Raw genomic sequence first — 54,949 nt, 5'->3', positions numbered from 1 at the left:
CGACCCTCATCTAGCCGACCCGCCGGGCACAAGCCTCCTGGACGCTCGCGCCCCCCCGCCGAGCGTCCTTCCCGTGTTCGACGGGCCCGCGACGCTGCGCGGTCGAGTCGAGGGTGCATCGCGGGCCCCTGCCCGATCGGGCTTCATTCGCCTCATCTTTGTGCAGCGCACACCCTCCGCGCGAAACCGGGCACCGACCGCTCGGCCCTGCCCGGCAGGGCGCGCGAGCCTCGTCCCGCCGAACTGGCACGGAACCTGCTGAGGTGATCCGACCCGTCAACGACGACGGGCAGCACCGTCAGCGAGGCCGCTGAACCGATGTCTCCTCGCGGGCGGCGACGCTTGCCGGGAGGTCGATCGGCGGCGGCTTTTTTCGTGGCGGACGTGCCCGGCGCAATCGAGGACGAGACCCTTCCACCGATGCTCACAGCCCAGACGGATCAGGTTCCAGCCGCGGAGATCCCGCGCGAGAGGCTCGTCGTGGTCGGCAACGGCATGGCCTCGCTGCGGTTTCTCGAGCGGCTGACCGAAGGGTCGCCCGGCCGCTACGACGTCACCGTGGTCGGCGCCGAGCCGGTGGCCGCCTACAACCGGGTGCTGCTGTCCTCGCTCCTTGGCGGCGAGGTCGACGAGGCGGCCTGCGCCTTCCGCGGGCTCGACTGGTACGAGAGCCACGGCATCCGCCTGATCACCGGCGCCCCCGCCACGCAGGTCGACCGAGAGAACGCGCTGGTCGTGGTCGGCGAGACCCACGTCCTGCCGTTCGACAAGCTGGTGCTCGCGGTCGGCTCCGTGCCGATCCGTCTGCCCAAGCCCGGGATGGACCTGCCCGGCATCATCACGTTCCGCGACCTGGCGGACGTGTCGGCGATCCGGAAGGCGGCGGTCCAGCACGCCAAGGCCATCGTCATCGGCGGCGGCCTGCTCGGGCTCGAGGCGGCGGTCGGGCTGGCGCGGCTCGGCGTCGACACCACCCTGCTCCACGTCATGGACCGGCTGATGGAGCGGCAGCTCGATCATTCCGCGGCCGCCCTGGTCCGCCGGGCGATGGAGGCGCGCGGCGTCAAGGTCCTGCTCAACGCCGACACCGACCGCGTCGAGGGCGACGGCCGCGTCGAGCGCCTGATCCTGGCCGACGGCACGGTGCTGCCGGCCGATCTCGTCGTCATGTCGGTGGGCGTGCGCCCGAACCTCGCCCTGGCGCAGGGCGCGGGGATCGAGACCGGGCGCGGCATCAAGGTCGACGACCGGATGACCACCTCGGACCCGCGGATCTTCGCGCTCGGCGAATGCGCCGAGCATCGCGGCATGGTCTACGGCCTCGTCGAGCCGGCCTACGAGCATGCCGAGACCCTGAGCCGCCACCTCTCCGGGCTCGAGGCCCAGTATTCCGGCACGGCGCTCTCGACGAGCCTCAAGGTCTCGGGGCTGCCGGTGTTCTCCGCGGGCGTGGTCGACACGCCCGACACCGCGGAGGCGATCGTGATGAGCGATCCGGGCGCCGGCCTCTACCGCAAGCTCCTGGTCGAGCGCGACCGCCTGATCGGCGCGGTCTTCGTCGGCGACATCGGCGAGCAGGGCCTGTGCAAGACCCTGATCCGCACCGGCGCGCCGGTCGGGGATCAGATCGACGACCTGATGTTCGGGCGCCCCGCGGCGCCCCCGGCCGAACCCCTCGCCAAGAATCTGGCAGCGTGAAGGAGGCAGACCATGGCTGAAGACTTCAACGCCGAACAGCAACGCTACCTCGAAGGCTTCGCCTCGGGCGTCGCCGCCGCCCGCCTCACCGGCGGCCTCGCCCTCGGCCAGGGCGGTCCGCCGCCCGAGCCGACCGGGCCGGACGCGATCCACATCAAGGCGCAGGACCGCACGGTGAAGGCCGGCGGCAAGCTCTGCGAGCAGGAGAAGTGGAAGCGCGCGGAGAACCCGTTCGAGGGCCACAACCGGCTGAAGGTGGAGGCCGCCACCGGCAAGGCCCCGAAGCCGGAGGACAACTTCCGCTGGCGCTACCACGGACTGTTCTGGGTCGCCCCGAACCAGACCTCGTTCATGGCGCGCCTGCGCATCCCCAACGGCATCCTGCACCATTGGCAGTTTTCCGGCGTCGCCGACCTCGCCGACGCGCATGGCGGCGGCTACGTCCACGTCACCACGCGGGCGAACCTCCAGGTGCGCCACATCGCGCCCGAGCACGCCCAGCCCTTCCTCGACGGGCTCGTCGACATCGGGCTGACGGCGCGCGGCGCGGGCGCCGACAACATCCGTAACGTCACCGGCTCGCCCACCGCCGGGATCGACGCCCAGGAGCTCCTCGACACGCGTCCGCTCGCCAAGTCCTGGAACAACTGGATCATCAACGACCAGTCGCTCTACGGCCTGCCGCGCAAGTTCAACGTCGCCTTCGACGGCGGCGGCATCGTCGCGGTGCTGGAGGAGACCAACGACATCGGCTTCCAGGCGATCGAGGTGCTGGAGGGCGCGAGCGTCGCGCCGGGCGTGTGGATGCGCCTGGTGCTCGGCGGCATCTCCGGCCATCGGGACCTCGCCCGCGACACCGGCATCGTGCTGAGGCCGGAGGATTGCAACGCGGTCTCGGATGCGATCATCCGGGTGTTCATCGAGAACGGCGACCGGACCAACCGCAACAAGGCGCGGATGAAGTACGTCCTCGACGCCTGGGGCTTCGACAAGTACCTCGCCGCCGTCGAGGAGAAGCTCGGGCGCAAGCTCGACCGGGTCGACCCCGCCCACGTCGCGCCGCGCCGCACCACCGACCGATTCGCCCATGTCGGCGTGCATGCGCAGGTCCAGCCCGGGCTGAACTGGGTCGGCGTGATCCTGCCGGTCGGCAAGATCATGAGCGACCAGGTCCGCGCGCTCGCGCGGATCGCGCAGGAATGCGGCGACGGGCAGATCCGCATGACGGTCTGGCAGAACTTCCTGTTCTCCGGCGTGCCCGACGCCAAGGTCGCCGAGGTGGAGGCGCGGGTGCAGGCGCTCGGGCTCACCACGAAGGCCGCCGGCATCCGTGCGGGGCTCGTCGCCTGCACCGGCTCGAACGGCTGCAAGTTCGCCGCCGCCGACACCAAGGGCGACGCGATGATCATCGCCGACCACGTCGAGGCCGCGCTGCCGGAGCTCGACGTGCCGGTCAACGTGCACGTCACCGGCTGCCACCACAGCTGCGCCCAGCACTACATCGGCGACATCGGCCTGATCGGCGCCAAGGTGGTGGTCTCGGAGGAGGGCGACACCGTTCCGGGCTACGACGTCGTGGTCGGCGGCGGCTTCGCCGAGAACCCGAAGATCGGCACCGAGATCTGGACCGCGATCAAGGCGGAGGACGCGCCGTCCCGCGTCGAGGCGCTGCTGCGCACCTACCTCGCCCGCCGCACCGGGCCGGACGAGAGCTTCCAGACCTTCACGGCGCGCACCGGGCCGGAAGCCCTGCGCGACCTTGCCGAAGACCAGCCAGCCCTCAAGGCAGCCGCATGAGCGAGCACGTCTCTCCCCCCCTCGTCCTCGTCCCCGAGAACGCCCCGTTCTCCGCCGACCAGCGCTCGTGGCTGTCGGGCTACTTCGCCGCCCTCCTCGGCCCGGCGGTCGAGGGCGCCACCGCCCTGGCCCCCGGCGACATGGCCGGCGGCCCCAAGCTCGCCGACAACGACGACGCGCCCTGGCACGACCCGTCGCTGCCGATCACCGAGCGCATGGAGATGGCCAAGGCCCGGCCCGAGCCGCAGAAGCTCATGGCGGCGATGGCGCAACAGGATTGCGGCCAGTGCGGCTACAATTGCGCCGACTACGCCAACGCCATCTTCCTCAAGAGCGAGGCGCGTCTGAACCTCTGCCAGCCCGGCGGCAAGGAGACGCTCCGGATGCTGAAGAAGCTCGACGAGGAGTTCGGCACGGGCGACGCCGCCGCGCCGGCCGCGGCCGCAGGCGAGGCGGCGGCGGACAAGGCCGCCGACCTCGGCCCCCTCGGCTTCTGCCGCGAGAACCCGGTGGAGGCGATCTTCCTCGGCCGCCGCCGGCTCAACGAGCCGGGCGGCGAGAAGGAGACGTGGCACGTCGAGTTCGACCTCAGGGACACGCCGATCAGCTACGAGGCCGGCGATTCGCTCGGCCTGTTCCCGGCCAACGCGCCGGCGCTCGCCGACGCGGTGATCGCCGAGCTCGGCGCCCGCCCCGAGCGGGTGATCGGCGGCAAGACCCTGCGCGACCGGCTGATCGCCGACTACTCGCTCGGCGCCGCCCCCGATGGGCTCTATCAGCTGCTCTCGCTGCTGACCTCCGGCGAGGCCCGGCGGAAGGCCAAGGCGCTCTCGGCCGGCGAGGACCCGGACGGCGACGCCGCCTATCTCGACGTGCTCGGCGCCCTGCACAAGTTTCCCGGCGCGCGCCCGGACGCCGAGGTCTTCCTCGAAGCCCTCGACGAGCTGCAGCCGCGGCTCTACTCGATCTCGTCCTCGCCGAAGATGGATGCGGGCAAGGTCTCGCTGACGGTGGACGCGGTGCGCTACAACCACCGCTCGCGCCTCCGGCTCGGCGTCGCCTCGACGCATCTCGGCGAGCGCATGCCCGAGCAGACCCGGGCGAAGATCTACCTGCAGAAGGCGCACGGCTTCGGGCTGCCGAAGGACCTCGCCACCGACGTGATCATGTGCGGCCCCGGCACCGGCATCGCGCCGTTCCGGGCCTTTCTGCGCGAGCGCGCCGCGACGCAGGCGCCTGGGCGCAACTGGCTGTTCTACGGCCACCAGCGCCAGGCAAGCGACTTCTTCTACAAGGACGAGCTCACCCGGATGCGCGACGACAAGGTGCTGACGCGCCTGTCGCTGGCCTGGTCGCGCGACGGCACCGAGAAGACCTACGTCCAGGACCGCATGCGCGAGAACGGCGCCGACCTGTGGAAGTGGCTGGAGGGGGGCGCCCACTTCTACGTCTGCGGCGACGCCAAGCGCATGGCCAAGGACGTGGAGCGCGCGATCATCGACGTCGCCGCCCAGCACGGCGGCAAATCCCCCGACGAGGCGGTGGCCTATCTCGGCGCGCTGAAGAAGGCCGGGCGCTACCAGGCCGACGTGTACTGAGCCGACAGGGCCGCCCTCCCGCTCGCGCGGGAAGGGCGGCGCTGGCAGAGCCCGGCCCGACTCTTGCTGCCTCCGCCGGCGCCGGCCGACGTCGTGAATACGAGGACCCTGCCATGACCGTGCACGTGCCGGAGCCCCAGGTCTCGAACCAGCAGGGCGCGAACCAGGCTGCGGCGGTTCGGACCACCTGCCCCTATTGCGGCGTCGGGTGCGGGGTGATCGCGACGCCGGACGGCAAGGGCGGCGCCGGGATCGCCGGGGACACCGCGCACCCGGCCAATTTCGGCCGCCTGTGCTCGAAGGGCTCGGCGCTCGGCGAGACGCTGGGCCTGGAGAACCGCCTGCTGCACCCGCACGTCGACGGCGCGCGGGTGTCGTGGGAATCGGCGCTCGGCACCGTCGCCGGCGCCTTCCGCCGCACGGCCGAGACCCACGGGCCGGACGCGATCGCGTTCTACCTGTCCGGGCAGCTGCTCACCGAGGATTACTACGTCGCCAACAAGCTCGCGAAGGGCTTCCTCGGCACGCCGCACGTCGACACCAACTCGCGCCTGTGCATGTCGAGCGCGGTCGCCGCCCACCGCCGGGCCTTCGGCTCCGACACCGTGCCGGGCTGCTACGAGGACCTCGACGAGGCCGACGTCATCGTGCTCGTCGGCTCGAACACCGCCTGGTGCCACCCGATCCTGTTCCGCCGGATGGTGGACGCGCGCACGACGCGCGGCACCAAGCTCGTGGTGGTCGACCCGCGCCGGACCGAGACCGCGGAGGAGGCCGACCTGTTCCTCGGCCTCAGGCCCGGGACCGACAGCGCGCTGTTCTCGGGCCTGCTGGTGCATCTCGACCGCATCGGCGCGTGCGACGCCCGCTTCGTGACCGACCACACCTCCGGCTACGAGGGCGCGCTCGAGCGGGCGCAGTCGATCGCGCCGACGCTGGCCGCCACCGCGGCGGCGACCGGCCTGTCGGAGGCGGACGTCTCCGCCTTCTTCGACCTGTTCGCCGCCACGCAGCGCGTCGTCACCGCCTTCTCGCAGGGCGCGAACCAGTCGGCGCAGGGGACCGACAAGGGCAACGCGATCATCAACTGCCACCTCGCCACCGGGCGCATCGGGCAGCCGGGCGCGGGGCCGTTCTCGCTGACCGGCCAGCCCAACGCCATGGGCGGGCGCGAGGTCGGGGGGCTGGCCAACATGCTGGCCGCCCACATGCACTTCGCGCCGGAGGAGGTCGACAAGGTCCGCCGCTTCTGGAACGCGCCGAACCTTATCACCGGCGAGGGGATGAAGGCGGTGGCGCTGTTCGACGCGGTCGCCCGCGGCAAGATCAAGGCGCTCTGGGTGATGGGGACCAACCCGCTGGTCTCGATGCCGCAGGCCGACACGATCAAGGAGGCCCTGAAGGGCCTCGACCTGCTCGTCGTCTCCGAGGTGATGGCCGATTCCGACACCGCCCGCGCCACGGCCCGGAAGACCGTGCTGCTGCCGGCCCTGGCCTGGGGCGAGAAGGACGGCACGGTCACCAATTCCGAGCGCCGGATCACGCGCCAGCGCCGCTTCCTCAAGGCGCCGGGCGAGGCGCGGCCGGACTGGGCGGTGCTCGCCGACGTCGGGCGCCGCCTCGGCCACGGCGCCGCCTTCGGCTTCACTTCGGCGGCGGCGGTGTTCCGCCAGCACGCCGCGCTGTCGGCGTTCGAGAACAACGGCACCCGCGACTTCGACATCGGCGCGCTCGCCGACATCGGGGACGCCGCCTACGAGACGAACCTGCCGGTGCAGTGGCCGCTGACGAAGCGCGGCGGCACGAAGGCACGGCTTTTCGCCGACGGCCGCTTCTTCACCTTCGACAAGCGCGCCCGCTTCGTCGCGGTGCAGGCGCCGGCCCTGGCGCAGGCGACGAGCGCGGCGATGCCCTTCGTGCTCAACACCGGCCGGGTGCGCGACCACTGGCACACGATGACGCGGACGGGGAAGAGCCAGCGGCTCTCGGCTCATCGCCCGGTGCCCTTCGTCCAGGTGCATCCGCGCGACGCCGCCGCCGCGGGCCTGGCCGAGGGCGGCCTCGCCCGGGTCTCGACCGCGCACGGCGCCGCCGAGCTGGAGGTGATCGTCACCGAGGCGGTGGCGCCCGGCAACCTGTTCATGCCGATGCACTGGAACGATTCGAACGCCTCGATGGCCCGCGTCGGGGCGCTGGTCCGCGGCGTGCCCGACCCGCTTTCGGGCCAGCCCGAGCTGAAGGCGACGCCGGCGGCGATCCAGGCTGCCGCCTACCGCTCGCGGGGCTTCCTGCTCAGCCGCGACCCGGTCGCGGCGCCCGCCGGATGGTGGTGGGCGCGCGCCACGATCGCCGGCGGCGCGGGCCTGCAATTCGCCACGCAGGACGGGTCGCGCGAGGCCATGCTGCTGATGCGCGGCTTGTTCCAGGGGCTGGAGCTCGCCGAGTACGCCGACCACGCCCGCGGCCGCTACCGCTGCGCGGTCTATGACGGCGAGCGCCTCCTCGCCTGCCTCGCGTTCGGTCCCGACGCGGGCCGGCCCGACTGGGAGGCGGCCAAGGCTCTGTTCGCGGAGGCGGTGCCCGGCGCGGCCGAGCGCCGCGCCCTGCTCTCGGGCCGCGCCGCCACCGCCGGGGCGGGGCCGGTGGTCTGCGCCTGCCACGGGGTCGGGCTCGACGTCATCACGGCGACCATCGCGGGCGGAGCGGGCTCCGTCGAGGCGGTGGGCGCGGCCTGCAAGGCCGGCACGAATTGCGGCTCGTGCATCCCTGAGATCCGCAAGCTGCTGCCGGAGGCGCTTGCGCGCGACGCCGCGTAGTATCAGGTTCGTCCGTGACCCTGCCGAGATCCAAGCCGACCCTCATGAGCACGCCCCGCCAGCCGCGCGAGACCCGCGCCGGCCTCGAGCCCCTCGCCGTCCTACCCGTCTTCGTGCCGCTGCAGGGGAAGCGCGCGGTGCTGGCCGGCTCGAACGGCGGCGCGCCGTGGAAGGTGAAGCTGCTCGCCGCCGCCGGCGCCCACGTCGACGTCTACGCCGCCGAGCCGAGCGAGGAGATGCGCAACGTTCCGGGCGAGATCGTCGCCGGCAGCGTGACCCTACACGAGCGGGCCTGGACGCCGGACGACCTGTGGGGCTCGGCCTTCTGCATCGGCGCAATGGAGGACGAGGCCGAGTGCGTCGCCTTCGTCGCGGCCGCGCGCGGCACCGGCGCCATCGTCAACGCCGTCGACCGGCCGCATCTCTGCGACGTGAAGTTCGGCGCCATCGTCAACCGCTCGCCGCTGGTGGTGGGCATCTCGACGGAAGGCGCGGTGCCGGTCTTCGGGCAGACCGTGCGGGCGCGCATCGAGGCGATGCTGCCGCGCGGGTTTTCGCGTTGGGTCGCGGCGGCGCGGGACTGGCGCGAGGGCGTCACCGCCCGCTTCCACGGGTTCAGCGAGCGCCGCGGGTTCTGGGAGCGCTTCTCGGACCTGGCCTTCGCCGAGCCCGACCGGGCCCCAACGCAGGCCGACCTCGACAGGCTGCTCGCGCAGACCGAGGCCGCGCCGAAGGGCGGGGCGGTGACGCTGGTCGGCGCCGGGCCGGGCGATGCCGAGCTGCTGACGCTGAAGGCGCTGCGGGCCCTGCGCAACGCCGACGTCATCCTCTACGACGACCTCGTCGCCCCCGAGATCCTGGACTACGCCCGCCGCGAGGCGCGCACGATGCTGGTCGGCAAGACCGGCCACGGCCCTTCCTGCCGCCAGGACGACATCAACGCGCTGATGGTCTCGCTCGCCAAGTCCGGCAAGCAGGTGGTGCGCCTCAAGTCCGGCGACCCGCTGATCTTCGGCCGCGCCGGCGAGGAGATCGAGGCCTGCCGGCAGGCCGGCATCCCCGTCGCCGTGGTGCCCGGGATCAGCGCGGCGCAGGGCGCGGCCGCCTCCCTCGGCGTCTCGCTCACCCACCGCGACGCGGCGCGCCGCCTGCAATACGTCACCGGCCACGACCGCCGCGGCGCGCTGCCGGACGACCTGAACTGGGGCGCGCTCGCCGACCCTTCGGTCACCACCGTGGTCTACATGCCCAAGCGCACCCTGCGGGTGCTGCTGGACCGCGCGGTGGCCGAAGGCTTGGCACCGGCGACGCCCGCTCTGGTGGTGTTCAACGCGACGCGGCCCAACCAGGCGGCGCTGCGGGGCACGGCGGCCGATCTCGCGGAGCGGGTCGAGGCTTCGCTGCTCGAAGGACCGGCGATCCTGATGGTGGGCGACGCTCTCAAGGAACAGAGTGTCGCGGACTGCGTCGAGCAGGCGCAGATCGCGATCTAGACCCGGCCGCTTCCCGTCTGCAGCCAGCCCGATCGTGACGCCGGACGCATCGTGAGGGCGTCGCGCGGGCACCTGCCGAACCGGGTTCCAGGCCAGGGAGGCGCACGACGGAACGCGGGCCTGAGGCAAAGCGCCGGGGGCCTCCGAGGTGCCCCGACCTTGCCTCCCGCGGCCGCCCATGCTGTTCCAGCCGCCGTCGCGAGAAGGTCACCTCCATGCGCCGCGCCCTCCTGCCCATCATCGCCTTCGTGCTCGGTTTCGTCGGGCTCACGGCGGCGGCCGTGTTCACGCTGATGCCGGAGCGGACGGAGGTGGCGGCCTCGAGCGTCGGCGGGCCGTTCGCGCTGATCGACCAGGACGGCAAGGCGGTCACCGAAGCCGACTTCGCAGGCGCCACGCACCTCGTGTTCTTCGGCTTCACCCACTGCCCCGACATCTGCCCGACCACGCTGCAGCAGATCTCGGACGTGCTGGCGGCGTTGGGGCCGAAGGCCAAGGCGATGAAGGTCGCCTTCATCACCGTCGATCCCGAGCGGGACACGCCGGCGAGCCTCAAGGCCTACCTGTCGAGCTTCGATCCGCGGATCGCCGGGCTCACCGGCAGCCCGGCGCAGGTGGCGGCGGCCGTGAAGGCCTATCGTGCCTACAGCCGCAAAGTGCCGGGCAAGGACGGCGACTACACGATGGAGCACACCGCGCTGGTCTACGTGATGGACGGCAGGAACCGCTTCCTCGGCGCGCTCAACCTGATGCGCCCGGCCGACGAGACCGCGGCGGAGCTCGCGCGGCGGATCTGAGCATCCGGCGCGGGCCTCACGCCGCCGGGCGCCGCGGACGCAGCAGGCCGCTGCGCGAGGTGCGCGACAGCCCGTGCTCGGTCTTGTTCCAGCGCGAGGGCGCACGGACGAACTCGATCACCGCGAGCCACGCGGCGACGCTCACCAGGGCGAAGTAGAGCAGCATCCCGGGCACGAACCACAGCAGGTCCCACCAGCCCCGGCGGATGCAGCCGAGCGCCGCCGGCAGGACCAGGGCCGCGGATCCCGCCAGGAACAGGGTGATCGCGACGGCGAGCGGCAGGTTCGGCCAGGGCTCGGGCGCGGCCGGGATCTCCTGGAGCAGGAAGTCGGCGCCCGCCCAGACGAGGAAGATCGGATAGACCAGGGCCGAGGCGACGGCGCCGGGCAGCAGCGTCACGGCGCAGAGCGCGTCGAGGCGCCCGAGCTGCCGGCAGGTCTCGGCGGGGCGGCGGCCGTAGGTGACGGTGGTCTGCAGGAACCCCTTCATCCAGCGGACGCGCTGGTGCAGCCAGGCCGGCAGGTTGTTCGGCGCCTCCTCGATCGTCGCGCTCGGCAGGTCGCCGACCTCGTAGCCGGCGCAGGCCAGCCGCATCCCGAGATCGGCATCCTCCGTGACGTTGCGCGCGTCCCAGCCGTGCAGCTTGCGCAGCACCTCGGTGCGCACGTGCATCGAGGTCCCGCCGAGCGGCATCGGCAGGCGCCACTGCGCCAGCGCCGGATTGAGCACGTCGAACAGGCCCGCATACTCGATGGCGAAGCACCGGGCGATCCAGGAATCCTCCGCGTTGTCGATCACCAGCCGGCCCTGGAGGCAGGCGGTGCGGGCGGGCGCCCGCGCGAAGATCTCGGCGGCGAGCCGGAGCTGGCCGGGATCGGGCACGTCCTCGGCGTCGTAGACCACGAGCAGCTCGCCGCGGGCGAGCGGCAGGGCGACGTTGAGCGCCCGCGGCTTCGTCCGCGGCCGGCCGTCGGGCACCGCGATCACCTCGAAGCGGGCGGGCAGGGGGACCTCCGCCAGCGCGGCGATCGTGCCGGCATCGTCGGCCTCGACGACGAACTTCAGGTCGAGCTTGGCCGCCGGATAGTCGCGGTATTATGCAGCAACCTCACCCAAAAGCGTTGAGATGATGTAGGAGGTTTTTATCACAGGTGACGAAAAATCACGGTTCCTTGTATGAGAAGATCAGCCTTCGAGCATTGTCGTGGCAGACAGGTTGATTTATATGTCAACGGACGCCGTTTTGAAAGTGCTGTGTCAAAGTGGCGCACTCATTAAGTGGGAGGCCGAGCTTGATGACGATGAGTCTCCGCAGAGACGGATCTACCTAGCTCCTGATGTTCATGCTTGGCTTAACCCACCTGAGGGTTCGAAAAAGAGTGACGTCAAGTATGCTGCAGGAGTGAGGCGGTTCTTGAAAGGATTTATTGTAGGAGAGAATTTTGATGATGTAATTAAGCTAAAAAATCTTGATGTAGATGAATTCGATGATCCAGATCAAGGTATTTGGGCCATCCGAGTTCAGCGTGAGCCAAAAACTCGTATATTTGGGGGCTTCCCGCACGAAAATGTTTTCGTAGGAACCCATGTGTATTTACGATCCGAATTGCCAAAAAAGAAATGGACGAATGAAAAATCGAAGGTTCTGACGCAATGGTCAGGAAGATACAAAGCTCTGGTGGGTGATGCCGAAAAACAAGTTGTCGGGATGCTCCCAAGACTAAGAAATAGAACGCGCGCTCAATTAACAAGCAACACTAAAGGTAGGCGCAATGGCTGACGTTATAGAATTCTCAGAAAGAGAAAAGGCTGACATTGAAGCCGACTCGTATTTTACGACACTAGAGGCCATTGAATTTGCGGCCTCAAAGGCTGATGAGGCAGGTATAAGCCCGGCGATTATTTCAAAAAGATCGGGCATCGACGCTGGTAGTCTGTCTAAGCTTTTAAATGGTAGAAAAAGAAATATTACATTAAAAACGCTTTTCACGGTGATGAAGGCAATGAACCGAAAGGTCTACATTTTATCGGAGGATAGGAAAGACATAAAAAACCGTAAACCAAATTTTAATTTTGATCACGAAAAACTTTTGGATGCAGATTTTGAGGTTACTAATCAGGGTACCGTTCATTTGATTGGACGAACTAGCAATACTAGAGCCAAAAGCCTCAGCACGTTTGCAAAGGTTGGCACCAAATGAGCCGAGCATTCACTGTCGATATGATGTGCATATGTGAATATGCCACTCAAGATGTGACAGGTAGGGCGATGCTCGCTGGAATATTTCCCGGCACGATAGGGTTCGAAAGTCAGCCAACAGTTTGGCCGCAAAACTTCATCTCGATATTCATTTCGCCCAAGAATAAGAAATTCAGTTTTTCAATTAAGCTTCTTGATAAAGATAAACACAATATCATTACCTTCAACGGAAATTATGAAAATGCCGTTGAGCCAGACGCGAGAGAGCGGATAGTCTTTATGGGGCAAATACCGCCCGTGAAATTTACAGGCGCCGGGGATCACGAATTAGTAGTCATGCAGGGAAAGCATGTCGTTGAAACTCGTACATTCCCAGTGACAATCGGAAGTCAGTTGCCAATGCAGCTTGGCAATATCAGCATCACGCATGAAATGAACGATATAGATTAATCTTTCATTTTCCAGACGCGGACGTTTTTGTCTCGTCCGGCGTCTTCAATCCGGCCGTGGGCTTGGGCACGAACTAGTGATTGGATGAGTCGATATGCGACGGCCTTCCGAAGCATCCGATCGCTCTCATCCCACCGTTTCGCGCGGATCACAGCCAACGCTATCTCGCGTGTGGTCAGTGGCTTACCAGCTTCAGCGAGCGCTGCCTTGCACAGCCCAAACATCTCCCCATAGGCGAACATGCGGTTGAGATGGGCGTAGGCAGGGAAGCGGGTCTGAGTGGTCGGTGAGAGGTCGTAGAGCGCCAGCACTGCCGTGATGCTCGATAGGTCGCGCTCTGCCACGGCGAGTTGGCGCCGTAGCTCCGTGATGTGTGCTTCAATCTCGTTGCGCTTGGCGGTGAGGGTGTTGACGACCTGGGGGATTGCCATCTCAGGCGGCCTTCGCCGTGTGACGCTGCCAGTAGCCCTTCCAGACCTGAGACGGGGCGTGGTTGAGGGCAGCGCCGGTGATGAGGGCGTACTGCTCGCCGTTGCTCACCCGGCGGTGGTTCTCACGCCAAGCCATCTCGCCAGCGTAGGCGCCGAGGTAAGGACCGGCGACGTGGTGGTGGACACCCATCTCAGCGCGGCGAAGGCGGGAGAAGAACGACTCGGCCTGATTGGTGCAGGCGTCGTCAAAGCTGTAGCCCTCCTGGTGATTGATGCGGCGGGTGGCGAAGCTCTTGTGGAGCCGATCCCAGCCCTTCGCCTCGTCAGCATGGATGACGGAGCCAGGAGCGACGCGGGTCTCGATGGTGGGGACAGCCTCAGCCTCGGCGCGAACCACGAAGGTGACGGCCTTACCGGCGCGCTCGCGGATGACGATGACGACGCGGCGCTTGCCGGTCTGGTTCTCAGCAAGGCGACGGTCGCGGCGATCGGCCTTCATGTTCTCGGGACGGACGTGGCCGCCGAAATAGGCGCCATCGACCTCCACCGTGCCGGAGGCGGTGTGCGCAGCCGCCTCAACCGCCACAGCCTCGCGCAGCTTGTGAGCCATGACGAAGGCGGTGCGATACTGAACGTCGAGGTCGCGGGAAAGCTGCAGGGCGCTGTGGCCCTTCGCGCCGTTAGCGAAGATCGCGATGGCGAGCAGGTGGTCGCGGATCGGGAGCTTGCGGCTGGCGAAGATGGTGCCGCTCGTGACGCTGTACTGATGGCGGCAACCACCGCACTTGAACAGCTTGCGGGTCGCGATGAAGGAGTGCTTCAGGCAGCCGCAGCGGGGGCAGAACGGAGCGCCCTTGGTGTCGGCCCAGCGGATCGCCTTGAACACGTCCCACGCCGCATCGTCCGAAAGACGCGCGACCTGGGCGAGGGAGAGGGACCGGGCTGCTTTGGAGAGAAGGAAGTGCTGGGCCACGACGTCACCTGAACGTTTTGCGTTGAGGTGAACCCTATTAGCTCAAATCGGTGCAGTCAACGCTTTTAACCCGCTTGCCGCAAAAAACCTCATGCGGTAGTTCTGAGGCACGATGACACCTGAGCACTGCCGCGCCGCAAGAGCCTGGTTGGGTTGGTCGCAAGGCGACCTCTCCAAGCGCGCCAGCATTGGTTTGAGCACGATCCGGTCGTTTGAGAACGGGTTACGCTCGCCGATCGCCAACAACCTGATGGCGATGCGGCGTGTGTTCGAGTCGGCCGGCATCACCTTTATGGATGAGCCGGCCGGGATCACTTACGAGGGCGTCGAGCCTTCGCCCGAGAAGAACGGCACCGGGACGGCGCCGTAGTGTGAGAGGCCGCGCACGATCTTAGAGACCGTGCCGCCGTTCACACAGAAGTAGAAAGCCGCTCGGGACTGACTCCATCCCATCACAAGGACGGCGTGGAGGATGTGGCAAGCAGTCTGGTGCTCGCAGGGGAACTCGTTGGGCATAGCTGGTCCTTAACGCCATCAGGCGATTTGCAAGGGACCGGCTTGAACGAGACGACCAAAAGTGCGACTCTCAGCGTGTAGCGCTGTCGCTTTTGATCGCTGTCCAAGCCGGATGGTATCTGGAAACGATGGTTCTGGCTCGGGCCGGTGTTAGCGCACCAGCCCGAGCCGTTACCCTCTTCTGAGGGCATGGTGGCCGACCATGGCATTCTCCTTCGTTTGCGCCGGTCAGGACGCGGGGTGGAATGGATGAGCTAGTGTCCGTAGATCATTTTACGGACCTCAGGATCTTCTAGCTCGGCATCTGAGCCGTGCGACGCGCCCGCGTCGTGCGGCTCATTCTTGTACGAAGGTAGGACGTAGAACGCCCCGTCCTTCTTCAAACGTTGTTGGCGGATTAGGCGATTGATCGCGCTATAACCATATTGCGGGTTGCGATCGAGACGTGCCGCGTACTCCTCATGTTGGCGAAGTCGAGACATGACATCGCGCGGGAGCATCCGCGAACTATCATCGAAATAGCTAAGGATTACGGCGGTTACTCCGCTAGTGGGATGACCTTCTGCGTCCTCATCTATCTCTCCTTTCTCGGAAAGGTGCTTGAAAACCTCAGGAAGGTAAAATTTGTCGCCGTGTTTTACTAGCCTATTATCTTGTACCATCCGGCTAAGTGCGTTGTATATTCCGTTTGGATTGCGAATTAGCCGATCCTTTGCTTCCACCGGGCCAGCTTCCCGAATATATTGAACGATATCTCGGGGCTGCAATCCTGCGGTAACAGCTTTGAACGCATCACTGATCACGTCACGCCATATAGAAGCTCGCTCCGGACCCTCTCGAGCGCCCTCAATTGCTTCCTCTATGCCTTGTATGAGGCTACGTGGAGCAATCAGGCGTACAGCCTCGTACCAACGATCTTCGTCAGCCAGCTTCTGTTGAAGCGCTTCTACTTCGGCAACGATCTCCTCACGCTTCAACCTTCGCGCGAGGATGTCCTCGCGGGTCAAGCTGAAGCTCCAAGGGGATGATTCGGCCACGCACCATTCTCCAGTCCGAAGAGCATGCCCGGCTCCTCAAAAAATTGCAAGCCACCCTCCCATGAGAGAGAGATGAGTTGAGGGGTGGAAGGGTAGGAGTCTCGACCCTTTGACGAGTTGACGCTTAGAACCTTAGGAGGTGCCGGGCATTCTCATCGGCCAGCCGAGAGGGATGAATGGCTTGGCGGCCTGCCCACATCAACGCTTTTGGGTGAGGTTGCTGCATAATACCGGATAGTCGAGCCGGGCCAGCGCCGAGACGAGCCGCGGCACCACGCGGGCCTCGCGATAGAGCGCCACGAGGACGGTGTAGGTCGGCAGGTCGCGGTCGCTCAGGGGCGAGGCGATCGGCGGCGGGACGGTCGGGACGCCGACGAACACGGCGCCGACGCGGAAGATCGCCATCACCAGGAACAGCGTCTGCGCCGCCACGACCAGGATCATCGCGAGGAACGGGGGCAGGGCCTCGAACACCACGATGCCGGCGCACGCCACGAGCGCGACCAGCGCCAGGGCCGGCCCCAGGGGACGGCTGCCGAAGGCCCAGTCCGGCGCCTTCGCCTCGAGGTCGTCGACCGCGTAGCCGGCGATGGCCTCGGGGATCGCCGCGAACAGGGCCGCGCGCAGGCGGGTCGGGCTCGTCACCGCCGGCATCCGCCCGCGCGGGCTGCGCCCGGCGAGCAGCTCGGCGATCTGCCGCCCGCGCGGCGCCAGCACCGCCGGGGCGGGGGCCCCGAGGACCAGCGGCGCCATGCCGAGCGAGAGGCTGTCGGGAAAGCGCGCGCCCATGCCGAGCGGGATCGGCCCGTCGAGGTAGGCCGCGTCGAGCGCGCGGGCGAGCGCCCGGTAATACGGCTCCTCGTCCATCAGCCCGGCCCGCAGCAGCGCGGTCGCCGCATCGGTGCCGCTCGCCTCGGCCAGCGCCGCGGCCCGGCGGAGCAAGGCCGCGTCGACGCCTTCGGCCGCCAGGAACGCGATCTCCGGCGGCAGGCCCGGTGCGCCGAGGGGCGGGCCCAGGAAACGGAGGAACGACACGGGGCCGGCTGCCGTCGGCTCCGGGACGTGCTAAGGCGGGGGCGTGAGCCGGACCCCCTCCCCATCGCGCCGTCGGCGCCCCGCGATCATAGGTGCGCCCGGCCCCGGCGCAAGCACGATGTCCTCGATCAAGACTATTCTCTTAGCCGTCGGCCTCTGCGTCGCGACGATGCCGCAGGCGGGCGCCCAGGATCGTGCCGGTCAGGTGCGTGCCGGCCAGCCCGCCGCCGGCAGCCCCGCGCCCGCCGCCGTGACGGTGCCCAACTTCTGGAACCCGCGCAGCCGCGGCGAGCGGGTCGAGGCGCCGCAGACCGGCCGGGCCGTGCGCTTCCTGACCGACGACGAGTTCCCGCCGCTGCACTTCGCAGGCCCCGACGGAAACCCGACGGGCTTCGTGGTGGAGCTGGCCCGCGCCGTCTGCGAGAAGCTGTCGATCACCTGCACCGTGCAGGCCCGGCGCTTCGACACCCTCCTCGACGGCCTGACGGACAAGCAGGGCGACGTCGTCGCCGCCGCGATCCCGCTGACGCCGACGCTGCGGGCGACGTTCTCCGCGACGCGCCCGTATTTCCGGTGGCCGGCGCGCTTCGCCGCCCGCGTCGACCGCGGCCTGCCGGCTCCCTCGGCGAGCGCGCTGGCGGGCAAGTCGGTGGCGGTGGTCGGCGGCAGCGCCCACGCCGCCTACCTCCAGGCGTTCTTTCCCAAGGCCGAGGCGAAGCCGTTTTCCGACCTCGCCGCGGCGGAAGGCGCGGTGAAGCGCGGCGAGGCCGACTACGTCTTCGCCGACGGGCTCGGCCTCGCCCTCTGGGTCGGCGGCCTGGAGGCGGGCAATTGCTGCGCGCTCGTCGGCGGCGACTACCTCGAGAACCGCTACTTCGGCGAGGGCATCGGCCTGATCACCCGGCCCGAGGACGCGGCCCTGTCGCGCGCGCTGGACGACGCGCTGCAGCGGGTGTGGGACGACGGGAAGTACACCGAGCTGTACCTGCGGTTCTTCCCCGTCAGCCCGTTCTGATCCGCATTGCGTCCGGGACCGACGCGTCTCCTTTTCCGCAGGCGTTCCTGCGGGTATCCTCGGCGCGGTCCTGCGAAGGGGCGGTCCTGCGAAGGGGCGAGCCCGCAAACGGCGTGAGGCGGCCATGACGGCTCCGAGCCCGTTCGAGCGCATCCTCGCCGCCCGCGTCGCGGACCGTCACCGGACGGCGCGAGGCCTCGCGGCACGGATCGTGTCCGACGTCGAGGCGCAGGGTCGCGCGATCAGCCTCATCGGCTCGCTGGCGACCGGGCGTTTCCGGCTGCATTCCGACATCGACCTCCTGGTGCGCGGGCCGATCGATCCGGCCGAACGCGCCGCCGTCGAGCGGGCGGTGGCTGCGGTGATGCGCGGCACCGGCATCCCCTACGACCTGATCGATGCCTGCGATCTCACGCCGTCGCAGCGGGAGGCATTCGAGAAGGCGGTCCCGTGATCGCGTCGCGACTGCCCGCCTTCGCCAAGCCTGGTCCGAAGCTCGACCGCGCGGGCCGCGAGCTGGCGAACCTCGACGCGTTCCTCGCCGGATACGACGCCCTCCCGCCGGAGCAGCGGACGACGTGGGGGCGGCTCACGGCGATCGCGGCCGCCCTTCACAACGCTGACAACGGCATCGAGGACGTGCTGCTCGGCATCGCCAAGGACGTCGACGGGGCCGCACCGACCGGCGACACCTCGCACCAGGACCTGCTCGATCAGATGCGGGCGCAGATACCGGGCCTGCGTCCGGCCGTGCTCGACGACGAGCTCTACGTTTCGCTGATGGAGCTGAAGGGCTTTCGGCACCGCGTGCGGCACAATCACGGGTTCGACCACGACGCCGGCCGGACGGAGCAGAACCGGGCGCTGATGCAAGCGACCTTCCCGAAACTCGTCGAGGCCGTCAGGACGTTGGAGAACCGGCCGACGGGATCGGGGGCCGACGACCCAGCCGAGCGGCCGTAAAAGTCGATTTCGCATCGCGGCAAACCTCATTAGGGTGCCGCACCCGCGAAGATCCCGTGTCACAGTCCAGCGTCCCAGCCCATGTCCGCGCCCCTCCACCTCGACCCCGACCTGATCGAGGCCGCCGCCACCGCCGCCGCCTGGCCGTTCGAGGAGGCGCGCAAGCTCGTGGCCCGGCTGGAGCGCCGGCCGAAGCCGGAGGTGCTGTTCGAGACCGGCTACGGGCCGTCGGGGCTGCCGCATATCGGCACCTTCGGCGAGGTGGCGCGGACCTCGATGGTGCGCCACGCCTTCCGGGTGCTGACGAAGGACGCCGTGCCGACGCGGCTGATCGCGTTCTCCGACGACATGGACGGCCTGCGCAAGGTGCCCGACAACGTGCCCGAGCGCGCGATGCTGGCCCAGCACCTCAACCAGCCGCTGACCCGGGTGCCCGATCCGTTCGGCACGCATGACAGCTTCGGCGCGCACAACAACGCGGAGCTGCGCCGCTTCCTCGACGCCTTCGGCTTCGACTACGAGTTCCGCTCGGCCACCGACTGCTACCGCTCCGGCGTGTTCGACGCGGCCCTGATGCGGGTCGCGGAGCGCTACGACGCGGTGATGGCGATCATGCTGCCGTCGCTGCGCGCCGAGCGCTCGGCCTCGTATTCCCCGTTCCTGCCGCTGCACCCGGTGACCGGGGAGGTGATGCAGGTGGTGGTCGACGCGGTGCACGCGGACCGGGGAACGCTCGCCTGGCGCGACCCGAAGACCGGCGAGGCCTACGAGACCCCGATCACCGGCGGCCACGCCAAGCTGCAGTGGAAGCCCGACTGGGCGATGCGCTGGGTGGCGCTGGGCATCGACTACGAGATGGCCGGCAAGGACCTGATCGATTCGGTGAAGCTCTCCGGGCAGATCGCCCACGCGCTCGGGGGCGAGCCGCCGGAAGGCTTCAACTACGAGCTGTTCCTCGACGAGAAGGGCCAGAAGATCTCCAAGTCGAAGGGCAACGGGCTGACCATCGACGACTGGCTCGCCTACGGCACGCCGGAGAGCCTGAGCCTGTTCATGTACAACAAGCCGCGCGAGGCCAAGCGGCTGTTCTTCGACGTGATCCCGCGGCACGTCGACGAGGTGCTGAGCTTCTCCGAGCGCTACGCCGCGCAGGACGCCAAGCTGCGCCTGGGCAACCCCGTCTGGCACATCCATGCCGGCAACCCGCCCGCGCCGGAGCGGATCGGGGAGGGCGCGCAAGGGGGGTCCAAGGGCAGCGTGAGCTTCGCGATGCTGCTCAACCTCGTGGCGGTGGCCAACGCCGAGGAGCCGGGCGTGCTCTGGGGCTTCATCCGGCGCTACGCCGCCGACGTCGGCCCCGAGACCCATCCCGGCCTCGACCGGCTCGTCGGCCACGCGCTGGCCTACTTCCGCGACTTCGTGCGCCCGGCCAAGAGCTACCGGGCGCCGAGCCCGGAGGAGCGCGCGGCCCTCGACGACCTCTCCGCGTCGCTCTCCGAGCACGACGGCTCGACCGACCCGGAGGGCTTGCAGGCGGTGGTCTACGAGGTCGGGCGGCGGCACTTCCCGGACCTGTCGGGCAAGGGCAAGAGCCCGGACGGACGGCCCGGCGTGTCGCAGGCGTGGTTCACGACGATCTACAACGTGCTGTTCGGCGAGGCCCGCGGCCCGCGCTTCGGCTCGTTCGTGGCGCTCTACGGCGTGGCGGAGACCCGCGCGCTGATCGCCAAGGCGCTGTCGGGCGAGCTGCTGGCCGAGCACGCGGCGTTCACGGCGAGCCGCGCAGCGAAATCCGCCTGACGGGCGTTCGCGGGATCGTCACGCACCGCGCGTGACGCACCACCATCGGATCGGGCGCTCGGGGGCAGGGGCATGATCGTACGGGACCTCGCCGGGCTCGAGGCCATCTACGGCGACCACCTCGCCCCGGCCTCCGTGGTGAAGGAGAGCGAGCGGATCACCGCGCACTACGCCGCGCTGATCGCGGCCTCGCCCTTCGCGATCCTCGCCACCGCCGGCCCGGAGGGGCTGGATTGCAGCCCGCGGGGCGACGGTCCGGGCTTCGTCCGGGTCGTCGACCCGCACACCCTGGTGCTGCCCGACCGCCGCGGCAACAACCGGATCGACAGCCTGCGCAACGTCGTGCGCGATCCGCGCGTCGCCCTGCTGTTCCTGATCCCCGGCTCGGGGACGACCTTCCGCGTGAACGGGCGGGCCGTCGTCTCGGCCGATCCGGCCCTTCTGGAAAGCTTCGCCGTCGACGGGCAGGCGCCGCGCACCGCCCTCGTGGTCACCGTCGAGCAGGCCTACTTCCAGTGCGCCCGCGCCGTCGTCCGCGCGCAGCTGTGGGATCCCGCCCGCCACGTCGAGGCGGGGACGCTGCCGAGCCCGGGGACGATCCTGGCCGCACTGAGCGCGGGCGAGGTCGGCGGCCGCCCCTACGACGAGGCCTGGCCGGCACGCGCGGCCGCCACCCTCTGGTAGGGCGGCCGGGCGCGCTCACGCGTTCGGCACCGCCACCTTCTGGCGCAACCCCGCGATCACCGCGCGCAGGATGTCGGCGCCCGCCTCCGCGCCGGCCTTGGCGCTCATGTCGCCGCGCACCGCGTAGATGCGCTCGTGCACGAAGGCGAGCTTGGCGATCACCGCGGGCGTCAGGCGGAACGGGTAGAGGTCGGGCTGCCCCATGCTGCGGGACAGCGAGTTCACCGCATAGGTGAGCGGCAGCCACGCCGCGATCAGCTTGTCGAGGTCGGGCGTGCGATACGGATCGAAGTCGATCACCACCGGCTCGCTGCCGCCCCGGCGCAGCTGCGGCCGCAATTGGAGCGCGAAGGTCGAGGCGGTCTCCACCGTGTCGACGATGTGCAGGTAATGCGCCCAGGTCTCGGCGAAATCCTCCCACGGGTGGCTGGTGGCATAGGCCGAGACGAAGGATTCCTCCCAATCGCCCGGCGCGCCGTGGGCGTAGTGGTTCTGCAGGGCGCCGACGTAGTTCAGGCTCTCGTCGCCGAACAGATCGCGGAACGTCCACAGGTGCGGGCTGTTCTGGACCAGCAGGTACCAGAAGTAATGCCCGATCTCGTGGCGGAAATGCCCGAGCAGGGTGCGGTAATGCTCGCCGAAGCGGATCCGGCGCCGCTCGCGCTCGACGTCGTCGGCCTCGGCGATGTTCATGCTGATCAGGCCGTTGAGGTGGCCCGTGAGCACCGGCGGCCCGATCAGGAAGCTCTCGGACGGGTCGACCAGGAAGTCGAAGGCGAGCCCGTCGGTGTATTGCGCACGGGTGGCCAGCGGCAGGTCGAGGCGCAGCAGCGAGTAGAACAGCCGGTGCTTGGCCGCCTCGACCTGGCGCCAGCGGGTCAGGTTCCAGGCGAGCGTCAGGTCGGGGACGACGCGGTTGTGGCGGCAGGTGACGCAGAACGTCTCGGGCGCGTCGTCCGGCACGAGCCAGTTGCAGGCCGCGTGCCGGGCGTTGGCGCAGAAGCGGTAGCGCTGGCCGGGCCGCGCGTAGGCGTGGAAGGTCTGCGCATCGGCCGAGCCCGGATGGGCCGAGCGGACCGACGGCTCGAGCGCGGAGATCTCATGCACCTCGCAGACGTAGCCGAGGCGCCGCTGGCAGCTGTCGCAGGCCGTGCTCTCGAAGGTGAGCGGCTGGTCGCAGGCTTGGCACTGGAAGATCTTCATGGCGGGTCCCGGCGCCCGAGGCGGGCAAGCACCCTGTCGTCGAAGGCGTCGTCGGCAGTCGTCGGCGGCCGCCGCCGGGCGGACCGTCCTCGCCGCATCAAACGGGCTTGCCCGGCAAAGTTCCCGGGGGGCGCGGCACGGGGAGGACGCGGCGCGCCGCCCGGAGCCGGACGCCGCATGGAAATTGCTTGCGCCCTCCCCTTTGCCGCATAAGGCGCAGACGAGGGCACCGCCGGATTCGATCCGGACGCCACCTGCTTCGCCCAGACGAGAGTGCCCGTGTCGATCAAAGCCGCCCTGCACCACGTCACGCACTACACCTACGACCGGCCGATCGCGCTCGGGCCGCAGGTGATTCGCCTGCGGCCGGCGCCGCATGCGCGCACGAAGATCCCCTCCTACACCCTCAAGGTGACCCCGGAGAACCACTTCGTGAACTGGCAGCAGGACCCGAACGGGAACTGGCTCGCCCGGCTGGTCTTCCCGGAGAAGACCAGCGAGCTGAAGATCGAGGTCGACCTCACCGCCGACATGTCGGTGATCAACCCGTTCGACTTCTTCGTCGAGGACTACGCGCAGGCCCGCCCGTTCGCCTACGCTCCCGACCTCGTCGCCGAGCTGGCGCCCTACCGCGTCCTCGACGACGCCCAGGGGCCTGAGATCGACGGCTTCCTGGCGCGCCTGCCGTCCGAGCCGAACACCGTGCTGTTCCTGGTGGCGCTGAACGCGCAGATCAGCCGCGAGGTCGCCTACGGCGTCCGGATGGAGCCGGGCGTCCAGACGCCGGCCGAGACCCTGACCCTGAAGAGCGGCTCCTGCCGCGATTCGGCCTGGCTCCTCGTCCAGGTGCTGCGCCGCATCGGCTTCGCCGCCCGCTTCGTCTCGGGCTACCTGATCCAGCTCGTGCCCGACACCACCGCGGTCGACGGCCCCGAGGGCACCAAGACCGACTTCACCGACCTGCACGCCTGGGCCGAGGTCTACCTGCCCGGCGCCGGCTGGATCGGGCTCGACGCCACCTCCGGCCTGCTCTGCGGGGAGGGGCACATCCCGCTGGCCGCCACCCCGCACTACCATTCGGCCGCGCCGATCTCGGGGCTCGCCGAGCCGGCCAAGGTCGAGTTCGGCTTCGAGATGACCGTGGCGCGCGTGGAGGAGAGCCCGCGCATCACCAAACCGTTCTCGGACGCGGTCTGGGCGGCCATGGACGCCCTCGGCGACCGGGTCGACGCCGACCTCGTCGCCCAGGACGTGCGCCTGACCATGGGCGGCGAGCCGACCTTCGTCTCGATCGACGACTTCGAGGCGCCGGAATGGAACATCGCCGCCGTCGGCCCGTCGAAGCGGGGGCTGGCCGACAAGCTGATCCGCCGCCTGCGCGACCGCTTCGCGCCGGGCGGCATGCTGCATTACGGCCAGGGCAAGTGGTATCCGGGCGAGAGCCTGCCGCGCTGGGCCTTCGCCCTGTACTGGCGCCGCGACGGCCGCCCGATCTGGCGCGACGCCGACCTGATCGCGCGGGAGGACGGCCCGAAGACGGCCGACGCCGACGCCGCGCGTCGCCTGATCGATGCGGTCGCCGGGCATTTCGGGCTGCAGGACTACGTGATGCCGGCCTACGAGGACCCGGCGCAGTGGGAGGAGAAGCGCGCGGAGCTGCCCGTCAACGTGACGACGCAGGAGGCCAAGAGCGGCTCGGTGGAGTTCGATTCGCGCATCCACCGCGTCTACGAGCGGGGCCTCGGCAACCCGGCCGGCTTCGTGCTGCCGCTCGCGAGCCTGCCCACCGGCAAGGACGGCGATTCCGACCGGGTCTGGATCTCCGAGGCCTGGGATTTCCGCCGCGGCCACGCGTTCCTGGTGCCCGGCGACTCGCCGCTGGGCTTCCGCCTGCCGCTCGGCTCGCTCCCGTACGTGCCGCCGGAGCATTACCCCTACTACCAGCCGCAGGACCCGCTGGAGCCGCGCGAGCCCCTGCCCGAGGGGCATGCCCACGAAGGAACCGGCGAAGGGACCGGCAAGCGAACGGTCAACGGCGGCGGCATCACCGGCGTCGCGGTGCGCACCGCGCTCGCCATCGAGCCGCGCGACGGGACGCTGCGGGTGTTCATGCCGCCGACCCAGCGCGCCGACGAGTACCTCGAGCTGATCGGCGTCCTGGAGGAAGCCGCGTCGGGGCTCGGGCTCGCGATCCACGTCGAGGGCTACGAGCCGCCCTTCGACCCGCGCCTCAACGTGATCAAGGTCACCCCCGACCCGGGCGTGATCGAGATCAACGTCCACCCGGCGACCTCCTGGCGCGACGCGGTGGCGATCACCACCGACCTCTACGCCGACGCCCGCCAGACCCGGCTGGGCGCCGAGAAGTTCATGGTGGACGGGCGCCACACCGGGACGGGCGGCGGCAACCACGTGGTGATGGGCGGCGCCACGCCCGACGACTCGCCGTTCCTGCGCCGGCCCGACCTCCTGAAGAGCCTGGTGCTGTACTGGCAGCGCCACCCGGCGCTCTCGTACCTGTTCTCCGGCCTCTACATCGGCCCGACGAGCCAGGCCCCGCGCATGGACGAGGCCCGCCACGACGGCCTCTACGAGCTGGAGATCGCCCTGGCGCAGGTGCCGGGCCCGGACGAGCCCAACATCCCGCGCTGGCTCGTCGACCGGGTGTTCCGCAACATCCTCGTGGACGTCACCGGCAACACCCACCGGTCCGAGATCTGCATCGACAAGCTGTACTCGCCCGACGGGCCGACCGGGCGGCTCGGGCTGCTCGAGTTCCGCGCCTTCGAGATGCCGCCGGACCCGCGCATGAGCCTCGCGCAGCAATTGCTGCTGCGGGCGCTGGTGGCGTGGCTGTGGCGCGAGCCGCAGGTCGGCGGCTGTGTCCGCTGGGGCACGGGCCTGCACGATCGCTTCATGCTCCCGCATTTCCTCTGGGCCGACTTCCTCGACGTGCTGGAGGATCTGCGGGCCGCGGGCTACGACTTCGACCCCACGGCCTTCGAGGCGCAGGCCGCGTTCCGCTTCCCTGTCTTCGGCCGGGTCGAGCACGGCGGCGTGAAGCTCGAGCTGCGTCAGGCGCTGGAACCGTGGCACGTGATGGGCGAGGAGGGGACCAGTGCCGGCACCGTCCGCTTCGTCGACAGCTCGGTCGAGCGGCTGCAGGTCAAGGTCGAGGGCTTCGTGCCCGGCCGCCACGTCATCGCCTGCAACGGCCGGCGCCTGCCGATGACCGGCACCGGCACCGGCGGCGAAGCGGTCGCGGGCCTGCGGTTCAAGGCCTGGCAGCCGGCCTCGTCGCTGCACCCGACGATCCCCGCGCACTCGCCGCTGACCTTCGACATCCTCGACAGCTGGAGCGGGCGCGCGCTCGGCGGCTGCCGCTATCACGTCGCCCACCCCGGCGGCCGCAACTACGAGACACATCCCGTCAACACCTACGAGGCGGAGGGGCGGCGCCTCGCCCGCTTCCAGGCCCACGGCCATACGCCGGGCAAGATCGCGATGCCGGCGCCCGAGACCAACCCCGAATTCCCGCTCACGCTCGACCTGCGCACGCCGAAGCCGACATGAGCCCGACGCTGGCGGCGGCACAGGTCACGGCAGGACGGCACGCACCGGCCGACGCGGACGCCGCGGACGAGCCGGACCGGCTCGCGCGCTGGGCCGACGGCTATCGGCCCGAACCCGGCCGGCCGGACGAATATCTCGACGCGGACGGCCGCGCGCGCGGCGCGTGGCCCCGGCTGCTCGAGCGGCTCGCGCGGCTGAGCGAGCCCGAGATCATGGCGCGCTTCGTCTCGGCGGAGCGTCACATCCGCGACACCGGCATCTCGTTCCGCATCTACGGCGACCAGCGCGAGCATGCCTGGCCGTTGGGCTCGCTGCCGCTGGTGATCGAGGCGGCCGAGTGGCGCGCCTTGAGCGCCGGGCTGATCCAGCGGGCCGAGCTGATGGAGGCGGTCCTCGCCGACGTCTACGGGCCGGGCCGCCTCGTCGCCGACGGCCTCCTGCCGGCCGCCGTGGTCGCCGGCAGTCCCGAGTTCCTGCGCCCGCTGCACGGGGTCGCGCCTCCCGGCGGGCGCTGGCTCAAGCTCTACGCCGCCGATATCGGCCGCGGGCCGGACGGGGCCTGGCGTGTGCTGGCCGACCGGACGCAGGCGCCCTCCGGCCTCGGCTACGCCCTGGAGAACCGGATGGTGCTCGGCCGCACCTTCCCGGACGTGCTCGAGAGCCTGCAGGTCGAGCGCTTCCCGGCCTTCTTCCAGGCGTTCCGCGAAGGCCTGGCGGCCGGGTCCGCGCGCTCGGACCCGCGCATTTGCCTGCTGACCTCGGGGCCCTACAGCAGCACCTACGTCGAGCAGGCGGCGCTCGCGCGCTATCTCGGGCTGATGCTGGTCGAGGGCGACGACCTCGTCATGCAGGACGGGTGCCTGCACGTGCGCACCGTCTCCGGCCTGAAGCGGGCCGACGCGGTCTGGCGCCGGATCGACGGCGACTTCCTCGATCCGCTGGAGCTCAACCCGGCCTCGCGGCTCGGCATCCCCGGCGTGATCGAGGCCTTGCGCAACGGCAGCCTGGTGATGGCCAACATGCCGGGCTCCGGCGTGGTCGAGTCGGCGGCCCTCAGCCCGTATCTCGAAGGGATCGCGCAGCGCATCCTCGGCGAGGGCCTCAGGCTGAAGAGCCCGCCGGCGTGGTGGTGCGGCGATCCGGCCGGTCTCGCCCACGTTCGGGACAACCTCGACGCGATGACGCTGCGCCCGGCCGCCACCCCGCAGCGCGGGGCGGGGCGCGACGCGATCCTCGGGCCGCAAGCGCTCGCCGCCGAGCGCGAGCGGGTGATCGCGGCCTTCCACGACCGGCCGTTCGACTTCGTCGGCCAGGACCTCGGGCCGCTCTCGACCATGCCGGCCTGGGAGCGGACCGACCGGGGCCTGCACCTCGTCCCCCGCCCCTTCGCGCTGCGCGTGTTCGCCGCCCGCACCCCCGACGGCTGGCGGGTGATGCCCGGCGGCTTCTGCCGGGTCTCGGAGCGCGAGAACGTCGACCCGATCGAGATGCGCCTCGGCATCCGCTCGGCCGACGTCTGGATCCTCTCGGAGAACCCGGTCGACACGCGCCATCTCGGGCAGCAGGCCACGCCGCGGGTCCGGCGCATCTCCGGGCACCTGCCCTCGCGGGCGGCCGACGGCCTGTTCTGGTTCGGCCGCTACGTCGAGCGGGCCGAGGCGGTGATCCGCCTCGTGCTGGCGCACCTGCGCAGCGTCGGCGACGCCGTCGTCACCGACATCTCCGGCGACACCGCGGCGCCGACCGCGCTCCGCATCCGCGCGCTCTTGGAGGAATGGGGGGCGGCCAGCTCCGCCGACATGCCGACGGCGGCACTGGCGCAGGAGGCCCTGGTCGGGCGCGAGGTCCACGGCTCCGCCCGCGCCCACGTGATCTCGGCCCGCACCAACGCGGCGACCCTGCGCGCCCGGCTCTCGGGCGAGGCTTGGCGGGTGCTCGCCGACCTGATCGACCTGCTCTCGCTGGACACCGCCCGGGCGTTCACCGAGTCGCAGCTGCTCGGCCGGGCCGAGCGGGCGCTGAGCCACATCGCGGCGCTCTCGGGCCTGACGCACGAGAACATGAACCGCGCCGCCGGCTGGCACTTCGTCGATCTCGGACGGCGGATCGAGCGGGCGATCAACACCTGCGCCTTCACGCTGGCCTTCGGCCACGACGAGGCCGGGGCCGACTGCCTCGGCGTCCTGCTCTCGCTCGCCGATTCGCAGGTCACCTACGGCGCGCGCTACATGCAGGGCGTGGCCCTCGACCCCGTGCGCGACATGGTGCTCCTCGACCCCTACAACCCGCGCTCCGTCGCGTTCCAGGCGGAGGCGATCGGCCGGCACCTGGCCGAGCTGCCGGCGCTCTCGGCCGACGGCATCCCCGAGCCGCATTGCCGGCTGGCCGCGCGGATCGTGGCGACCCTGCGCAGCGGCGAGGCCGCCGACTTCGACGGCGTCGGCCTGGCGCGGATCGAGGACGACCTGGAGCGGCTCGCCGACACCATCGCCGGCCGCTACTTCCCGAACGGGCCGCACGCCCTGCGGCCCGAGAAGCTGGCGGGCCTAGCGTGATCTACACGCTGCGCCACGTCACCACCTACACCTATGCGAAGCCGGTCGGCTTCGCGCGCTGCTCCCTGCGCCTGAAGCCCGCCGACGGCGAGGGCCAGAGCGTGCTCGAGAGCGCGGTGACGATCGACCCGAGCCCGGCGACCGCGGTGATCCGGCGCGACTATTTCGGCATCGAGACCGTCGGCATCACCCTGGACGCGCCGCACACCCGGTTCCGGGTCGAGGCGCTGTCGAAGGTGCGGGTCGAGCGCGGGCCGCTGCCGGCGCCCGAATCCGGCCGCAGCTGGGAGGCGGCGCGGATGGCGGCGATCGCGTCCCGCGATCTCGGGGCCGACGCGCCGGTCCACTTCCTGTTCCCGAGCGCCCGGGTGCCGCTGCTGCCGGCGGTGACCGACTACGCGCGGGCGAGCTTCTCGCCCGGGCGCAGCGCCTACGGCGCCGCCTTCGACCTGATGGCACGCATCCGCGCCGACTTCCGCTTCGACGCGAAGGCCACCGACGTGCACACGCCGTTGGCCGAGGCCTTCGCCCTGCGCGCCGGCGTCTGCCAGGATTTCGCCCACGTGATGATCGCCGGGCTTCGCGGCATCGGGCTGCCCGCGGCCTATGTCAGCGGGTATCTCCGCACGATCCCGCCGGCCGGGCGGCCGCGGCTTCGCGGCGCGGATGCGAGCCACGCCTGGGTCGCGGTCTGGTGCGGCGACGGCTGGCTCGGCCTCGACCCGACCAACGGCATCGGGGTTCGCGACGACCACATCGTCGTCGCCCGCGGACGCGACTACGGCGACGTCTCGCCCGTCGACGGCATCGTCAGCGGCTCGGGCAAGCAGAAGCTCAAGGTCGAGGTCGACGTCATCCCGCAGGATGAGCAGGACGAGATCGGGGCGCTGGCCCTCGTCGGCTGAGCGCGGTCGCGATCAGCGGCCCGGATCGAGCTGCAGGGTGAAGCGTTGCCGCGGGTCGCGCCGGAACGACAGCAGGTCGGCCATCGCCGCGAGATGCGCGCGCAGCCGCAGGGCCGCGGCGCCGATCCGCGGATGCGTCGACAGGGCCCGCATCCGAGCGGCGATGCCCGCGACTGCCGCGGCCGCCTTGCCGGAGACGGCGTCGGGCATCCGGCCCGCCGCGCGGCGCAGGTCGGCGCGTGGGCGCGCGGGCCCCGCCCGCTCGGGCGCCGCCACGGGCACGTAGAGCGCCTCGAAGAACGACAGGTCGAGGATGGACGCGCCGTCCGCGTCGGTGACCGCCATCACCGCGTTCAGCAGGCGCGGCTCGCCGCCGTGCTGGACGACGAGGCGGCGGATGATGGTGCGCGCCACCGCGCGCGCCTCGCCGGCGTCCCGGACGAGCTGCCCGGTGCGCTCCGGCAGGTAGGCGTCGTCGAGGCGGATGTTGAAGAACGCGTGGATCATGATCGAACGCCCCGTTCCTGGTTGGGTGGGCCGGCGGGCCCGTGCGACGGCGTCAAGCGGCCTGGGCGCCGGGGTCGACGGCGTCCACGGGCGCGGCGAGCCGCGGGTGGAAGGCGTCGGCCAGGCGCTCGAGGCGATGGGCCATGTCCCGCACCTCGTTGAGGGCGATGGACTTCTGGCCCTCCTTCACCGCGCGCGTGATGTCGCTGATCTGCGTCGTCGCGATGCGCTTCAGCTCGGTCGCGAGCTGGTCCTTGGTCATCATCGGCTTTCGGATCCCGAATGCTAGTCGCGGGACACCGTGGCGCGGCGTCCCTTACCGATCGGTTTCCCATCCCGGCGGGTCGTTGGATGAGCGGTGGACAAGTCGGCCGGCGACAGCGCGCACGACCGGCCGCGCCGCGCCGCCGACCCGTTCGGGTCGGCAGCGGGCGCGGCCGGCGTGGATTCCGTTCGCCGGCCGGTCAGGCCGTGCGGTGCTGCGGGTCGAGGCGCTCGGCGAGGCCGAAGCCGACCCGGACGAGGAGAGCCTCGAGGGTCGCCTTCATCTCCGGCGTGCCGGCCTCCTCGATCAGGCCGTGCGCCTCGATGCAGATCTCGGCGAGGCGCTCCATCGGGTTGTCGGGTTCGGTGGAAGCGGGAAGGGTCTGTCGTGTCATCGGTTCGTTCGCGGGTTGGCGTCGATCGGGGTCCGGCGGCATCGCGCCGGAACGGATGGGGTCAGCTCGCCAGGCGCTGCGGCAGGGCGGGGCGCGCGGTCAGCACGGAGGCGGCGTCGTTGCGGGTCTCGCGCAGGCGCCGGAGCGTGCGCACGTCGAAGGCCGCGACCACGGCGAGGGTGTCCTCGCCGGCGATCCGGCAGGGCAGGCCGAGGGGGGTCACCCGGAAATGCAGCTGCACGAGGCGCAGCAGCCAGAGCGGGTTCATCTCGATGACGATCGACTCGATCCCGCTCTCGAGACCCCACTCGACGATGCCGGCCAGGAGCGCGCTTCCGACCGGGCTCAGGATGCGGCCGCGGTCGCGCACGTCGCGCTGCACGGCGTAGCGGGTCCACTCCCAAACCCGCGCGCTCCGGGGCGCGGGGACCTCGCAGAGCTCCGGCAGGACTTCGGTGAGCAGGTAGGGGCGGGTGGTCGGCAGCATGCGCTGGTAGCCGACGACGCGGTCGCCCTGCATCGCGAGCATGTGGACGGCGTGGCCGTCGTCGAACTGGTCGATCTCGCGTCCGTCGGGCTTGGCGAGGTCGTGCCAGCCCTTCTCCTCGACGAAGACTTGATGACGCAGGCGATAGGCCTGCTCCATGGCATCGCGGTAACGATCGATGTTCTCGGGCGTGACGATATGGATCAAAGCGGCCTCCATTGGATGGCCGGCAGTATCGTCTCTAAGTATTCGTCCGAAAGTACGCGTTCGCGTACCATTCTCGACTGCGAACCTGCGGAACTTGACTGGATCCGGTCAATCCGCGCGAGCATCCCCGCGCGCGCGCGCACGCCGGACGAAGCATGCTTTCGACGAAGCGGTCTTCGAGGTCGGAGGCGCGCGGCGCCTACTTGAGGAACCCGCGCCGGAATCCTTCCGCGACGGCGTGCGTCCGGCTCGCGGTCCCGAGCTTGGTCCGGATCGAGCGCAGGTGCTTCTCGGCGCCGTGCTCGGAGATCGACATCAGCTCGCCGATCTCCCACTCGGTCTTGCCGTCGGCGGCCCATTGCAGGGCCTCGCGCTCGCGCGGCGTCAGCCGGACCTCCGGCCGCGGCGGCCCTTCGCTCAGCACGATCGAGCGGCCGAAGGCGTAGCTCGCCACGAGCTGCAGCATGCCGCGCAGCTCCGGCGAGGGATCGAACCGCTCGGCCCCGAAGCTGAACCCCGCGACGCGCCCGTCGAGGGTGATCAGCGGCACGGTGAAGCCCTGGCGCAGGCGGAAGTCGCCGGCCTCCTCCATCACCCGCCGGGCGGCCGCGTCGGCGCGGTATTCCGGCTCGATGTCGGACCACCGGAACGCGGTCAGGTCCGTGGTCAGGCGCTGGATGGTCGGGTCGCGGAACAGGTGGCCGGCCTTGAAGTAGCGGTCGGTCCAGCCGGCCGGCGTGCTGTCGAGCAGGACGTGGGCCGCCTGGTCGCGCCGGCTGGTGCCGGGCATCGGGATGATGCCGGCGAACGTGCTCTCCACGCCGAGCTTGGACACGGCGGACAGCAGCGTGCGATTCAGATCGCCGACGGAGCCGGCCCGGTCGAACGCCTGGAACAGGCCGTAGGTGACGTCGATCGCCTTCGTGATCATGTGTTGCGCAGCCGTTTCGCAGGAGCCGTCCGACGGAGCCGGCCGTCGTCTTCCGTACGCGAACTGGGTCGCCATCCCACCATGCGGCTGGACAGACACCATCCTGCCCTGTTTATAGGGGATTGAAAGTTTATTCTAGGTTGTATAACGAGACGCATGACGTGAGGAGTCCGACGTGGACGACGGCCGGAACAACGGATCGGACCGATCCGAACGGGCGCGGATCCTGCTGGGGAAGATCGCGGAGCTCCTTCGTGTCGACACGGCGTTCTTCCTCTCGCCGCGTTCCGGCGCGCCGGGCTCCGACGCGGACCCCGCCGAGTTGCTGCGCCTGTTCCAATCGATCGGCGATCCGGACCTTCGGCGCTCGGTGATCGCCATGCTCAAGGACCTCGAGGCGAAGGACGATACGCGCCGCGACTCCTGAGAGCCGCAGGGCGGCGCGGCGGACCCCGCGTCCTCGCGCCCGATTGCCCTCCGGCGCGCCCGGATGATCTCTGGACGGCGTGTTCCACACCCCCGAGGCCCGCGTGTCCCGAATTTCGATCCCGTCCCGAGCGGGCATTCGCCCCACCCTGCGTCACCTTGCCTCACGTCTCGCCGTTCCGCTTCTCGCGCTCGCTTCGGGGAGCGCGCCGGCCGCGGCGCTCGAGGGCGGTGCCGCGGGCCGGTCGGGCGATGCGCTCGCGCAGGCCACCGTCGGGCTCGGGACCGTGACCGCGCCCGAGGACGGCCTGCACCTCTCGCGCTGCACCGGCGTCCTGATCGCACCCGACCTGATCCTCACGGCGGCCCATTGCGTCAACGGCGATCCGCTCGGCTCGCTCGTGGTGTTCTTCCGCGGCAGCGAGCCGGTGAAGCCGGTCCGCACCGCCCGGGTGATCGCGCGCTACAGCCCGGATCCCGGTCAGATGACCTCGAACGTCGTCGACGTCGACCTGAACAGCCTCTCGCTCGACCTCGCCGTGCTGCGCCTCGCCGAGCCGGTGCGCGACCGCGTGCCGGTGCCGCTCGCCACCGACCCGAGCCGGGTGCCGAGGAGCCTGCGGGTCGCCGGGACCGGCGTGTCGGGCCGGGTGGTCGGGCGGCTGCGCACCGCGATCCTGACGCCCGTCGCCGCGTCGAGCACCGGGCTGACGATCGCCCGCGTGAACGGCGGCCGCGTCTGCTTCGGCGATTCCGGCGGCCCCGTGGTGGGGCAGGACCGGCGCGGCGTGTTCGTCTGGGGCGTGGCGAGCGCGGTGCTGTCGCGGCAGGCCCCGTGCGGGAGCCTCGTCGTGATCGCGCCGGCGGCGCAGGTCTTCACCAGCAGCGGGATGCGCTGACGCCGCGCCCCGGGGTTTTTCGCATCGTCCGATGCAACGCCGGGCCCGTGCCGATGTTGAACCGGCACAGCGTGCCTGCGTCGCCGTCGTGCCGAGTTCCGCCCATTCTCGATCGTGCGGGCTTCCCATGCTCTACGAACGCCTGCTCGACCTCGCCCCGGGGGCGCGGCTCGAACGCCGCCTCGCCGAGCGCGTCGCGGCCCGCCTGGTGATCGGGCTCCTCCTGAGCCTTCCCCTCTGCGCGGTCGCCGCGTTCCTCCTGGCCGCCGGTGCGATCCACGCCGTCCTGATGGGCGTCTGGGATGCGGGACGGATCGCGGGGCTGCTGATCCGGGACGCGTGCGAGCGCGCGCTCGCGCCGCCGATCACGCCGCGCTGACCGGCGGCCGCCGCCATCCGGGAACGCCCGGTCGCATCCGGGGTTGGTAGCCGCGCCGAACTGGTGCACCGCTCCCGGCCCCCTTCTGGACGACGGCACCGCTCGATGCAGGATCGCACCCCCGAGAGCACCTTCGCGCTGACCCTCGGGATCCTGCGCGAGAGCGGACGCCTGGTCGGGCGGACCCTCGACCTTGCGCGGACCGAGATCGACGGCAACCTCCGGGCGCTGATCGGCCTGTTCGCGCTCCTGGGAACGATCCTCGTGCTGCTCGTCGCGGCGTTCTTCGTCTTCCTCGACGCGATGGTGAAGGCGCTCGCGGCGCTGATCGGCTCCGAGGTCGTGGCCGCGCTGATCGTCGCGAGCCCGTTCCTGGTCGCCGCCGGCCTGCTGGCGTCGTTCGGCCTGCGCCGCATCGCGCGCGCCACCCGGATCGAGCGCCCGAAGGCCCGCGGACGGGCCGCGCTCGCGGCCGGCGCCTGACGCGGCGCGCGCGCGGCGCGAGGCCCTGGATCACGCCCCTCGCGGCGCCCTCGAACCGCTGGTACAGGGGCGTTCCTGCAGCCACGCCGCCGGACGGCGGGAGGACATCCGTGACGTCTTGGGTCCATGTCGACACCGGTCTCGTGCCCGGCGAGAAGACCACCCTGCGCCTGATGCGGCAGGGCGACGCCTTCGCGATCACGGTCGGCAACCAGGACCTGATGCGCGACCGGCACTGCGAATCCGAGCGGGCGCTGGCGACCCTCGTCGCGGCGCGGCTTCGGGACCGGCCGAAGGCGCGCGTGCTGATCGGCGGCCTCGGCATGGGCTTCACCCTGCGCGCGGCGCTCGGCGCCTTCGGGCCGGAGGCGGAGATCGTCGTCGCAGAGCTCGTGCCCGCGGTGGTGGCGTGGGCGCGCGGGCCCCTGGCGCACCTGTTCGACGGCAGCCTCGACGATCCCCGGCTGGCCCTGCACGAGGCGGACGTGAACCGCCTGATCCAGTCCGGCCCGGCGGCGTTCGACGCGATCCTGCTCGACGTCGACAACGGCCCCGAGGGCATGGTCCGGGGCGAGAACAACCGCCTGTACGACGGCTGGGGCCTGAAGCGCGCCCATTACGCCCTGCGCCCGGGCGGCATCCTCGGCGTCTGGTCCGGCCGGCCGGACCGCAAGTTCAAGGCGCGGCTCGCCCGCTCGGGCTTCTCCGTCGAGGAGGTCCGGGTGCGCTCGCGTGCCAGCGGGGAGGGGCCGCGGAACGTCCTGTGGCTCGCCACCCGGACGGGGCCGGCGGCGGTGCCCCCCGTCCGCGCCGATGCCGTCCCGACCCCGGCCGCCTAGAGGATCCGATCCGCGCGAAAACGGGGCCGTCAGGCCCGGAACGACAGCACGGCCCGGGTGCCGATGCGGTCGGGCACGTAGCACAGGCCCGAGCGCAGGTTCGTCGCCATCGCCCGGATGATGCGCGAGCCGAGGCCCGTGCCGCGCGGCCGTCCCTCGCCCGTCCAGCCGATCCCGTCATCCTCGACGGCGAGCTCGAGGGTGTCCTCGGCCCGGCGCCGGAGCTCGACCCGGATCTCGCCGGCGGCATTCACCGGGTAGGCGTACTTGTAGGCGTTGGTCACCAGCTCGGTCACGACCACCCCGACGGAGACCGCCTTGTCGGTGGCCAGCCGCACCGGGTCGGCGCTCAGCCGGATGGCGTGATCGCGCCCCGAGGCCCGCATCGCCGCCTGCAGCTCCTCGACGAGGCTGGCGAGATAGGCGTCGAGCTCGACCGCCTCGACGTCGTCGGAGGTGTAGAGGCGGCGGTGGATGCCGGCGATGGCCGAGATCCGCGCCTGCATCTCCTCGAGCGCCGCCTTCGCGGCCGGGTCCGAGACGGCGCTGGTCTGCATGTGCGTCAGCGCCGCCACCAGGGCGAGGGAGTTGGCGACCCGGTGGTTGACCTCGCGCAGCAGCATCACGGCGTGGTCGCGCGCCGCGCGGACCTCCGCCTCGGCGCGTTCCTTGTCGCGGCGCAGAGCCTCCTGGCGCAGGGCGGTGTCGACGGCGCCGCCGAGCAGCTCGCGGAACTGGCCCTGCACGTCCTTCCAGACGTAGTCGACCGCGCCGGCCTTCAGCGCGGCGACGGCGACCCGGCTGTCCTCGGAGCCGGTGACGTAGACCACCGGCGGCGCGTCGGGCAGGGCGCGGATCGCCGGAAGCACGTCGAGCCCGGTCTGCCCCGGCATGTGGTGGTCGAGGGCGACGACGTCGATCCCGCCCCGCGCCAGCCGCTCCAGCCCGGCATCGCCGCTGGCGGCGAGCTCGACCACGTAGCCGCGCGCGCCGAGCGCGCGCTGGACCAGGCGCGCGAGCCCGGGGTCGTCGTCGATGTAGAGGATGCGGGCCGTGCCGGCCGGGTCGGCCGCGGCGGGGGGAGGGCCGGTCATGGATTCTCGGGCACCTGGATCACCGAGAAGAACAGGCCGAGCTGGCGGATGGCGTTCGCGAAGCCTTCGTAGTTGACCGGCTTGGTGATGTAGACGTTGGCGCCGAGATCGTAGCAGCGCTGCACCTCGCGGCTGTCGTCGGTGGTGGTCAGGACCACGACCGGCGAGCGCTTGGTGTGCGGGTTGGCCTTCACCTTCTCCAGGATGTCGATCCCGGTCATGTCCGGCAGGTTGAGGTCGAGCAGGATCAGCAGGTGGCGTCGGGCGCTGGCCTCGCCCGAGCCGTCCGGCCCGAGCAGGAAGGCCAGGGCCGAGGTGCCGTCGCGGAAGGGGATGATCTCGTTGTTCACGCCGGCGCGGCGGATGTTCCGCTCGATCAGCCGGGCGTGGCCGTCGTCGTCCTCGATCATCACGATGCTGACGGCGTTCATGGCGGCCTCCAGGGTCATTCCGCGGCCAGCGTCGTCGGGGCGCCGTGTGCCTCACGACCTGTAGCGGCCTCGCGCGGCAGCGTCACCTCGAAGGTGGTGCCCGCGCCCAGCGCCGAGGCGAGGTCGATGCGTCCGCCGAGCGACCGCACCAACGCCTTGACGTGCGCGAGCCCGATCCCCTCGCCCGGCCGGTCCTGGACCCCGGACCGGCGGAACAGCTCGAACACGCGGGCGTGGTCGCGCGGGGCGATGCCGCGGCCGTTGTCGGCGACGGAGATGCGCACGCGGTTGCCGCCCACCGACCGTGCGGTGATCGTGATCCGCCCGGGCCGGGCCGGGTCGAGGTACTTCACGGCGTTGTCGATCAGGTTGCCGAGGACCTGCTCGACCGCCAGCCGGTCCGCGACGATGGTCGGCAGGTCGGGGGCGACCTCCACCGTCGCGCCGGCGGTCTCGATCTGGTGGCGCTGCGCGTCGACGAGCGACCGCAGGAGGCGCGTCAGGTCGAGGGGTTCGGGCACGAAGCTGCGCCGCCCCTCGCGCGAGAGCTTCAGGATGGCGGCGATCAGCCCCTCCATCCGGGTCACGGCGGCCCGGATGAAGCCCAGCGCCTCGCCGAGATCGGCGTCGATCCGCTCGGCCTCCGGGTGGTCCCCCAGCGCCCGGCGGATCTCGGGGCGGGCCTCCTCCAGCTCGGAGGTGAAGCCCATGACGTTGACCAGCGGCGAGCGCAGGTCGTGGCTGACGATGTAGGCGTAGCGCTGGAGCTCCTCGTTGGATTCCCGCAGCTCGCCTTCGGCCTCGCGCTGCTCGGTGATGTCGGTGTGCACGCCGACCCACTCGGTGATCGCGCCGCGGTCGTCGAGGACCGGCACGGCGCGGATCGCGAAGTGACGCCAGTTGCCGTCGCGGGCGCGGACCCGGTGCTCGTGCACGAAGGGCCGGCGCGCGGCCACCGTCGCGTTCCAGGCCGCAATGCTCGGCTGCACGTCGTCGGGGTGCACGGCGCTCGCCCAGCCGAAGCCGGCATAGGCCTCGGGCGCCTGGCCCGTCAGCGCCGCCCAGCCGGGCTGCTCGCCGACCATCCGGCCGGCGGCGTCGTTGGTCCAGAGCACGCCGCGCACCGCCTGGACGGCGGCGCGGAACCGCGCTTCGCTGGCCTGCAGATCGCGCTGGACCCGCTGCTGATCGACGGACGAGGCCAGCATGGCGAGGAACAGGATCAGGAAGGTCGCGCCGCCGACCGAGAGGGCGAGGTTCTGCTGGCCCGCGCCGACGCCGCCGGCATGGGCGGCGTGGGCGCCGGCGGCCTCCGCCGTGAACGTCGCCGCCGCCATCCCGGTGTAGTGCATCCCGGCGACCGCGAGGCCCATCACGAATGCGGCGGACAGCTTCTGCCAGACGCCGTGCCGGCGCAAGGTCAGCCACAAGGCGGCCGTCGCGGCGGTGACGGCGATCGCCACCGAGAGCGCGACCACGGGCCAGCTGTAGGCGAGATTGCCGGGCACCCGCATCGCCGCCATGCCGGTATAGTGCATGCCCGCGACGCCGACCCCCATCAGCGGACCGCCGACGAGGACCTCGCGCGGGCCCGCACCCGGACGGCTGATCAGGACGAAGGCCGCGCCGGTGGCGCCGACCGCGATCAGCAGGGAGGCGAGGGTGAGCGTGAGGTCGTAGGCGGCCGGCATGCCCATCTCGAAGGCGAGCATGCCGACGAAGTGCATCGACCAGATGCCGCCGCCCATCGCCAGGGCGGCCCCGGCGACCCAGGCCCAGCGCGGACCGCGGGCGGCGCCGCGCATCCGCCCGGCGAGGTCGAGGGCGGTGTAGGAGGCGAACACCGCGATCGCCAGGGACAGGGCGACGAGGGCGGGATTGTAGCCGGTATGGACCATGGCGCGACCGGTGACGGGGACATTCGCGCGAGGCGGGTCGCGGCCGTCGCCGCACGGCTCGGGTCGGCCAGCGCGCTCGCGGCTCGCGCGACCTTAGTGGGCTTTGGCCCGAAGGGAATCCCGGTTTGGCGAAAGAGCACCTCGCGTGCGGACGGCTTTCGCTGCGGGGGTGCCGGGGACCGCCCGACGCGACGGCCGCCGGCGGGCTTCCGCGCGTCGGTCAGGCCAGGAGCAACTGGATCAGCAGGTCCGAGACGAGGACGAGAAGGACGCTCGCGGCGATGTAGGCCGGCATCCGGCTCGTGCGCCCGCGCAACCCGAGCGGCGACGCCGCGAGCTCGTCCGCATCGTCGAGGCGGCCGAGCCTCAGCACGACGCCGACGGCCGGGTGTCGGCCGGGGGGACGCGGTCGGCGGCGCGCGGGTCCGCCTGGGAGATCTCGCGGAGCAGGTCGTCGCGCTGCGCGTCGATCAGGTCGGGCAGGATGTCGTCGTCGCTGTCGTCGATCGCCGCGATCAGGCGGAAGCCCGATCCGACGCGCTCGAACGCGACCCGGACCTCGCGCTGCGCATACGGGTCGTGCGGGTCGAGGCAGAGATGCTCGGGCATGGTTTCGGGACACGATGCCGTCGGCGCGGCGAGGGCGCCCGCTTAGCCGGGCACCGTGACGGCCGGATGACGCAGGACCTGCACCCCGGCCGCCGGACGCCCGCGACGGGGCGCCCTCACGGGTCCCGGGGCAGCCCGGCTCGGCGTGCCCGAACTCGACCGGACCTGCCCTTACTTGCCGCCGGAGCCCGCGTAGGCGTCGATCGCCCGGCGGCAGTTCTCCGTCAGCGCGCCGCGGTTCTTCTTGAAGCACGCATCCATCGCCGGATCGTCCGGATCGATGTCGCCGCAGAGCTTCAGCGCGTCCCCGGTGCAGTACTTCTTCAGGTCCGCGTTGCCGCGCGTGGACGTGGGCGCGGCGAGAGCCGGGACGGCCGCGAGGGCGAGGACGAAGGCGAGCGGGGCGACGCGCATCATGGCTTCCAGCTGAGAGGATGTGGCGGGTCGCGGACCTGTTCGGGTCGACGAACCGTGCAGGGAACGCCGGACCGCGCGAAACGGCTCCGTCTTCCCCGGCCGGGCGCCTGCGGCATCAACCCTCCCTGCGGCGGCCGCGCGTCGACGGCGTGGGACGAAACCGGGCGCACGGCGTTCTCGACCCATGATCGATGATGCGCCCCGCCTCGGATTCTGCTGCAAGTTCGTGCTCACGCCGCCGCCGGAGGGCTTCAAGACCCTGAAGGCCGCCCGGGAGGCGGCGCTTCAGATGAACCTCACCAACGCGACCATGGCCTCGCTGACGGCGCTGGCTCCGGCGGCTCGGCGCGCGAAGATCGAGAATCTGGTCCGCCACAACCTCGGGGCGCTGGAGCGCCAGATCGCCTGGGTCGCCGGGCGGCCGCCGATCGCGCGCCTGCTGCGCATGGCGAGCAACGTTCTGCCGGGTTACACCCATCCCGTGGCGCGCGCCATCTACGCCGAGCCCGAGATGCGCCGCCTCGTTGAGGCGGGCCTCGCCCGCTGCGGCGCGGCGGCGCGGGCGGGCGGCATACGTCTCAGCTTCCATCCCGGCCCGTTCTGCGTGATCGCCTCGCGCAACCCGGCGGCGTCCGAGAACGGCATCGCCGAGTTCGAGTATCACGCCGAGCTGATGGCGCTGCTGGGCTACGGCGGCGGCTGGCACCCGCACGGGGCCCACATCAACATCCATGTCGGCGCCCGCGACCCCGGCACCGACGGCTTCCGCGCCGCCCTGCCGCGCCTGTCGCAGACGGCGCGCGACCTCATCACCGTCGAGAACGACGAGAACGCCTTCGGGCTCGACGCGGTGCTGGCGCTCGCCGACAGCGTGCCGGTGGTGCTCGACCTGCATCATCACTGGGTTGAGAGCCGCGGCGAGTACATCGCGCCGGAGGATCCGCGGGTCGAGCGCGTGCGCGCGTCCTGGCGCGGGGTGCGGCCGCTCGCCCATGTCAGCGTCTCGCGCGAGACGGTGCTGCCGGAGCACGATCGCGACGCGCTGCCCGACTTCGCCGCGCTGACCGAGGCCGGGCATTCCTGGCGCAACCTCGCCGCCCACTCGGACATGATGTGGAACAGGGCCCTGAACGCCCTGGTCGGGCGCCACATGGAATGGGCGGATTTCGAGATCGAGGCGAAGTCCAAGAACCTGGCCTCCGACGCCCTCGCGGCGGAATTCCGCGACGGAGGAGCCGGCGCATTCCCTTCCTAGCCGCACAGGCGTACCGGTTGCAGGGCGGCATCGGGCGGCCGATCGAAGGTCAACCGTTCGAGACCGTGGCCGCGTTCGAGGCGATGCCCTGTTCGAAGCGATGGGCTGTTCGCAGCGAAGCCCTGCGTTTGAAGCGATGCCTGCGCCGCCGGCAGGCCGACGGGATACCCCATGAAGGATCTGAGCCCGGAGGACGCGCAGGCCGTCGACAGGTTGGCGTTCCACCTGCTGCGCGAGGCCTATTGCGACCTCGCCGGCGTGATGATGACCGCGAACGCCGCGGCCGCGCGGACGGTGCTGAGCACCATCGAGCAGCGCCTCACCGACACCCTCGGCCGCTTCCATTCCGAGACCGCCGAGGGCGCCGCCTCGACGGCGATCGTGATCGCGGTCGGCGACAAGATCGGCGACGTGATGGACGAGGCGCAGAACCGGAACGCCGCCCCGTCGGCCCGGAAGCGGACCGCCGACCTGAGACGCTGACGCGGCGTGCCGGGACCGGGCCCGGCGCCGCGTCCGTTCCCGCCTCGCCGCGAGGGCCTTGCCGCGAGGGCCTTGCCGCGGGGAAGGACGGTGCGTCCGCGAGGCGCGACGGCCCGGTCCCCCGCGGAATCCGCTGACGCTCCGGCCGTCGCCCGTGCTCCGACCGGGGGCCGGGAGAGCACGGCGGGGGCGCAAAAAGGCCCGGCGCGGAAGTCTCCGGCCGGGCCAAGGTGATCTCGGGCCTCCTGCGTGAACGAGTCAGGACCGGCCGTCATCCTCCAGATGGGGGATCGAGTTTCCGGCACCTGGCGCCCGGACGCTCGCGGAGGTTCCGCACCCCGGCGTGCCGGCGGCTTCACGCATGGCGCCCCTCGCAGCGGCCGACCCGAGCGATCGTCATCAACGGAGAGGGCGCGGGTCCCGGCCATCGACCCGATCCCAGCCGGGGGCCTGCGTCACCGCGGATGATCGTCCGCCGCCTTCGGTTCCGCCCGCTCCAGGGCGACGCGCGCGGCATGGAACCACCACAGCGGCATGTCGCGGTTCATCCCGGCCAGATCCGAGACCCAGCCCTCCTTCGGCATCGTGTCGGCGCGATCCGCGAACAGCCGCAGGGCGGTCTCGACCCGTTCACGCTGGGCGCGCTCGAGAATGGCCATGCGCTCGGCTGCGTTCCGCTCCGCGGTGAGCTTCACCAGGCGCTGCGTGGCCAGATCGTCGGCGTCGAAGGCGAATTGCTGCCAGAAGGTCTCCGCTTCCCGCGCGACGTCGCGCTCGCGCTGCATCAGGGGCAGGGCCGCCTCCGCAGCGGCCTGGGCGGCCGCGGAGGCCCGGGCGCGCTCGAGCATCCGGTTGTTGGCTTCCAGCAGTTCGCGCTCGCGCTCCGGACCCATGCGCTGGCGGCGCAGGACGTTCACCTCCTCCTCGACCATCCGGCGTTCCTCGCCCTGGCGCGCCAACAGGGCGAGCAACCCGGCGATGGGGCCGCCCAAGAGGGCATCGGCGCGCCCGAGATAGCGCGCGCGCAGCCCAGGATGCTCGCGGTCCAGGCGATCGCCGATCCAGGGCGGCGCACCGGCGATCTCCGCACTGTCGTGCTCGTAGAGGGTGCAGGCCATCGCGTCGCGCAGGCTGGCCGGCGTCGGATCGGTCATGGTCATGCGGATCTTTCGGCATGGAATGGGGACGCGCGGGAAACGCGGTCGTCGCGCACGCGGATCGCGGCCTGCATGACGGCGATCCCGACATGGTGGCCGATCTCGACGGGGAGCAGGCCGCCCGTCGTGCCGATCGGCCGGCATCGGGCGATCGGGAAGGCGGATCGGCGCCGATGTGCGAGACGAGGCCGGGCGAAGCGTCGCGCGGGGCCGACCGGATGGTTGGTGCTCCGGCAGCCGCACCGTGCTCTGGCAGCCACACTCGGCATCGACGTTCGCCGACACGGACAAGCTGCCACACTCTGTCCCAAGCGATCACCCAGGTCTCTGCGCATCCAGCGAGGCAAGGCGAGGTCGCGATGAGCACGAACGAACAGGCAAACGCAGGCGCCGTCGTGCCCTTTCCCGCCCGGATCTCTGCCGCGGTCGCGGACGCGGACACCGCCTCGATCATCGCCGTGCTGCAGGACCAGCTCGTCCTGGCTCGCGAAGGCAAGCTGCGATCGGTCGCCGTCGTGTCCGTGTCCGCAGATGGCGAGGCGGTCGGCACGCAGTGGTCGTGCAAGGGGGCCGACATCACCGGCCTGATCGGGAAGTTGACCGTCCTGACGCACGACCTGATGGCAGCGAGGACATAGCTGCGCCCGTCCGCCGAGCCGCGATCCGTGAAAACCCGAACCGACCTGTGAGAACCGCGTCCTTCGGCGCTTTTCCGGCCAAGCTCAGGCCTCGGCAGCCTCTCCCGACGCGCCGGTCTCCGGCGGCTTCGGAGCCGGCGCTTCGGCGATGTCCCGATACCAGCGCCAACGGGCTTTGCTGACGCGGCGCCGCTGGCCGGTCGCGTCGACGAAGTCGCCCGCGACGACCGCGTCGGGATCGGCTTTCACAAGACGGCAATACGAGCGCGCCATCTGAATGGCGTCGACCTGATCGAGCAGCGGTTTCCGGGTCACGACAGCATCCCCATCGCAAAAGACACGTCCCTGCCATACTGGGCTAAGTTTTCGTCAACGAACCGCCTCTATCTGCAACGATACGGAGGCCGTCGGGCGACGAGGCGAATCCAAAGCCGCGCCGGCCCTGTCCAGCGATCCTCTTCCTCTTCATCACGATGACTCGGATCACGGCCATGCGGCCGCCGGCCGAGTTCGACAGTCAGGATTGGCGTCCGTGAACTTCACCGTCACCGCTCGCATATCGGCACAACGGTTTTCACATCACTACAACTCGATGCTGGACGCTCTGGAGCAAGGCCTATCGCTGCAGGCCTCGGGCCTGGCCGACGTCCGGATCGTCGACGGCAATGGTCACGCCCGCACCCCTGCCGCGATCTATCAACTCCTGTTCGGAGCCAAGGACACCGTCGCCCCGACCGGCGGGGAAACCGCCGTCCTCGCCCTGGCGGCCTGACACTCCCTCGGCCTGAACGGCGTCGCGGTGGCGGCCCTCGCCGCGGGAGGTCTCGCGCCCGCGTTCGCCCGGAGGCCGCCGGGCTCGGTCGATCCGTCCGTCGCCGTCGGCACAGGGGCGACGTCCCGCGTTTGCTTGGCGGTCGGCACCGGCCCACATTCAGCGGCACGCAGCCTCCTGAAGGGACTCCGGTGATGGACCCGCACAATGACCTCCTGATCGCGTGGGCCGTCGGCGCGTTGGCGCTCGGTCTTGGAACCGCTTGGCTCGCGCGCCGGGCGCCCTGAACGTCACCCGGAGAGCAACAGGCTCGGGTCTAGCGCCCGAACCGAGCCCGAACGCCGGATCGTCGGCGCGACGATGCGGCATCGCCCGGCCGACGCGTCATAGGACCACCGATGCCCGCCGGCTCGAAGTCGCCCCCGTCTGTCGGCCGCCGCGATGCCGGAACGGCGGGCATAGCCGCCGCGATCACCCCGGGCGTCGACCCAGCGCAGGATCGTCGCGAGCAGGCGGTCGGCAACGCAGGGGTCATTCGGAGCGCCGCCCCCGTCCATGTCGTCGGGCGGCCTCCATGCTCGGGCGGCGAACTTGCCGATCCCGTCCGAAGGCTCGGCGGCTCGAGGCCGTTGCGACCTCACCCGCTCTGCCGCCTCGCCGCGGCCGACCCGCGATCGCCGTCGAAAGGTCACGTGCGGGACGGCAATCCCGTGCGCCCGTCGCCGCCCTCGACGCCGATCATGGCGCGACACGTCCGGCCGGACCGGGCCGGCTCCCGGGGGCCGACCGCCTGCCGGCGGCCGCACGTCCGGGTGAGACGCAGATACACGTCGTAGAGGTCGGCGTGGTCGCCGAACCGCTGCCGGAGGCGCGCCAGGTCGTAGGTGCCGCGCCGGTTGCACGGCGGGCACGCGACGACGAGCCGGCGGCCCCGGAGATCGCACAGGCGCTCCCTCAGCCGGTTTTCGCGATCGGAAACGCACCCGCCGGCATCGCCGCCATCGGCGGGCCGGGGCGGCCAGGATCGCGCTGGCCGATCGGAGCGCGCGGGCTGGCTTTCGAGGACATGGAGCCGTTCCCGCCGATGTGCGCGATGGCGCGGCCGCCGGTCCGGTCGCGCGGACCTGTCCCCGCACCTTCGGGCTCGATGCGGAGCGCCGGGCGAAGCGATGAACGAGACCAAGGTTTTGGAAAGGTGATGGCTCCCGAGCAGGTCTCAAACAACCCTTTATCATCGAGACTGTTTGCCCCGCACCTGGGGGGAGGGGGGGCATTGAGGCGGAAGGGTTATTTTCGGCGGCCCCCGCACCGACATCGCCTTGGTAGCGTCCGCTCCCGCCTGCCACGACGATCACCCCATGCGCGACCCGACCGTCAGCCTGTTCCGGTTCGCGAGCGGGCACACGGTGGACCCGGCCGCCGCGGTGAAGGACATGAGCCATCGCGGAAGGCGGTCGCCGAGCCCGGCGCATCCGGGAATTTTGGCGCGGCATGGCTCGAACCGCGATCCTGCTGGCGCGGCCGACGGCCCCGCGAGCGACTTAGCCGAGCGCTCGCATCCATGTTGCTGCAGCCGGTGAACTCGGCAATTCTAGCTCTCCAGATGTTTTGCGTGACGCGCGGTAGTCCCGAGGGCTCTGGCCGTAAGCCTCCCGGAAGGTTCGGCTGAAGTGGCTGAAATTACCGAACCCGTAGGCTTCACTGATCACGCCGATATTTCGGCCCTCATGCGGATCATCCAAAGCCGCCCTCACGGCAGCGAGACGTTGCTGCATCAGATAGCGGGCTACCCCGCCTTCAGGTTCGAACAGGTGGTACAATCGGGTCCGAGACAAACCGACAGCCGATGCGATCTGCTCGACCGTCAGCGCCTTGGCAAGGTTGCTGCGGATGTACCGTTTCGAGGCGGACAATCGGGCCATGCTTGCCGGGGCACTTGCCATCGCCTGCCGATCCCGGTCGGGCCGGGCTATGGCTGCAAGCAAGTGGAGCGTGGCCTGCGCAATGTCGAGCGCCTGGTCCGTCCCTATCGTGTGCCGATGCGCGACCAAGCCGCGGAGATGTTCAGCAAGCAGGCAGGCCGTTGGACCAGCGAGGATCGCCCCATGCAGCGTTTCTTCGTTAGGAAGCAGGCGAGCGACGCTGTCGCGCGCGAGGCTCACGATTAGTGAGTTTGTTTCGCGAACTCGGCTGCGTCGATAAGGCTGCGACAGGTCGTTGAGCGTGAAAGCGCCGGGCGGAACTTTTTGGGTGCCGCGATCCGACTCGATCGCGTAGGTGTGCTGGTTCAGCAGCAGGGTGAACCGCTCCTGGCCATCCTGCCTGATCTTAGATCGCGTGCGGCCTGTCCTTTGAGGCGAGGCGTTCATGACGTGCAGCAGGACCGGACCGATCTGTGTGGTGTCGATGCGAGCAGAGAAGCCGTGCGGGTCCGCATCCAGATCGTGAGCGCTGAACAAGGTCCGCCACGCGTCGAAGCGATCGCGCTCAGGCAAGTCATCGGTCGAGAACGAAGAATGCCGAACAACGCTCATGACGCTGCTTCTTTTCCTCGAGGAGATCGCCTCTCGCGAGGGAGGCGGGCCGCAGGTCTACTCGCCCTGAGATCCAATGAAGCGCTGTTCAGGGAGTAGGGCGAGCATCGGCGTACTCGATTTGCGGGTCGCTTTCCATCTTCTGGTTGAGCGTCTGAATACTGCGTCGAGACCTCGCACGCCCTGCAGCGTGTGACGATCGTCATCGCCCGACGCGCCCTCAGATTGCAGCACCCGCCGCCACGGCTTTGTCCCGCTCTACTCGATCGGGTCGGGCTTCCTCGGGATGCTCGCGGCCGAGAGGGGTACGCGAGGCTGGCGTGAGTAGCCCCATCGGCTCCCGCACGCAGCCCGACAGCGACTGCGACCTCATCGCCCGCGATGCGGATCGCTACCGCGTCGGCCGGATCCGGCGCGAGCACGGCAACCTGCAGCGGGGGGCGTTCTTCCCGAAGGGGGTCCAAGGCTGCGCCTGGCACAGCTGGCTGCGGGTCGAAAGCAAGGGACGAGGCGACTGAGCGCCTGCATGTCGCGTGGCGCGCGTGAATGGCGATCGACGAGGCGGGTACGGCAGGGCCGAACGCCGCGTTGTGCCGCCCGGCCCGCGCCTCCACCCCGCCGGCCGTACCATCGTGCGGCATGATCCGGATTATCGAGCGAGCCCTTGCGGAGCCCCCAGCCGATCGATCGGAGCGCCTGGAGACAATTCAGCAGCCATCCTGGCAGCCATCCTGGCAGCGTTCCCGGACGCGACGATCGAGATCGTCCCGGGCCCGCTCGACGACGACCACGCGGTGGAGGTTCGGCGTCCGCTCTCGCATCTCGACGCGTCGCAGGCCGTCCGGAAGCGCCGGGGCGACTTCAGTCCCGTCGGCAGCGCGGCCGAGCCGTAGCCGTCAGATGCACGGAACGCCCGCACATCGTGGTTTGCGGGGTGCGATGGCGCGTTGCGGACCGTCGTCGCCCCAAGCCCGAGGACGATACCGCGCCTGACAGGTCGGCGGGGGCGACATCTGTCGAGGAGCCATCCCTCTCGACGCTCACGCCTCCATGTGATTGCTGATGGTACCGGCCTTCGTAGAGCCGGACCTCGGGAGTGACCATGCGAACCAGTGGCGTCATCATCGCCGTGCTCGGCTGCGCCCTGGGCGTCGCGCCTGCGCAATCCCGCATCGTGGGCATCGATATCACGACGGTCGAGCCCTTCGCCGACGGGGTCGCGTTCGGTGCGGCCGGCGCCTACGAGCGCGTCATCGGCACGGCGCGCGGCGAGCTGGACCCGGCGGACCCGGCCAATGCCGGCATCGTCGACATCGCGCTCGCGCCCCGCAACGCGCGCGGCATGGTCGCGTACCAGACCGACCTGTTCATGCTGCGCCCGAAGGATCCGGCCCGCGGCAGCGGCACGCTGCTGTTCGAGGTGCTGAACCGCGGCCGCAAGTTCCTGTTCAACTGGGTGCTCGACGCGCCGGCCCAGGCGGCCCAGGCCGTCAACGATCCGCGCACCGCCACCGACGCCGGCACCGGCCTCGTCCTGCGCCGCGGCGACACGGTCGTCTGGTCGGGCTGGGAGGCGGACGCGCTGCGCCAGCAGGGCGGCATGGCCATCGACGTTCCGGTCGCCGGCCGCAACGGCACGCCGATCGTCGAGACGGTGCGCGACGAGCTCGTCAGCGCGACGCGCGGGCCGCCCGAGGCCCCGTTCTACCTCACCTTCAAGACCGCCGGCCCGGACAAGGCCGACGCGCAGCTCACCGTTCGCCGGCGCGAGGGCGATCCGCCTCGCCCGGTCCCGGCCGAAGCCTGGCACTACGCCACGCCGCGACAGCTGGAGTTGCTGCCCAAGGGTACCAAGCCCCTGCCGGGATCGCTCTACGAGTTCACCTACCCGGCCACCGAACCGAAGGTGCTCGGCATCGGCTTCGCCGCGACGCGGGACGTGGTGGCTTATCTGCGCGGTGGTGCCGCCGACGGCGCGAACCCGGCCGGCGGCACCATCCGCCATGCCGTCGCCCTCGGCATCTCGCAGAGCGGGCGCTACCTGCGCGACTTCGTCTACCAGGGCTTCAACCGCGACGAAGCCGGCCGCCGCGTCTTCGACGGCATGCTCTCGCACATCGCGGGCGTCGGCGGCATCTTCCTCAACGCCCGGTTCGGGCAGCCCTCCCGCACCAACACGCAGCACGAGGACCACCTCTATCCCGAGAACGCCTTTCCGTTCTCGACCGCACGGCAGCACGATCCGGTCACCGGCCGAACCGGCGCGCTCCTGCGCGGCGACGGCTTCGATCCGCTCCTGATCGAGGTGAACACCGGGACCGAGTACTGGCAGAAGGGCGCCTCGATGCTCACGACGGATCCGCTCGGCCGGACCGACGTGGCGCTGCCCGGGACGTCGCGCGCCTTCCTGGTCTCCAGCGGCTTTCACTACGGGCGCGCCGGTCTGACCTCGACCAAGGGGGCGTGCGCGAACCTGCGCAGCACCCTGAACCCGGCGCCGGCCCTGCGGGCGCTGCTGGTCGCGCTCGAGGAATGGGTGACCGCGGGCAAGGCCCCGCCGGACAGCCGTGTCCCGCGGTTGTCGGACGGCACGCTGGTGGACGCCGCCGAGATCGGCTTTCCGTTCCTGGTCGGCATCCCGGTCCCGACGACGCCGAACGCGATCGCGCGGTTCGGCACCTACGTCGATCCCCGCCCCGAGACCGGGCCGCAGTACCGCCCGCTGGTGCCGCGGGTCGACGCGGACGGCAACGACGTGGCGGGCATCCGCCTACCCGCCGTCGCAGCCCCCCGCGCGACCTTCACCGGCTGGAACCTGTATGCCGACCCGTTCCCGGCCGGCGCCCTGTGCGATCGTGAGGGCAGCGAGATCCCCTTCGCACGCACACGGGCCGAACGGACGGCCGCCGGCGACCCCCGCCCGTCCCTGGAGGAGCGCTACGCCGAGCCGGACGCCTACGTCGCGGCTGTCGCGAAGTCGGTCGATGCTCTCGTCTCGGATCGCCTGCTGCTGCGCGAGGACGGAGACCGGCTGATCGCGGCGGCACGCCAAGGAGCGACCCCCTAGCCGAAACTGGCAGGTCGAAGAGAAAGCTGGGCCACCGCTCGCGCGGTCTCGCTCCATGGAGAGTTCATGCGCGCACGTCTCACCGGCGCTGCTCTGTTCGTCCTCGCGGCGGCCGGCGCCTCGGCTCAACCCTACGACGATCGGCGCCCTCCGCCTCCATCGGATGAGGATTCCGACGGGCCGCCGCCACACCGCTACCGACCGCCCCCGCCGGACTTCGATGACGACAGGCCGCTGCCTCCGCCGCGTCGGCGGGGGCCGCCTCCGCCGGATGACGACGACGATGACGGCCCGCCCCCGCCGCCTCGGTCACGCGCCTACTGAAGCCCGCGAACACGCTCCCTCTCGCGTAGGGCCCGTTCGCTTTTTGTGCTGGCTGTGGCGTGGCTGTAGCAGCCACAGCGGAGCCCTTCGGTTACCGTGAGGCATCCTTCAGGTGCCTCACATGCTCACGTTGACCTCGATCATCACCCGCAGCGTCCTCGCTGTCGCGACCGTGGGCGGCCTTGCGATCCTGGCCGACGGCGCGGTGCGATCTCAGCTCGAGCGGGCTGTGCGGAGCAATCTGAACGTCGTCGGGCGTGCTCCGGCGCCGATGCGGGTTGCCCGGGTGGATGAGCGCTACGTCGCAAAGGGGCTCGATCGGGGTCGGCTTGGCGCCACCATGCGAATGGTTGGCACCGACGACGCGCAGTAAGCGCATCACGCACCGTCGATCCGGGGCCTAAGTCCCATCGCTCCGCTTGCCGCGGGCGACCTCGCGCATGGCCTCGTCCGGCAGCGGCCGCTGAAGCTGCAATGCCTCCTCCACCGGCGCCTCCAGCCACGTGCGCCACTCCTCCGGCGTGGTCAGCAGCGCCGGCATCGCCTTCGGATGCACCGGCCCGACGACGCCGTTCGCCTCCGTCGTGAGGAAGGCGTAGAGCCGGTGTTCCTCCTCGACGGGCTCGTCGCGCTTCGGGCCGCGCACGCCCGTCCACGGTCGCCAGATCCCGGCGAAGGCGAACAGCGGCCGGTCCTCGTCGAGCGCGAACCACACCGGCGTCTTGCGCGGCTTGGTGTCCGCGTACTCGCTGAACGAGGATACCGGCACGAGGCAGCGCTGCTCCGGCTTCAGCCACGGGCGCCAGTAGGGCGACCTCACGTTCCGCACGTTCGTGACCGGGTGCTGCGGCCCCTTGCTCGACGGCGAGGGGAAGCCCCAGCGCATCATCGCCAACGCGCGCTCGCCCTCGGCCAAACGCACCACCGGCGCCATCTGGTCGGGGAAGATCGCCGGCAGCGGCGGCAGGTTGCCGGTCTCGTCGCGCGCGACCCCGAAGGCCTTGCGGATCGCGTCCTGACCCCTGTCGAGGCTGTAGAGGTTGCACATCCCGACATCGTGCGCCGCCAAAGCGCGAAAGAGCAAGGCACGCTGCGCGAGCCCGATTGCATCCCGCATCATATGAATTCAAAATTCGCTCGCGCGACTTGCCCCGATGAAGGGCGAGCGCTGCGGAGGACCATCGATGAGCACTCGGCGCGACTTCCTGCATCTCACGGCCGCCGCGACGGCGGTCGGGGCCCTGGTCGGGTCAGCCTCGGCGCAGGCGCCAGCCTCGGGTCCGGGGCATCCGATACCCCCGCCGAGCGGAGAGGCTCTGCGTCTCGTCACCTTCGCACCCGACGCGGGCAGCACGCCGCGGCTCGGTGTGGTCCGCTCGGACGGGCGCGTCGTCGACCTGACGCAGGTTGGAGTGCCGGGCGTGGATCCGGCGCAGATGGTCTCGCTCATCACGGCAGGACCGGCCGCGCTCGATGCCGTGCGCCGGGCCGCGGCCGCCGGGGATGGCCCGCAGGTCGAGACGGTGCGGCTGCTGGCGCCGATCCCGGCACCGACGCGCAACATCTACGCGGTCGGCTGGAACTACCTGGAGCACTTCGCCGAGGGTCAGGCCGTCCGGGGGACGAACGCCGAGTACCCCGCCCATCCCGTGTTCTTCACCAAGGGCGTCAACACGATCAACGGCCCCTACGACCCGATCCCCTACGATGCTTCGGTGTCGACGGCGATCGACTGGGAGGTCGAGCTCGCCGTCATCATCGGCACGGGCGGACGCAACATTACAGAAGCCGACGCGATGGCCCACGTGTTCGGCTACAGCGTCATCAACGACACCACGGCGCGCGACATGCAGATCAAGCTGCACGGCGGGCAGTGGTTCAAGGGGAAGAGCCTGGATGGGTACGGACCGATCGGCCCGTGGATCGTGCCTGCATCCGACCTCGATCCCTCGAATCTCCGTCTGCTGACCCGCGTCAACGGCGTGGTGAAACAGGACGCCTCGACCGCTCAGATGTACTTCAAGGTCGCCCGCATCATCGCCGAGCTGTCGCACGGCCTCACCCTCGTGCCCGGCGACATCATCGCCACCGGCACGCCCCCCGGCATCGGCAACGCGCGCAAGCCGCCCGAATTCCTCAAGCCGGGCGATGTGATGGAGACGGAGATCGTCGGCCTCGGCACCCTGCGCAACGTGATCCAGGCCGTCCCGGCGTAAGAGGTGCGCCCTCGATCGAGAGGCGGGCGCTCAATCAGCCGGCCACCGCGATCGGCAGCGCGCCGACCTGCGTCGTGGGGCGCGGCGTCCGCATCTCGAACTTCGTGCCCCAAATCCGCACGGCCTCAAGGTCGGCACGGGTCAGCAGAACGCTGCCAACCGTCATGAGGTCCGGCACGCAACGATTTTGCAGCGCAACACGTTAGCTTGGTATGCCAAGCGTCACCCCCTTCGAAATCACGATCTTAGCGGCCGGCGCTCAGCGTACCCTGTTCGCCTCGACCGAGCGGGAGGCGGCTCTGATGGCCGAGTCGGTGCTGCGTCGTCTGGACGGTAAGCCTGCCCTTATCGGTTTCTGGATCGACGCCCCGGATCGGGGCGCCCTGAAGCGCCTGGGAGCCTACCTCGGAAATGTGCTCGTCGAGATGACGGGTACGGGTGAGGTGCTGGTATAGACGGCGTGTTCAAGAACGCCGCCGACGAGACCGGCGAGCTGGAAGGCGCAACGCTCCTGGGCAGTTCGGCGAGGTGCCGGAGGATTTCGCCGAGAGCCTGCGGGGCGGATAACGGTACGGGAAACCCGCCCGATGGACCGGGCGGGTTGTCGCGAGCCTAGGGATTTCCGGCGTCGCCGCCGCCCTGCACTTGGTCCTTGTCATCCCCCAGCCGATTGGCCGAGTGATCCTGGTACTGCTCGGTCTGCACGGTCTTGCTGTCCAGGCCGCGCTCATCCCCATGCTGGGCCTTGTCGCGATTGCTGAGCACCGCGTTGTCCTCGATCACGCCTTCCGGCAACTCGGTCATCGCTCCCGAGCCCGATCCCTTGCCCTGGCTTCCAGGGTGCATGCCGTGCTTGCCTGCATTCGCCATCGTCGCTCTCCTGTCGTTCCAGGGGGCGGATCGATGCGCCCCCGCCGGATGAGCAGGGCAAACCGATCGCTGCAGGGCTCGTTCCTGTGGCACGTGAACGCGTACGGTTCGGCCCCGCCCCGGTCTGCTCACGGGACGGGGGGAATCCCGGATCTCACCGCGTCTCGACGACGCCGTCGCTGGGGCTATCCTGCCGGGATGCGACGAGCGTCTGGCACGGTAACGGCTTGGCAACCGCACGCGCATGAAAATCGCGGCATGCCGACCTTGTCCGCCCCGCGCCTACTCACCTTCCTCGCTTCCGCGGTGCTGATCGGCCTGGCGGTCGCCAGCCTCTACACGAAGGTCCCGATGGTCGGGCGCACGGTGCTCGCGCACCGGCAGTGGTTCTTCATCGGCGCCTACGCTCTGCTCGCGCTCGGGGTGACGACCAAGAGCCTTTGAACCACCCGCCGGGTCGACACGACCGCAGGTCCCGCTAAGTCGACGCTGCGAGGGTCTCCATGAGGCTTGCCGCGCGGGGTGAGCCACGGCCTCGCGGAGGTGGGCCTGCATTCTCAGCGCGTAGCTCAGAAGCTGCCCAACGTGATCCTCGATCGGATCGCAGACCTTCACGCACCGCATCGGGAACGGAACGATTTGACCCCGAAGCACCCTCCGACCACACCGGCCGTAGGTGCCCTTGTTCCAGGCCGAACGTGCGGACCGTGCACGGCTTGCTGCCGGGTTCCCGCGATCGAGGTGCTTGCCAAGCCTGCGGGCGTTCTCTGTCGGCATAGCACTGGCACGGCGTGCGGGATCTATCAGGATCGCCCTGAGGTGTGCGTGCGGTGGTACTGTCTCTGGCGCAAGATCGCCGCATTGCCGAACGCGCTGAGGCCAGACCGATCAGGGGTGATCTTCGCGATCGAGGGCAGTGCGCCTTGCGCGAATGGTCTCGAAGGGGCCTGCGTCGTGGGTCGCGCCGTGAAAGGAGCGGGTGCTATCGCGAGTGCGGAAGCGACCGAGGCGTTCGCTATGTTCGTCCGCGAAGGGTCGTTGCCGGTGTGGAAGGTGTCCAACCGCAAGGCGACCCTGATGCGCCCCGATCAGCGCACCCAAGCACTGTAGATTCGGGGCGCCGACTCTGCCGGAGGCGGGCTTTTCAGGTGCTTTGCCCATCCCCCGGACGGGACAGTTTTAGGCTGCCTTCAGATTGCCGGCAGACAGCTTGCCGCTGCGCTTGTCGGTCTCTTCCTCATAAGAGACCTTCTGGCCCTCGACCAGATTTTGCATCCCGGCGCGCTCGACGGCCGAGATGTGAACGAACACATCCTTGCCGCCGTCGTTCGGCTCGATGAAGCCGTAGCCCTTGGTCTCGTTGAACCACTTTACGGTGCCGATGCTCATAGAAGTTCCTAGACGTCTCGGGCGCACCAAAGCGGGGCGCTCGCAGGCCAAACGGATGGCCCTCACCCGACGTTCCAAAGAGCGAAGCCCGCCGCGGCGGTGCCGGGCGGGCTGAGCCTCGTCAAGGCCATACGGGCCCGAACTGGTTTACATGCCGTGGCGCATCATGCCCCGACGATGCATGCGGTGGCGCATCATCGGCCGGCGCATCATACGACGATGCATCATCCGGCGCTCCATGCGGACATTCGTCACCAGCTCGGCGGGTGCGGCCACAGCGGCGGACGGGCCCATGGGTGCAGCGGAGGCGGACGTGGAGAGCGACGCTGCGCCGAGCGCGGCGAACAGGGCGGCGGCAATGATGGATGAGCGCAAGATGGTTCTCCTCGCATGCCGCCAGAAGCGACAGCCTTCTCCCGTCGGTCGACCGGAGAATGG

The 54,949-nt window shown here is 70.3% G+C and carries 59 protein-coding genes; 34 read left to right on the top strand and 25 right to left on the bottom strand.

All coding sequences use genetic code 11. The annotated features are described in order from the left end of the window. The first annotated feature begins 420 nt into the window (after positions 1-420). The 6 genes from MKK68_RS20945 (at position 421) to MKK68_RS20920 (ending at position 10,199) form a co-directional block, all read left to right on the top strand. A complete protein-coding gene (locus tag MKK68_RS20945; protein ID WP_147727642.1) occupies positions 421-1,698 on the top strand; it encodes an NAD(P)/FAD-dependent oxidoreductase in 1,278 nt (425 codons plus the stop codon). Between the two features lie 12 nt (positions 1,699-1,710). Further along, the gene (locus tag MKK68_RS20940) at positions 1,711-3,495 is read left to right on the top strand and encodes a NirA family protein (protein WP_147844307.1); all 1,785 of its coding nucleotides are present in this window, start codon (positions 1,711-1,713) and stop codon (positions 3,493-3,495) included. Continuing rightward, a complete protein-coding gene (locus MKK68_RS20935) occupies positions 3,492-5,093 on the top strand; it encodes a sulfite reductase subunit alpha (protein ID WP_244032811.1) in 1,602 nt (533 codons plus the stop codon). Before MKK68_RS20940 ends, MKK68_RS20935 begins: the two co-directional genes overlap by 4 nt. A 113-nt stretch (positions 5,094-5,206) precedes the next feature. Next, positions 5,207-7,909, top strand: coding sequence for a nitrate reductase (locus MKK68_RS20930; protein WP_244032809.1), 2,703 nt, complete (start codon positions 5,207-5,209; stop codon positions 7,907-7,909). Positions 7,910-7,953: 44 nt separating this feature from the next. Continuing rightward, positions 7,954-9,402, top strand: coding sequence for a siroheme synthase CysG (cysG, locus tag MKK68_RS20925; RefSeq protein WP_147858699.1), 1,449 nt, complete (start codon positions 7,954-7,956; stop codon positions 9,400-9,402). A gap of 215 nt (positions 9,403-9,617) precedes the next feature. Next, positions 9,618-10,199 (top strand): SCO family protein, encoded by a 582-nt coding sequence (locus MKK68_RS20920; RefSeq protein ID WP_147728976.1) that lies wholly within the window; start codon positions 9,618-9,620, stop codon positions 10,197-10,199. 16 nt (positions 10,200-10,215) lie between these two features. On the opposite strand, the gene MKK68_RS20915 is transcribed toward MKK68_RS20920, so the two are convergent. Then, on the bottom strand, positions 10,216-11,220 hold the full coding sequence (locus MKK68_RS20915) for a glycosyltransferase family 2 protein (RefSeq protein WP_409567288.1): 1,005 nt from the start codon (positions 11,218-11,220) through the stop codon (positions 10,216-10,218). A 184-nt stretch (positions 11,221-11,404) separates the two neighbouring features. On the opposite strand from MKK68_RS20915, the gene MKK68_RS20910 reads away from it, so the two are divergent. From MKK68_RS20910 to MKK68_RS20900, 3 genes are read left to right on the top strand one after another with little or no spacing between them, the layout of a single operon-like run. Beyond that, complete coding sequence (locus tag MKK68_RS20910; RefSeq protein ID WP_244032807.1) at positions 11,405-11,980, top strand: hypothetical protein; 576 nt, start codon at positions 11,405-11,407, stop codon at positions 11,978-11,980. Continuing rightward, on the top strand, positions 11,973-12,401 hold the full coding sequence (locus MKK68_RS20905; protein WP_244032806.1) for a helix-turn-helix domain-containing protein: 429 nt from the start codon (positions 11,973-11,975) through the stop codon (positions 12,399-12,401). Before MKK68_RS20910 ends, MKK68_RS20905 begins: the two co-directional genes overlap by 8 nt. Continuing rightward, positions 12,398-12,850, top strand: a complete 453-nt coding sequence (locus MKK68_RS20900) for a DUF6941 family protein (RefSeq protein WP_244032805.1) — start codon at positions 12,398-12,400, stop codon at positions 12,848-12,850. The genes MKK68_RS20905 and MKK68_RS20900 overlap by 4 nt, the downstream gene beginning before the upstream one ends. Here the strand turns inward: MKK68_RS20900 and MKK68_RS20895 are convergent. Next, entirely contained in the window at positions 12,847-13,281 is a 435-nt protein-coding gene (locus tag MKK68_RS20895; protein WP_244032802.1) for a hypothetical protein, read from the bottom strand. The two genes, MKK68_RS20900 and MKK68_RS20895, sit on opposite strands and share 4 nt — an antisense overlap. Position 13,282: 1 nt before the next feature. Beyond that, positions 13,283-14,254 carry an IS1595 family transposase gene (locus MKK68_RS20890; protein ID WP_244032800.1) on the bottom strand — a complete coding sequence of 324 codons (972 nt, stop codon included), beginning with the start codon at positions 14,252-14,254 and terminating at the stop codon, positions 13,283-13,285. A 112-nt stretch (positions 14,255-14,366) separates the two neighbouring features. Between MKK68_RS20890 and MKK68_RS20885 the strand changes: the two genes are divergently transcribed. Then, the gene (locus MKK68_RS20885; protein WP_244032799.1) at positions 14,367-14,624 is read left to right on the top strand and encodes a helix-turn-helix domain-containing protein; all 258 of its coding nucleotides are present in this window, start codon (positions 14,367-14,369) and stop codon (positions 14,622-14,624) included. Positions 14,625-15,024: 400 nt separating this feature from the next. Here the strand turns inward: MKK68_RS20885 and MKK68_RS20880 are convergent, their stop codons facing one another. Together MKK68_RS20880 and MKK68_RS20875 are read right to left on the bottom strand one after the other, a co-directional pair. Next, positions 15,025-15,807, bottom strand: a complete 783-nt coding sequence (locus MKK68_RS20880) for a hypothetical protein (protein ID WP_244032798.1) — start codon at positions 15,805-15,807, stop codon at positions 15,025-15,027. Between the two features lie 198 nt (positions 15,808-16,005). After that, on the bottom strand, positions 16,006-16,842 hold the full coding sequence (locus tag MKK68_RS20875; protein WP_244032797.1) for a hypothetical protein: 837 nt from the start codon (positions 16,840-16,842) through the stop codon (positions 16,006-16,008). 169 nt (positions 16,843-17,011) lie between these two features. On the opposite strand from MKK68_RS20875, the gene MKK68_RS20870 reads away from it, so the two are divergent. From MKK68_RS20870 to MKK68_RS20850, 5 genes are all read left to right on the top strand, one after another. Next, on the top strand, positions 17,012-17,857 hold the full coding sequence (locus MKK68_RS20870) for a transporter substrate-binding domain-containing protein (protein ID WP_147726597.1): 846 nt from the start codon (positions 17,012-17,014) through the stop codon (positions 17,855-17,857). Positions 17,858-17,981: 124 nt separating this feature from the next. Further along, positions 17,982-18,311: a nucleotidyltransferase domain-containing protein gene (locus MKK68_RS20865; protein ID WP_243935923.1), complete on the top strand. Its 330-nt coding sequence runs from the start codon at positions 17,982-17,984 to the stop codon at positions 18,309-18,311. Beyond that, on the top strand, positions 18,308-18,820 hold the full coding sequence (locus MKK68_RS20860) for a hypothetical protein (protein WP_243933134.1): 513 nt from the start codon (positions 18,308-18,310) through the stop codon (positions 18,818-18,820). The genes MKK68_RS20865 and MKK68_RS20860 overlap by 4 nt, the downstream gene beginning before the upstream one ends. An 81-nt stretch (positions 18,821-18,901) precedes the next feature. Further along, complete coding sequence (locus tag MKK68_RS20855) at positions 18,902-20,620, top strand: lysine--tRNA ligase (RefSeq protein ID WP_244032795.1); 1,719 nt, start codon at positions 18,902-18,904, stop codon at positions 20,618-20,620. Positions 20,621-20,692: 72 nt separating this feature from the next. Continuing rightward, positions 20,693-21,304, top strand: coding sequence for a pyridoxamine 5'-phosphate oxidase family protein (locus MKK68_RS20850; protein WP_147726591.1), 612 nt, complete (start codon positions 20,693-20,695; stop codon positions 21,302-21,304). A gap of 15 nt (positions 21,305-21,319) precedes the next feature. Here the strand turns inward: MKK68_RS20850 and MKK68_RS20845 are convergent, their stop codons facing one another. Then, a complete protein-coding gene (locus MKK68_RS20845) occupies positions 21,320-22,507 on the bottom strand; it encodes a putative zinc-binding metallopeptidase (RefSeq protein ID WP_147843106.1) in 1,188 nt (395 codons plus the stop codon). A 279-nt stretch (positions 22,508-22,786) separates the two neighbouring features. Here MKK68_RS20845 and MKK68_RS20840 point away from each other — a divergent pair, with 279 nt between their 5' ends. Genes MKK68_RS20840 through MKK68_RS20830 form a run of 3 tightly spaced genes read left to right on the top strand, consistent with a single transcriptional unit; the run spans position 22,787 to position 29,540 of the window. Further along, positions 22,787-26,080 (top strand): DUF2126 domain-containing protein, encoded by a 3,294-nt coding sequence (locus MKK68_RS20840; RefSeq protein WP_244032793.1) that lies wholly within the window; start codon positions 22,787-22,789, stop codon positions 26,078-26,080. After that, the gene (locus MKK68_RS20835) at positions 26,077-28,635 is read left to right on the top strand and encodes a circularly permuted type 2 ATP-grasp protein (protein ID WP_243933127.1); all 2,559 of its coding nucleotides are present in this window, start codon (positions 26,077-26,079) and stop codon (positions 28,633-28,635) included. The genes MKK68_RS20840 and MKK68_RS20835 overlap by 4 nt, the downstream gene beginning before the upstream one ends. Further along, the gene (locus MKK68_RS20830; RefSeq protein WP_243933126.1) at positions 28,632-29,540 is read left to right on the top strand and encodes a transglutaminase family protein; all 909 of its coding nucleotides are present in this window, start codon (positions 28,632-28,634) and stop codon (positions 29,538-29,540) included. The genes MKK68_RS20835 and MKK68_RS20830 overlap by 4 nt, the downstream gene beginning before the upstream one ends. Before the next feature lie 12 nt (positions 29,541-29,552). Here MKK68_RS20830 and MKK68_RS20825 read toward each other — a convergent pair whose 3' ends face one another. The 5 genes from MKK68_RS20825 to MKK68_RS20805 all read right to left on the bottom strand — a co-directional run bounded on the left by MKK68_RS20825 (position 29,553) and on the right by MKK68_RS20805 (position 32,331). Next, the gene (locus tag MKK68_RS20825) at positions 29,553-30,047 is read right to left on the bottom strand and encodes a DUF6894 family protein (RefSeq protein ID WP_243933125.1); all 495 of its coding nucleotides are present in this window, start codon (positions 30,045-30,047) and stop codon (positions 29,553-29,555) included. Positions 30,048-30,099: 52 nt separating this feature from the next. Next, positions 30,100-30,312: a hypothetical protein gene (locus tag MKK68_RS20820; protein WP_147728746.1), complete on the bottom strand. Its 213-nt coding sequence runs from the start codon at positions 30,310-30,312 to the stop codon at positions 30,100-30,102. A gap of 199 nt (positions 30,313-30,511) precedes the next feature. Beyond that, positions 30,512-30,706: a hypothetical protein gene (locus MKK68_RS20815; RefSeq protein WP_147728747.1), complete on the bottom strand. Its 195-nt coding sequence runs from the start codon at positions 30,704-30,706 to the stop codon at positions 30,512-30,514. A 61-nt stretch (positions 30,707-30,767) separates the two neighbouring features. Next, positions 30,768-31,400, bottom strand: coding sequence for an acyl-homoserine-lactone synthase (locus MKK68_RS20810; protein WP_147841676.1), 633 nt, complete (start codon positions 31,398-31,400; stop codon positions 30,768-30,770). A 199-nt stretch (positions 31,401-31,599) separates the two neighbouring features. Next, on the bottom strand, positions 31,600-32,331 hold the full coding sequence (locus MKK68_RS20805) for a LuxR family transcriptional regulator (RefSeq protein ID WP_147728749.1): 732 nt from the start codon (positions 32,329-32,331) through the stop codon (positions 31,600-31,602). A gap of 175 nt (positions 32,332-32,506) precedes the next feature. Between MKK68_RS20805 and MKK68_RS20800 the strand changes: the two genes are divergently transcribed. The 5 genes from MKK68_RS20800 to MKK68_RS20780 all read left to right on the top strand — a co-directional run bounded on the left by MKK68_RS20800 (position 32,507) and on the right by MKK68_RS20780 (position 35,357). Further along, positions 32,507-32,758 carry a hypothetical protein gene (locus MKK68_RS20800; RefSeq protein ID WP_147728750.1) on the top strand — a complete coding sequence of 84 codons (252 nt, stop codon included), beginning with the start codon at positions 32,507-32,509 and terminating at the stop codon, positions 32,756-32,758. 79 nt (positions 32,759-32,837) lie between these two features. Continuing rightward, a complete protein-coding gene (locus MKK68_RS20795) occupies positions 32,838-33,656 on the top strand; it encodes a trypsin-like serine protease (RefSeq protein ID WP_244032792.1) in 819 nt (272 codons plus the stop codon). A gap of 127 nt (positions 33,657-33,783) precedes the next feature. After that, positions 33,784-34,035, top strand: a complete 252-nt coding sequence (locus MKK68_RS20790) for a hypothetical protein (RefSeq protein WP_147728751.1) — start codon at positions 33,784-33,786, stop codon at positions 34,033-34,035. Between the two features lie 105 nt (positions 34,036-34,140). Then, complete coding sequence (locus MKK68_RS20785) at positions 34,141-34,518, top strand: phage holin family protein (protein WP_243933123.1); 378 nt, start codon at positions 34,141-34,143, stop codon at positions 34,516-34,518. A gap of 110 nt (positions 34,519-34,628) precedes the next feature. Further along, positions 34,629-35,357, top strand: coding sequence for a spermidine synthase (locus MKK68_RS20780; protein WP_147728929.1), 729 nt, complete (start codon positions 34,629-34,631; stop codon positions 35,355-35,357). A 29-nt stretch (positions 35,358-35,386) separates the two neighbouring features. On the opposite strand, the gene MKK68_RS20775 is transcribed toward MKK68_RS20780, so the two are convergent. The 6 genes from MKK68_RS20775 to MKK68_RS20750 form a co-directional block, all read right to left on the bottom strand. Then, the gene (locus MKK68_RS20775; protein ID WP_147728928.1) at positions 35,387-36,451 is read right to left on the bottom strand and encodes a sensor histidine kinase; all 1,065 of its coding nucleotides are present in this window, start codon (positions 36,449-36,451) and stop codon (positions 35,387-35,389) included. Then, positions 36,448-36,882 carry a response regulator gene (locus MKK68_RS20770; RefSeq protein WP_147728927.1) on the bottom strand — a complete coding sequence of 145 codons (435 nt, stop codon included), beginning with the start codon at positions 36,880-36,882 and terminating at the stop codon, positions 36,448-36,450. The genes MKK68_RS20775 and MKK68_RS20770 overlap by 4 nt, the downstream gene beginning before the upstream one ends. A gap of 14 nt (positions 36,883-36,896) precedes the next feature. Next, positions 36,897-38,780, bottom strand: coding sequence for an MHYT domain-containing protein (locus tag MKK68_RS20765; RefSeq protein ID WP_244032790.1), 1,884 nt, complete (start codon positions 38,778-38,780; stop codon positions 36,897-36,899). Between the two features lie 220 nt (positions 38,781-39,000). Next, positions 39,001-39,153 carry a hypothetical protein gene (locus MKK68_RS20760; protein ID WP_187274723.1) on the bottom strand — a complete coding sequence of 51 codons (153 nt, stop codon included), beginning with the start codon at positions 39,151-39,153 and terminating at the stop codon, positions 39,001-39,003. After that, positions 39,147-39,389, bottom strand: coding sequence for a hypothetical protein (locus MKK68_RS20755; RefSeq protein WP_147729922.1), 243 nt, complete (start codon positions 39,387-39,389; stop codon positions 39,147-39,149). The genes MKK68_RS20760 and MKK68_RS20755 overlap by 7 nt, the downstream gene beginning before the upstream one ends. A gap of 171 nt (positions 39,390-39,560) precedes the next feature. Continuing rightward, positions 39,561-39,806 carry a 3',5'-cyclic-nucleotide phosphodiesterase gene (locus MKK68_RS20750; RefSeq protein ID WP_147729921.1) on the bottom strand — a complete coding sequence of 82 codons (246 nt, stop codon included), beginning with the start codon at positions 39,804-39,806 and terminating at the stop codon, positions 39,561-39,563. Positions 39,807-39,990: 184 nt separating this feature from the next. On the opposite strand from MKK68_RS20750, the gene MKK68_RS20745 reads away from it, so the two are divergent. Together MKK68_RS20745 and MKK68_RS20740 are read left to right on the top strand one after the other, a co-directional pair. Continuing rightward, positions 39,991-41,061: a UV damage endonuclease UvsE gene (locus tag MKK68_RS20745; protein WP_244032788.1), complete on the top strand. Its 1,071-nt coding sequence runs from the start codon at positions 39,991-39,993 to the stop codon at positions 41,059-41,061. 171 nt (positions 41,062-41,232) lie between these two features. After that, on the top strand, positions 41,233-41,544 hold the full coding sequence (locus MKK68_RS20740) for a hypothetical protein (protein WP_147727288.1): 312 nt from the start codon (positions 41,233-41,235) through the stop codon (positions 41,542-41,544). A 455-nt stretch (positions 41,545-41,999) separates the two neighbouring features. On the opposite strand, the gene MKK68_RS20735 is transcribed toward MKK68_RS20740, so the two are convergent. Continuing rightward, entirely contained in the window at positions 42,000-42,704 is a 705-nt protein-coding gene (locus tag MKK68_RS20735) for a hypothetical protein (protein WP_187274722.1), read from the bottom strand. 356 nt (positions 42,705-43,060) lie between these two features. Between MKK68_RS20735 and MKK68_RS20730 the strand changes: the two genes are divergently transcribed. Then, positions 43,061-43,339 carry a hypothetical protein gene (locus MKK68_RS20730; RefSeq protein WP_147727297.1) on the top strand — a complete coding sequence of 93 codons (279 nt, stop codon included), beginning with the start codon at positions 43,061-43,063 and terminating at the stop codon, positions 43,337-43,339. Between the two features lie 84 nt (positions 43,340-43,423). On the opposite strand, the gene MKK68_RS20725 is transcribed toward MKK68_RS20730, so the two are convergent. After that, a complete protein-coding gene (locus MKK68_RS20725; protein WP_244032786.1) occupies positions 43,424-43,654 on the bottom strand; it encodes a hypothetical protein in 231 nt (76 codons plus the stop codon). A gap of 217 nt (positions 43,655-43,871) precedes the next feature. On the opposite strand from MKK68_RS20725, the gene MKK68_RS20720 reads away from it, so the two are divergent. After that, a complete protein-coding gene (locus MKK68_RS20720; RefSeq protein WP_147727290.1) occupies positions 43,872-44,111 on the top strand; it encodes a hypothetical protein in 240 nt (79 codons plus the stop codon). A gap of 1,541 nt (positions 44,112-45,652) precedes the next feature. Here the strand turns inward: MKK68_RS20720 and MKK68_RS20715 are convergent. After that, on the bottom strand, positions 45,653-46,645 hold the full coding sequence (locus MKK68_RS20715) for an AraC family transcriptional regulator (protein WP_244032784.1): 993 nt from the start codon (positions 46,643-46,645) through the stop codon (positions 45,653-45,655). 320 nt (positions 46,646-46,965) lie between these two features. Between MKK68_RS20715 and MKK68_RS20710 the strand changes: the two genes are divergently transcribed. From MKK68_RS20710 to MKK68_RS20700, 3 genes are all read left to right on the top strand, one after another. Beyond that, positions 46,966-47,163 carry a hypothetical protein gene (locus tag MKK68_RS20710; RefSeq protein WP_243988984.1) on the top strand — a complete coding sequence of 66 codons (198 nt, stop codon included), beginning with the start codon at positions 46,966-46,968 and terminating at the stop codon, positions 47,161-47,163. 584 nt (positions 47,164-47,747) lie between these two features. Continuing rightward, entirely contained in the window at positions 47,748-49,712 is a 1,965-nt protein-coding gene (locus MKK68_RS20705; RefSeq protein ID WP_243948870.1) for an alpha/beta hydrolase domain-containing protein, read from the top strand. A 445-nt stretch (positions 49,713-50,157) separates the two neighbouring features. Next, positions 50,158-50,409, top strand: coding sequence for a hypothetical protein (locus tag MKK68_RS20700; RefSeq protein ID WP_147727295.1), 252 nt, complete (start codon positions 50,158-50,160; stop codon positions 50,407-50,409). Between the two features lie 27 nt (positions 50,410-50,436). On the opposite strand, the gene MKK68_RS20695 is transcribed toward MKK68_RS20700, so the two are convergent. Next, complete coding sequence (locus MKK68_RS20695; RefSeq protein ID WP_244032782.1) at positions 50,437-51,084, bottom strand: SOS response-associated peptidase; 648 nt, start codon at positions 51,082-51,084, stop codon at positions 50,437-50,439. A gap of 136 nt (positions 51,085-51,220) precedes the next feature. On the opposite strand from MKK68_RS20695, the gene MKK68_RS20690 reads away from it, so the two are divergent. Continuing rightward, positions 51,221-52,252 carry a fumarylacetoacetate hydrolase family protein gene (locus tag MKK68_RS20690; RefSeq protein ID WP_147726462.1) on the top strand — a complete coding sequence of 344 codons (1,032 nt, stop codon included), beginning with the start codon at positions 51,221-51,223 and terminating at the stop codon, positions 52,250-52,252. Positions 52,253-52,286: 34 nt separating this feature from the next. Here the strand turns inward: MKK68_RS20690 and MKK68_RS29570 are convergent, their stop codons facing one another. Further along, positions 52,287-52,418, bottom strand: coding sequence for a hypothetical protein (locus MKK68_RS29570; RefSeq protein WP_279593219.1), 132 nt, complete (start codon positions 52,416-52,418; stop codon positions 52,287-52,289). 46 nt (positions 52,419-52,464) lie between these two features. Between MKK68_RS29570 and MKK68_RS20685 the strand changes: the two genes are divergently transcribed. Then, the gene (locus MKK68_RS20685) at positions 52,465-52,707 is read left to right on the top strand and encodes a hypothetical protein (protein WP_147726460.1); all 243 of its coding nucleotides are present in this window, start codon (positions 52,465-52,467) and stop codon (positions 52,705-52,707) included. A gap of 157 nt (positions 52,708-52,864) precedes the next feature. On the opposite strand, the gene MKK68_RS20680 is transcribed toward MKK68_RS20685, so the two are convergent. Next, the gene (locus MKK68_RS20680) at positions 52,865-53,122 is read right to left on the bottom strand and encodes a hypothetical protein (RefSeq protein ID WP_244032780.1); all 258 of its coding nucleotides are present in this window, start codon (positions 53,120-53,122) and stop codon (positions 52,865-52,867) included. A 258-nt stretch (positions 53,123-53,380) separates the two neighbouring features. On the opposite strand from MKK68_RS20680, the gene MKK68_RS20675 reads away from it, so the two are divergent. Then, on the top strand, positions 53,381-53,566 hold the full coding sequence (locus MKK68_RS20675) for a hypothetical protein (RefSeq protein ID WP_147841692.1): 186 nt from the start codon (positions 53,381-53,383) through the stop codon (positions 53,564-53,566). A 450-nt stretch (positions 53,567-54,016) separates the two neighbouring features. Beyond that, the gene (locus MKK68_RS20670; RefSeq protein WP_243935897.1) at positions 54,017-54,232 is read left to right on the top strand and encodes a hypothetical protein; all 216 of its coding nucleotides are present in this window, start codon (positions 54,017-54,019) and stop codon (positions 54,230-54,232) included. A gap of 69 nt (positions 54,233-54,301) precedes the next feature. On the opposite strand, the gene MKK68_RS20665 is transcribed toward MKK68_RS20670, so the two are convergent. Together MKK68_RS20665 and MKK68_RS20660 are read right to left on the bottom strand one after the other, a co-directional pair. Then, complete coding sequence (locus MKK68_RS20665) at positions 54,302-54,511, bottom strand: cold-shock protein (protein WP_147726454.1); 210 nt, start codon at positions 54,509-54,511, stop codon at positions 54,302-54,304. 147 nt (positions 54,512-54,658) lie between these two features. Then, a complete protein-coding gene (locus MKK68_RS20660; protein WP_147726453.1) occupies positions 54,659-54,886 on the bottom strand; it encodes a hypothetical protein in 228 nt (75 codons plus the stop codon). Positions 54,887-54,949: the final 63 nt, after the last annotated feature.

The organism is Methylobacterium sp. E-016, assembly GCF_022829745.1.
In the GTDB taxonomy this organism is placed as follows: Bacteria; Pseudomonadota; Alphaproteobacteria; order Rhizobiales; family Beijerinckiaceae; genus Methylobacterium.
This window is presented reverse-complemented; position numbering and strand designations above follow the sequence as displayed.

Excerpts from the sequence above, each read along its gene's own strand:
- MKK68_RS20940 (WP_147844307.1), top strand. The coding sequence starts at position 1,711 with ATGGCTGAAGACTTCAACGCCGAACAGCAACGCTACCTCGAAGGCTTC.
- MKK68_RS20885 (WP_244032799.1), top strand. The coding sequence starts at position 14,367 with ATGACACCTGAGCACTGCCGCGCCGCAAGAGCCTGGTTGGGTTGGTCG.
- MKK68_RS20700 (WP_147727295.1), top strand. The coding sequence starts at position 50,158 with ATGCTCACGTTGACCTCGATCATCACCCGCAGCGTCCTCGCTGTCGCG.
- MKK68_RS20905 (WP_244032806.1), top strand. The coding sequence starts at position 11,973 with ATGGCTGACGTTATAGAATTCTCAGAAAGAGAAAAGGCTGACATTGAA.
- MKK68_RS20920 (WP_147728976.1), top strand. The coding sequence starts at position 9,618 with ATGCGCCGCGCCCTCCTGCCCATCATCGCCTTCGTGCTCGGTTTCGTC.
- MKK68_RS20825 (WP_243933125.1), bottom strand. The coding sequence starts at position 30,047 with ATGATCCACGCGTTCTTCAACATCCGCCTCGACGACGCCTACCTGCCG.
- MKK68_RS20770 (WP_147728927.1), bottom strand. The coding sequence starts at position 36,882 with ATGAACGCCGTCAGCATCGTGATGATCGAGGACGACGACGGCCACGCC.
- MKK68_RS20850 (WP_147726591.1), top strand. The coding sequence starts at position 20,693 with ATGATCGTACGGGACCTCGCCGGGCTCGAGGCCATCTACGGCGACCAC.
- MKK68_RS20775 (WP_147728928.1), bottom strand. The coding sequence starts at position 36,451 with ATGACCGGCCCTCCCCCCGCCGCGGCCGACCCGGCCGGCACGGCCCGC.
- cysG (WP_147858699.1), top strand. The coding sequence starts at position 7,954 with ATGAGCACGCCCCGCCAGCCGCGCGAGACCCGCGCCGGCCTCGAGCCC.
- MKK68_RS20665 (WP_147726454.1), bottom strand. The coding sequence starts at position 54,511 with ATGAGCATCGGCACCGTAAAGTGGTTCAACGAGACCAAGGGCTACGGC.
- MKK68_RS20755 (WP_147729922.1), bottom strand. The coding sequence starts at position 39,389 with ATGCCCGAGCATCTCTGCCTCGACCCGCACGACCCGTATGCGCAGCGC.
- MKK68_RS20745 (WP_244032788.1), top strand. The coding sequence starts at position 39,991 with ATGATCGATGATGCGCCCCGCCTCGGATTCTGCTGCAAGTTCGTGCTC.
- MKK68_RS20735 (WP_187274722.1), bottom strand. The coding sequence starts at position 42,704 with ATGACCATGACCGATCCGACGCCGGCCAGCCTGCGCGACGCGATGGCC.
- MKK68_RS20815 (WP_147728747.1), bottom strand. The coding sequence starts at position 30,706 with ATGACACGACAGACCCTTCCCGCTTCCACCGAACCCGACAACCCGATG.
- MKK68_RS20845 (WP_147843106.1), bottom strand. The coding sequence starts at position 22,507 with ATGAAGATCTTCCAGTGCCAAGCCTGCGACCAGCCGCTCACCTTCGAG.
- MKK68_RS20900 (WP_244032805.1), top strand. The coding sequence starts at position 12,398 with ATGAGCCGAGCATTCACTGTCGATATGATGTGCATATGTGAATATGCC.
- MKK68_RS20945 (WP_147727642.1), top strand. The coding sequence starts at position 421 with ATGCTCACAGCCCAGACGGATCAGGTTCCAGCCGCGGAGATCCCGCGC.
- MKK68_RS20695 (WP_244032782.1), bottom strand. The coding sequence starts at position 51,084 with ATGTGCAACCTCTACAGCCTCGACAGGGGTCAGGACGCGATCCGCAAG.
- MKK68_RS20730 (WP_147727297.1), top strand. The coding sequence starts at position 43,061 with ATGAGCACGAACGAACAGGCAAACGCAGGCGCCGTCGTGCCCTTTCCC.
- MKK68_RS20805 (WP_147728749.1), bottom strand. The coding sequence starts at position 32,331 with ATGATCACGAAGGCGATCGACGTCACCTACGGCCTGTTCCAGGCGTTC.
- MKK68_RS29570 (WP_279593219.1), bottom strand. The coding sequence starts at position 52,418 with ATGACGGTTGGCAGCGTTCTGCTGACCCGTGCCGACCTTGAGGCCGTG.
- MKK68_RS20820 (WP_147728746.1), bottom strand. The coding sequence starts at position 30,312 with ATGATGACCAAGGACCAGCTCGCGACCGAGCTGAAGCGCATCGCGACG.
- MKK68_RS20765 (WP_244032790.1), bottom strand. The coding sequence starts at position 38,780 with ATGGTCCATACCGGCTACAATCCCGCCCTCGTCGCCCTGTCCCTGGCG.
- MKK68_RS20675 (WP_147841692.1), top strand. The coding sequence starts at position 53,381 with ATGCCGACCTTGTCCGCCCCGCGCCTACTCACCTTCCTCGCTTCCGCG.
- MKK68_RS20715 (WP_244032784.1), bottom strand. The coding sequence starts at position 46,645 with ATGAGCGTTGTTCGGCATTCTTCGTTCTCGACCGATGACTTGCCTGAG.
- MKK68_RS20835 (WP_243933127.1), top strand. The coding sequence starts at position 26,077 with ATGAGCCCGACGCTGGCGGCGGCACAGGTCACGGCAGGACGGCACGCA.
- MKK68_RS20865 (WP_243935923.1), top strand. The coding sequence starts at position 17,982 with ATGACGGCTCCGAGCCCGTTCGAGCGCATCCTCGCCGCCCGCGTCGCG.
- MKK68_RS20750 (WP_147729921.1), bottom strand. The coding sequence starts at position 39,806 with ATGATGCGCGTCGCCCCGCTCGCCTTCGTCCTCGCCCTCGCGGCCGTC.
- MKK68_RS20930 (WP_244032809.1), top strand. The coding sequence starts at position 5,207 with ATGACCGTGCACGTGCCGGAGCCCCAGGTCTCGAACCAGCAGGGCGCG.
- MKK68_RS20895 (WP_244032802.1), bottom strand. The coding sequence starts at position 13,281 with ATGGCAATCCCCCAGGTCGTCAACACCCTCACCGCCAAGCGCAACGAG.
- MKK68_RS20935 (WP_244032811.1), top strand. The coding sequence starts at position 3,492 with ATGAGCGAGCACGTCTCTCCCCCCCTCGTCCTCGTCCCCGAGAACGCC.
- MKK68_RS20790 (WP_147728751.1), top strand. The coding sequence starts at position 33,784 with ATGCTCTACGAACGCCTGCTCGACCTCGCCCCGGGGGCGCGGCTCGAA.
- MKK68_RS20870 (WP_147726597.1), top strand. The coding sequence starts at position 17,012 with ATGCCGCAGGCGGGCGCCCAGGATCGTGCCGGTCAGGTGCGTGCCGGC.
- MKK68_RS20705 (WP_243948870.1), top strand. The coding sequence starts at position 47,748 with ATGCGAACCAGTGGCGTCATCATCGCCGTGCTCGGCTGCGCCCTGGGC.
- MKK68_RS20855 (WP_244032795.1), top strand. The coding sequence starts at position 18,902 with ATGTCCGCGCCCCTCCACCTCGACCCCGACCTGATCGAGGCCGCCGCC.
- MKK68_RS20680 (WP_244032780.1), bottom strand. The coding sequence starts at position 53,122 with ATGGCGAATGCAGGCAAGCACGGCATGCACCCTGGAAGCCAGGGCAAG.
- MKK68_RS20685 (WP_147726460.1), top strand. The coding sequence starts at position 52,465 with ATGCCAAGCGTCACCCCCTTCGAAATCACGATCTTAGCGGCCGGCGCT.
- MKK68_RS20690 (WP_147726462.1), top strand. The coding sequence starts at position 51,221 with ATGAGCACTCGGCGCGACTTCCTGCATCTCACGGCCGCCGCGACGGCG.
- MKK68_RS20785 (WP_243933123.1), top strand. The coding sequence starts at position 34,141 with ATGCAGGATCGCACCCCCGAGAGCACCTTCGCGCTGACCCTCGGGATC.
- MKK68_RS20740 (WP_147727288.1), top strand. The coding sequence starts at position 41,233 with ATGAAGGATCTGAGCCCGGAGGACGCGCAGGCCGTCGACAGGTTGGCG.